General features: G+C 61.8%; 48 protein-coding genes (2 of these 48 cut by a window edge). 14 read left to right on the top strand and 34 right to left on the bottom strand.

Annotation, left to right across the window (positions count from 1 at the left end; all coding sequences use genetic code 11):
* Positions 1-1,136: the 3' portion of a choline BCCT transporter BetT gene (gene betT / locus KUV72_RS01605; RefSeq protein ID WP_206939767.1), read on the top strand. 910 nt of this gene lie to the left of the window's left edge; 1,136 of the gene's 2,046 nt are visible here — the last part of the coding sequence; its start codon lies beyond the left edge, outside the window; its stop codon occupies positions 1,134-1,136.
* Between the two features lie 234 nt (positions 1,137-1,370).
* Positions 1,371-1,718, top strand: a complete 348-nt coding sequence (locus KUV72_RS01600) for a DOPA 4,5-dioxygenase family protein (protein WP_261317283.1) — start codon at positions 1,371-1,373, stop codon at positions 1,716-1,718.
* An 87-nt stretch (positions 1,719-1,805) separates the two neighbouring features.
* Here the strand turns inward: KUV72_RS01600 and adhP are convergent, their stop codons facing one another.
* Both adhP and KUV72_RS01590 read right to left on the bottom strand, forming a co-directional pair.
* Positions 1,806-2,834 carry an alcohol dehydrogenase AdhP gene (adhP, locus tag KUV72_RS01595; RefSeq protein ID WP_222161743.1) on the bottom strand — a complete coding sequence of 343 codons (1,029 nt, stop codon included), beginning with the start codon at positions 2,832-2,834 and terminating at the stop codon, positions 1,806-1,808.
* A 211-nt stretch (positions 2,835-3,045) separates the two neighbouring features.
* On the bottom strand, positions 3,046-4,566 hold the full coding sequence (locus KUV72_RS01590) for an aldehyde dehydrogenase family protein (protein ID WP_222161742.1): 1,521 nt from the start codon (positions 4,564-4,566) through the stop codon (positions 3,046-3,048).
* A gap of 142 nt (positions 4,567-4,708) precedes the next feature.
* On the opposite strand from KUV72_RS01590, the gene KUV72_RS01585 reads away from it, so the two are divergent.
* The gene (locus KUV72_RS01585) at positions 4,709-5,398 is read left to right on the top strand and encodes a response regulator (RefSeq protein WP_222237212.1); all 690 of its coding nucleotides are present in this window, start codon (positions 4,709-4,711) and stop codon (positions 5,396-5,398) included.
* A gap of 186 nt (positions 5,399-5,584) precedes the next feature.
* Here KUV72_RS01585 and KUV72_RS01580 read toward each other — a convergent pair whose 3' ends face one another.
* The 6 genes from KUV72_RS01580 to ptsP form a co-directional block, all read right to left on the bottom strand.
* Positions 5,585-6,988: a hybrid sensor histidine kinase/response regulator gene (locus tag KUV72_RS01580; protein ID WP_315857833.1), complete on the bottom strand. Its 1,404-nt coding sequence runs from the start codon at positions 6,986-6,988 to the stop codon at positions 5,585-5,587.
* A complete protein-coding gene (gene nosP / locus KUV72_RS01575; protein ID WP_222237210.1) occupies positions 6,972-8,180 on the bottom strand; it encodes a nitric oxide-sensing protein NosP in 1,209 nt (402 codons plus the stop codon). The genes KUV72_RS01580 and nosP overlap by 17 nt, the downstream gene beginning before the upstream one ends.
* Before the next feature lie 112 nt (positions 8,181-8,292).
* Positions 8,293-8,859, bottom strand: coding sequence for an antibiotic biosynthesis monooxygenase (locus tag KUV72_RS01570; RefSeq protein ID WP_206939784.1), 567 nt, complete (start codon positions 8,857-8,859; stop codon positions 8,293-8,295).
* A gap of 356 nt (positions 8,860-9,215) precedes the next feature.
* Complete coding sequence (locus KUV72_RS01565; protein ID WP_222237209.1) at positions 9,216-10,973, bottom strand: PTS fructose-like transporter subunit IIB; 1,758 nt, start codon at positions 10,971-10,973, stop codon at positions 9,216-9,218.
* A complete protein-coding gene (locus tag KUV72_RS01560) occupies positions 10,970-11,971 on the bottom strand; it encodes a 1-phosphofructokinase family hexose kinase (RefSeq protein ID WP_222237208.1) in 1,002 nt (333 codons plus the stop codon). The genes KUV72_RS01565 and KUV72_RS01560 overlap by 4 nt, the downstream gene beginning before the upstream one ends.
* On the bottom strand, positions 11,968-14,859 hold the full coding sequence (ptsP, locus tag KUV72_RS01555) for a phosphoenolpyruvate--protein phosphotransferase (protein WP_222237207.1): 2,892 nt from the start codon (positions 14,857-14,859) through the stop codon (positions 11,968-11,970). Before ptsP ends, KUV72_RS01560 begins: the two co-directional genes overlap by 4 nt.
* A 381-nt stretch (positions 14,860-15,240) precedes the next feature.
* Between ptsP and cra the strand changes: the two genes are divergently transcribed.
* Entirely contained in the window at positions 15,241-16,245 is a 1,005-nt protein-coding gene (gene cra, locus KUV72_RS01550; protein ID WP_222237206.1) for a catabolite repressor/activator, read from the top strand.
* A 215-nt stretch (positions 16,246-16,460) separates the two neighbouring features.
* Here the strand turns inward: cra and KUV72_RS01545 are convergent, their stop codons facing one another.
* The 6 genes from KUV72_RS01545 to KUV72_RS01520 form a co-directional block, all read right to left on the bottom strand.
* Complete coding sequence (locus KUV72_RS01545) at positions 16,461-18,677, bottom strand: ATP-binding protein (RefSeq protein ID WP_222237205.1); 2,217 nt, start codon at positions 18,675-18,677, stop codon at positions 16,461-16,463.
* 215 nt (positions 18,678-18,892) lie between these two features.
* Positions 18,893-19,408, bottom strand: a complete 516-nt coding sequence (locus KUV72_RS01540) for a molybdopterin-dependent oxidoreductase (RefSeq protein WP_222237204.1) — start codon at positions 19,406-19,408, stop codon at positions 18,893-18,895.
* A gap of 217 nt (positions 19,409-19,625) precedes the next feature.
* Positions 19,626-20,444, bottom strand: coding sequence for a DUF2189 domain-containing protein (locus KUV72_RS01535; protein WP_206940798.1), 819 nt, complete (start codon positions 20,442-20,444; stop codon positions 19,626-19,628).
* 348 nt (positions 20,445-20,792) lie between these two features.
* Positions 20,793-21,221, bottom strand: coding sequence for a universal stress protein (locus KUV72_RS01530; protein ID WP_206939805.1), 429 nt, complete (start codon positions 21,219-21,221; stop codon positions 20,793-20,795).
* 11 nt (positions 21,222-21,232) lie between these two features.
* Positions 21,233-23,827 carry a TRAP transporter permease gene (locus tag KUV72_RS01525; RefSeq protein ID WP_206939806.1) on the bottom strand — a complete coding sequence of 865 codons (2,595 nt, stop codon included), beginning with the start codon at positions 23,825-23,827 and terminating at the stop codon, positions 21,233-21,235.
* 201 nt (positions 23,828-24,028) lie between these two features.
* The gene (locus tag KUV72_RS01520) at positions 24,029-25,012 is read right to left on the bottom strand and encodes a TAXI family TRAP transporter solute-binding subunit (RefSeq protein ID WP_206939807.1); all 984 of its coding nucleotides are present in this window, start codon (positions 25,010-25,012) and stop codon (positions 24,029-24,031) included.
* Positions 25,013-25,400: 388 nt separating this feature from the next.
* Here KUV72_RS01520 and KUV72_RS01515 point away from each other — a divergent pair, with 388 nt between their 5' ends.
* Positions 25,401-26,240 carry a carbon-nitrogen hydrolase family protein gene (locus KUV72_RS01515; protein ID WP_222237203.1) on the top strand — a complete coding sequence of 280 codons (840 nt, stop codon included), beginning with the start codon at positions 25,401-25,403 and terminating at the stop codon, positions 26,238-26,240.
* Between the two features lie 97 nt (positions 26,241-26,337).
* Positions 26,338-26,865, top strand: coding sequence for a macro domain-containing protein (locus KUV72_RS01510; protein WP_222237202.1), 528 nt, complete (start codon positions 26,338-26,340; stop codon positions 26,863-26,865).
* Positions 26,866-26,935: 70 nt separating this feature from the next.
* Here the strand turns inward: KUV72_RS01510 and KUV72_RS01505 are convergent, their stop codons facing one another.
* The 3 genes from KUV72_RS01505 to KUV72_RS01495 all read right to left on the bottom strand — a co-directional run bounded on the left by KUV72_RS01505 (position 26,936) and on the right by KUV72_RS01495 (position 29,842).
* Positions 26,936-28,231, bottom strand: coding sequence for a TRAP transporter large permease (locus tag KUV72_RS01505; RefSeq protein ID WP_222237201.1), 1,296 nt, complete (start codon positions 28,229-28,231; stop codon positions 26,936-26,938).
* Positions 28,221-28,697, bottom strand: a complete 477-nt coding sequence (locus tag KUV72_RS01500) for a TRAP transporter small permease (protein WP_222237200.1) — start codon at positions 28,695-28,697, stop codon at positions 28,221-28,223. The genes KUV72_RS01505 and KUV72_RS01500 overlap by 11 nt, the downstream gene beginning before the upstream one ends.
* Positions 28,698-28,810: 113 nt before the next feature.
* Entirely contained in the window at positions 28,811-29,842 is a 1,032-nt protein-coding gene (locus KUV72_RS01495; RefSeq protein WP_409995876.1) for a DctP family TRAP transporter solute-binding subunit, read from the bottom strand.
* A gap of 360 nt (positions 29,843-30,202) precedes the next feature.
* On the opposite strand from KUV72_RS01495, the gene KUV72_RS01490 reads away from it, so the two are divergent.
* Positions 30,203-30,961, top strand: a complete 759-nt coding sequence (locus tag KUV72_RS01490; protein ID WP_222237199.1) for an outer membrane protein OmpK — start codon at positions 30,203-30,205, stop codon at positions 30,959-30,961.
* A gap of 87 nt (positions 30,962-31,048) precedes the next feature.
* Complete coding sequence (locus KUV72_RS01485; RefSeq protein ID WP_222237198.1) at positions 31,049-31,927, top strand: DMT family transporter; 879 nt, start codon at positions 31,049-31,051, stop codon at positions 31,925-31,927.
* On the opposite strand, the gene KUV72_RS01480 is transcribed toward KUV72_RS01485, so the two are convergent.
* The 9 genes from KUV72_RS01480 to gcl form a co-directional block, all read right to left on the bottom strand.
* On the bottom strand, positions 31,924-32,436 hold the full coding sequence (locus tag KUV72_RS01480) for a DUF192 domain-containing protein (RefSeq protein WP_222237197.1): 513 nt from the start codon (positions 32,434-32,436) through the stop codon (positions 31,924-31,926). The genes KUV72_RS01485 and KUV72_RS01480 overlap by 4 nt on opposite strands.
* Positions 32,437-32,448: 12 nt before the next feature.
* Positions 32,449-33,606, bottom strand: a complete 1,158-nt coding sequence (locus KUV72_RS01475) for an ABC transporter ATP-binding protein (protein WP_222237196.1) — start codon at positions 33,604-33,606, stop codon at positions 32,449-32,451.
* Entirely contained in the window at positions 33,603-34,274 is a 672-nt protein-coding gene (modB, locus tag KUV72_RS01470) for a molybdate ABC transporter permease subunit (protein ID WP_222237195.1), read from the bottom strand. The genes KUV72_RS01475 and modB overlap by 4 nt, the downstream gene beginning before the upstream one ends.
* A gap of 6 nt (positions 34,275-34,280) precedes the next feature.
* Positions 34,281-35,087 (bottom strand): molybdate ABC transporter substrate-binding protein, encoded by an 807-nt coding sequence (gene modA / locus KUV72_RS01465; RefSeq protein ID WP_206939827.1) that lies wholly within the window; start codon positions 35,085-35,087, stop codon positions 34,281-34,283.
* 40 nt (positions 35,088-35,127) lie between these two features.
* On the bottom strand, positions 35,128-35,850 hold the full coding sequence (locus KUV72_RS01460) for a GntR family transcriptional regulator (RefSeq protein ID WP_206939828.1): 723 nt from the start codon (positions 35,848-35,850) through the stop codon (positions 35,128-35,130).
* Positions 35,851-36,029: 179 nt separating this feature from the next.
* Positions 36,030-37,505 (bottom strand): pyruvate kinase, encoded by a 1,476-nt coding sequence (pyk, locus tag KUV72_RS01455; protein ID WP_222237194.1) that lies wholly within the window; start codon positions 37,503-37,505, stop codon positions 36,030-36,032.
* Positions 37,506-38,401: 896 nt separating this feature from the next.
* The gene (locus KUV72_RS01450; protein WP_315857844.1) at positions 38,402-39,325 is read right to left on the bottom strand and encodes a 2-hydroxy-3-oxopropionate reductase; all 924 of its coding nucleotides are present in this window, start codon (positions 39,323-39,325) and stop codon (positions 38,402-38,404) included.
* Between the two features lie 60 nt (positions 39,326-39,385).
* Positions 39,386-40,177, bottom strand: a complete 792-nt coding sequence (gene hyi / locus KUV72_RS01445; RefSeq protein ID WP_222237192.1) for a hydroxypyruvate isomerase — start codon at positions 40,175-40,177, stop codon at positions 39,386-39,388.
* Positions 40,178-40,282: 105 nt separating this feature from the next.
* Positions 40,283-42,058 (bottom strand): glyoxylate carboligase, encoded by a 1,776-nt coding sequence (gene gcl / locus KUV72_RS01440; RefSeq protein WP_222237191.1) that lies wholly within the window; start codon positions 42,056-42,058, stop codon positions 40,283-40,285.
* A 530-nt stretch (positions 42,059-42,588) separates the two neighbouring features.
* On the opposite strand from gcl, the gene KUV72_RS01435 reads away from it, so the two are divergent.
* Positions 42,589-44,646, top strand: a complete 2,058-nt coding sequence (locus KUV72_RS01435) for an EAL domain-containing protein (protein WP_222237190.1) — start codon at positions 42,589-42,591, stop codon at positions 44,644-44,646.
* A gap of 49 nt (positions 44,647-44,695) precedes the next feature.
* On the opposite strand, the gene KUV72_RS01430 is transcribed toward KUV72_RS01435, so the two are convergent.
* The 3 genes from KUV72_RS01430 to puuE form a co-directional block, all read right to left on the bottom strand.
* Entirely contained in the window at positions 44,696-45,538 is an 843-nt protein-coding gene (locus tag KUV72_RS01430) for a bifunctional allantoicase/(S)-ureidoglycine aminohydrolase (RefSeq protein ID WP_206939840.1), read from the bottom strand.
* 13 nt (positions 45,539-45,551) lie between these two features.
* Entirely contained in the window at positions 45,552-46,040 is a 489-nt protein-coding gene (locus tag KUV72_RS01425) for an ureidoglycolate lyase (protein ID WP_222237189.1), read from the bottom strand.
* A 62-nt stretch (positions 46,041-46,102) separates the two neighbouring features.
* Complete coding sequence (gene puuE / locus KUV72_RS01420) at positions 46,103-47,044, bottom strand: allantoinase PuuE (protein WP_206939844.1); 942 nt, start codon at positions 47,042-47,044, stop codon at positions 46,103-46,105.
* Positions 47,045-47,778: 734 nt separating this feature from the next.
* Between puuE and KUV72_RS01415 the strand changes: the two genes are divergently transcribed.
* The 4 genes from KUV72_RS01415 (at position 47,779) to KUV72_RS01400 (ending at position 53,404) form a co-directional block, all read left to right on the top strand.
* Complete coding sequence (locus KUV72_RS01415) at positions 47,779-48,531, top strand: aspartate/glutamate racemase family protein (protein WP_222237188.1); 753 nt, start codon at positions 47,779-47,781, stop codon at positions 48,529-48,531.
* A 91-nt stretch (positions 48,532-48,622) separates the two neighbouring features.
* Positions 48,623-49,984, top strand: a complete 1,362-nt coding sequence (locus tag KUV72_RS01410; protein ID WP_222237187.1) for an NCS1 family transporter — start codon at positions 48,623-48,625, stop codon at positions 49,982-49,984.
* 104 nt (positions 49,985-50,088) lie between these two features.
* A complete protein-coding gene (locus tag KUV72_RS01405; protein ID WP_222237186.1) occupies positions 50,089-51,543 on the top strand; it encodes an NCS1 family nucleobase:cation symporter-1 in 1,455 nt (484 codons plus the stop codon).
* A gap of 253 nt (positions 51,544-51,796) precedes the next feature.
* Positions 51,797-53,404, top strand: coding sequence for an inorganic phosphate transporter (locus KUV72_RS01400; protein ID WP_222237185.1), 1,608 nt, complete (start codon positions 51,797-51,799; stop codon positions 53,402-53,404).
* Positions 53,405-53,580: 176 nt separating this feature from the next.
* Here KUV72_RS01400 and KUV72_RS01395 read toward each other — a convergent pair whose 3' ends face one another.
* The 3 genes from KUV72_RS01395 to uraH all read right to left on the bottom strand — a co-directional run bounded on the left by KUV72_RS01395 (position 53,581) and on the right by uraH (position 56,223).
* Positions 53,581-54,315 (bottom strand): GntR family transcriptional regulator, encoded by a 735-nt coding sequence (locus tag KUV72_RS01395; RefSeq protein WP_222237184.1) that lies wholly within the window; start codon positions 54,313-54,315, stop codon positions 53,581-53,583.
* A 103-nt stretch (positions 54,316-54,418) separates the two neighbouring features.
* Positions 54,419-55,657 (bottom strand): urate hydroxylase PuuD, encoded by a 1,239-nt coding sequence (locus tag KUV72_RS01390; RefSeq protein WP_222237183.1) that lies wholly within the window; start codon positions 55,655-55,657, stop codon positions 54,419-54,421.
* Between the two features lie 212 nt (positions 55,658-55,869).
* Positions 55,870-56,223 carry a hydroxyisourate hydrolase gene (gene uraH, locus KUV72_RS01385; protein ID WP_222237456.1) on the bottom strand — a complete coding sequence of 118 codons (354 nt, stop codon included), beginning with the start codon at positions 56,221-56,223 and terminating at the stop codon, positions 55,870-55,872.
* Between the two features lie 291 nt (positions 56,224-56,514).
* Here uraH and uraD point away from each other — a divergent pair, with 291 nt between their 5' ends.
* On the top strand, positions 56,515-57,033 hold the full coding sequence (gene uraD, locus KUV72_RS01380; RefSeq protein ID WP_222237182.1) for a 2-oxo-4-hydroxy-4-carboxy-5-ureidoimidazoline decarboxylase: 519 nt from the start codon (positions 56,515-56,517) through the stop codon (positions 57,031-57,033).
* A 273-nt stretch (positions 57,034-57,306) separates the two neighbouring features.
* On the opposite strand, the gene KUV72_RS19785 is transcribed toward uraD, so the two are convergent.
* Together KUV72_RS19785 and KUV72_RS01375 are read right to left on the bottom strand one after the other, a co-directional pair.
* The gene (locus KUV72_RS19785) at positions 57,307-57,435 is read right to left on the bottom strand and encodes a hypothetical protein (protein ID WP_261317280.1); all 129 of its coding nucleotides are present in this window, start codon (positions 57,433-57,435) and stop codon (positions 57,307-57,309) included.
* Positions 57,432-57,671 carry the 3' portion of a hypothetical protein gene (locus tag KUV72_RS01375; RefSeq protein ID WP_206939861.1) on the bottom strand. It continues 123 nt past the right edge of the window, so only the last 240 of its 363 coding nucleotides appear in the window; its start codon lies off the right edge, out of view — the gene reads right to left on this strand; the stop codon is at positions 57,432-57,434. The genes KUV72_RS19785 and KUV72_RS01375 overlap by 4 nt, the downstream gene beginning before the upstream one ends.

The following is a 57,671-nucleotide window of genomic DNA, read 5'->3' as shown; positions in this document are numbered from 1 at the left end:
ACACCTATGCATTCGCCGGCAGCGACGCACAGCAGTGGAAGGGCTGGTGGACCATCTTCTTCTGGGGCTGGTGGATTGCCTGGACGCCCTTTGTTGGCCTGTTCCTCGCTCGTATCTCGCGTGGGCGCACCATTCGCCAGTTCGCCATGGGTGCCCTGCTGATTCCACTGGGCTTCATGATGGCGTGGATGTCCATCTTCGGTAACTCCGGAATCGACATGGTCGCCAATGACGGGCTGACGGTGCTGGGCGAGCAGGCTCTGGCCACGCCGCAGACCACCATCTATACCTTCCTGGAGCAATATCCCTATATCAGCATTACCGCCTCGGTGGTGACGCTGCTCGGTGTGGTGTTCTTCGTGACCTCCGCTGACTCCGGGGCTCTGGTCCTGGCCAACTTCACCTCGATCCTGCGTGACGTGAACCATGATGCACCGATTCGCCTGCGCATCTTCTGGTCTGCCATCATTGGTCTGATTACCATTGCCCTGTTGATGGCCGGTGGTCTGGACGCTCTGCAAAGTGCGGTAGTGATCACAGCCCTGCCCTTCTCGCTGGTGATGTTTGCGATCATGGTCGGGCTGACCCGTGCGCTGCGCACGGAGAAGGAAAAGGCCGACGCGCGCAAGCTGGTCGCGGCCAGCGGTGAAGGAGGCAACTGGAAGGAGCGCCTGGATCGCGCGCTGGACACCTCCAACCGCGCCGGCGCGGAGTCCACCATCAAGCACGCCTTGCGTCCCGGCCTCGCCCAGTTTGTGGAAGAGCTCGAGCGCCGTGGCCAGACCGCCACCCTTAGTGAGGAGCAGATCGACGGCGAGCCGTTGCCGCGCCTGACCCTGCAGGTGGACTTCGATGAGATGCAGAGCTTCGTCTATCAGGTCAGACCACACCGCATGCGTACGCCGAGCTTCCTGCCCGCCGATGACGACTACTACCTGCGTCTGGACGTCCATCTGGCGGAAGGCGGCCTGGGGCAGAACCTCAACGGCTACACCCGCGGCCAGGTCATCGACGACGTACTCGGCGAATACGAGCGTCATCTGCAGTTCCTGGCCATTGCCCGCCAGGGCACGCCGACACCGGCCATGCCTGGTTTCATCGGCGAGCCACCGGAAGGGGCGACGCAAGACCCCTGAACACCTTGGCGTTCAGATAACCCTGCAACATCAGCATCAACTGCGGCGGCCCCAGGGGCCGCCGCTTTCTTATGCGTTGATAAAAGTGGTGCAGTGAGAGTGCTGTGGAGCTGACCAGGACTGAGACTGGCGAGAAGTGGTGCTGGTGCGGTCGTGAAGCTGCAAGCCAGCCCACCACCGTTGCTCCATCCCTCCATTGGCGCGATGCTACAAGGACTACCAAGGAGCTTACCGATGCCCGATGTCGATCAGATTCGCTACTACCATGCCCACCTCTACTACGACGATGCTTGCGGGCTTGCCCAGGCGCAGACGTTGGCAGACGCCTGCCAGGCACGCTTTGCCGTGCAGGTCGGGCGCTTTCATCAACAACCGGTGGGCCCACACCCACGCTGGAGCTGCCAGCTCTCCTTCGCCGCTGAAGACTTCGGTGCCATTGTGCCCTGGCTCGCCATCCACCGGGGCGACATGGACATTTTTGTGCACCTGGGTACCGACGATGACCTGTTTGACCACACTCAGGGGGTCATCTGGCTGGGTCAGAGCCAAACGTTGAACCTCGACGTGTTTCACCGCGACTGAGCGGCAGAACGCAAGCACCTGGGCCTTGGAAACCTGGGCTCCACCGCCCCCTCCTACTCAACACGTCTTCAGTGCAGGGCGGTCACATCAGCCCTGCATATCGAGCACCACCCTCCCCTCGATCTTGCCATCCAGCATGCGCCCGAAGATGTCGTTGATATTGGCCAGGCGATCGGTGGAAACGGTGGCCTTGACCTTGCCTTCACCGGCGAAATCCAGTGCTTCCTGCAGGTCCTGACGGGTGCCGACGATGGAACCACGCACGGTAATGCCATTCAGCACGGTATCGAAGATCGGCAGCGGGAAGTCCCCTGGCGGCAGGCCGTTCAAGGCAATGGTACCGCCCCGCCGAACCATGCCCTGGGCCTGTTCGAAGGCCTTCGGCGACACCGCCGTGACCAAGGCCCCGTGGGCACCGCCGATATCGCGCTTGAGCGCTGCCACAGGGTCTTCCTTGAGGGCGTTGACGGTCACCGTGGCACCCAGCTTTTTGGCCAGCTCCAACTTGTCATCCGCGACATCAACGGCTGCCACATTCAGCCCCATGGCCTTGGCATACTGCACCGCCATATGGCCCAGTCCGCCAATCCCTGACACCACCACCCATTGCCCCGGGCGGGTATCGGTCATCTTCAGCCCCTTGTACACCGTCACCCCTGCACACAGCACGGGAGCAATCTCGACAAAGCCCACACTGTCCGGCAGATGACCGACGAAGCCAGCATCGGCGATCGCGTACTCGGCGAACCCGCCGTTTACCGAATACCCGGTGTTCTGCTGCGACTCGCACAGCGTTTCCCATCCCCCCAGGCAGTGTTCGCAGTGCCCACAGGCGGTGTACAGCCAGGGAATACCGACGCGATCACCCTCCTTGATATGGGTGACCCCTTCGCCGACCGCCGCCACCTGGCCGACACCTTCATGGCCAGGAATGAAGGGAGGATTGGGCTTGACCGGCCAGTCGCCGTGAGCCGCGTGCAAGTCAGTGTGACACACACCCGATGCCGCAATCTTGACCAGCACCTCGCCTCTGGCAGGACGCGGTACCTCGACTTCCTCGATGCTCAGGGGTTGACCAAACTGACGAACGACGGCGGCTTCCATAGTGCGTTGCATGGCATGACTCCTTGCCTTGTTTCAGGCATGAGAAGACCTTGGTACGCCCATGTCGAGGACCCGCGATACACCACACTCATCACCACGCACACGACATTGACGACCAGGCAATGGGCGCCCAACAGGCGCCGGTAACATGCGCCAGGTTCGGCGCGATCACTCGGACTCTCCACTTGGCCAGCGGCGCTGCCACTGGCCAAGTGTCATTGGATCAGAAAAAACCCAGCGGATTCGTGTCGTAGCTCACCAGCAGGTTCTTGGTCTGCTGGTAATGCTCGAGCACCATCTTGTGGGTCTCGCGACCGACACCGGATTTCTTGTAGCCGCCGAAGGCGGCGTGGGCGGGATATTGGTGATAGCAGTTGGTCCACACACGGCCGGCCTGAATCCCGCGACCCATGCGGAAAGCCACGTTGATGTCGCGGCTCCACACGCCAGCACCAAGGCCAAACTCGGTATCGTTGGCGATGGCCAGGGCTTCTTCCTCGTCCTTGAAGGTGGTCACAGCCACCACCGGGCCGAAAATCTCTTCCTGGAACACCCTCATCTGGTTGTTGCCCTTGAGCAGCGTCGGCTCGATGTAGTACCCGGTATCCAGGGCCGGATCGACCTTGGCCTGGTTGCCCCCGGTCAGAAACTCGGCTCCCTCCTCACGGGCGATGTCCATATACGACATGATCTTGTCGAACTGCTCCTTGGAGGCCTGGGCACCCACCTGAACATCGGTGTCCAGCGGGTTGCCACGTTTGATCGTGGCGACCCGCTCCATCACCTTGGCCATGAAGGGTTCATACATGCTTTCCTGAATCAGCGCCCGCGACGGACAGGTACACACCTCACCCTGGTTGAAGAACGCCAGCACCAGGCCCTCGGCCGCCTTGTCGATGAATTCCGGCTCGGCATTCATGATGTCGGCAAAATAGATGTTGGGCGACTTGCCACCCAGTTCCACCGTCGAGGGGATGATGTTGTCGGCGGCGCACTTGAGAATATGCGACCCCACCGGCGTCGATCCGGTAAAGGCAATCTTGGCGATCCGCTTGCTGGTCGCCAGGGCCTCACCGGCTTCGGCACCAAAGCCATTGACCACATTGACCACCCCGGCAGGCAACAGATCGCCAATGATTTCCATCAGCTTCAGAATGGAAGCGGGGGTCTGCTCTGCCGGCTTGAGCACTACGCAGTTGCCTGCCGCCAGCGCCGGGGCCAGTTTCCAGGTGGCCATCAGTAGTGGAAAGTTCCAGGGGATGATCTGGCCGACCACCCCTAGCGGCTCATGGAAGTGGTAGGCCACGGTGTGTGCGTCGATATCGGCAGCAGTGCCTTCCTGAGCGCGAATACAGCCGGCGAAGTAACGAAAATGGTCGACCGCCAGAGGGATGTCGGCGTTCAGGGTTTCGCGAACCGCCTTGCCGTTGTCCCAGCACTCTGCCACCGCCAAGGCTTCCAGGTTGGCCTCGATGCGATCCGCCATCTTGAGCAGGATGTTCGAGCGCTCCGTGGCAGAGGTGCGCCCCCAGGCCGGCGCTGCGGCATGGGCGGCATCCAGCGCCTTGTCGATGTCCTCCGCCGTTGAGCGTGGGATCTGGCAGAACACCTGGCCGTTGACCGGGCTGACATTGTCGAAGTACTGCCCCTTCACCGGAGCGACGAATTCACCGCCGATGTAGTTGCCGTATTGCTCGTCGAAGCTGACGACGGCGCCGGGCTGTCCGGGGTTTTGATAGATCATGGCGTGTCTCCTTTGTCAGGATGTTGTCGTTGTACGCCATTCCAGTCTTGGTCACGGACCCGGCATGCGACATACTGCCCTGGCAGGAGAGCGCCTCCTCCTTCGGTAGGAGGCTCATCGTGAAGAACGCGGAGAGCCCGACATGTACAGCCTGATGGTGGCTGACGATCACCCTCTGTTTCGCGACGCCATCACCGCGGTGATCCAGGCAGGACTGCCCGGTGCCTCGCTGCGCGAGGCGGACTGCTTCGCCGCTCTGGCCCAGGGGTTGGATGCCGATGACAATGTCGACCTGGTGCTGTTGGACCTGAACCTGCCCGATGCCTCGGGGCTCGATGGCCTCGATACCCTCAGGCGTGCGTTCCCCGGCGTGGCAGTGGCCGTGCTATCGGCCGAGAGTGACAGAGCCACGGTGCTGGGGGCGCTGGATCTAGGCGCGGTTGGATACCTGCCCAAATCCACACCTCGCCCGGACCTGCTGGCGGCGATCAAGCAGATTCTTGACGGTCAGATCTATCTGCCTGCGGATATCATGCGTCGGCCAGCTGAGCTGTCTGCCGTCAGGCCCTCTCCCGCCCCCGCGCAGAGCACGGCCACTCCCGTGGACGTGTTGAACCAGCTGACGATAAAGCAGCTAGAGGTGCTCTCACTGGTCATCCGCGGAGCCTCCAACAAGGTCATCGCACGGGAGCTCGAGATCGCCGAGACCACCGTCAAGACCCACGTTTCAGCCATTCTCAAGAAGCTCGGGGTCAGTAGTCGAGTGCAGGCCATCCTGGCCGCCGACGAGTCCACCCTCTTGACCTGCCTAGCAAACCGACGGACCCGCTAAGGCGCCGACTACGACGCAGCCAGGCTTTCAGACAGCCGTGACCAGGGTCCGGAAGAAGACGTAGGGAAGGGCAGCACACCAGGCGCCAAGTCAGCTGCATCACTTCACCCACCCAAACAAAGTGCTACCGACGCAACCCCTCCCTACCGCCGCGACACGAACCTTCCAGTGGCTCCCACGCTCGCCTCAACTCAATAGATGCACCAATGCCTGACGTAGCCGTAGCGGTTTCACCGGCTTCAACAGGCAGGTGATGCCCTGCTCGCGACTGCGGCGCTTGATGGCGGCGTCGTGGTTGGCCGTGATCAGAATCGGGACGATAGCGCGCCCGCTGGCGGCAAGACGCTGGGCCAGGGAGAGCCCATCTTCCTCGTCATCGGCCAGGTGATAATCGATCATCACCACCCTGGGTACCGCAGGGGTATCAGGCGCAGCCTCTGCACTGTCCAGGCTTTGCTCAAGTTCGCTGACTTCAAGCGCCAGCCGCGACTCGCAGCCCCATCCGCCCAGCAGCGCCCGCATCCCGTCGAGAATGGCGGGGTCGTTGTCCAGTACCCAGACCAGGCTGCCCGCCAGCACCTCTTCCCCGGGCAGGCGCTGTCTGTCGGGCGTCTCCAGCGGCGTCGGCACCGACTCGACAAGGGGAACCGTGACCGAGAACAAGGCGCCATGCCCGGGCCGGCTGACCAGCCGAATGGGATGATCCAGCAAGCGCGCGATGCGCTCGACAATCGCAAGCCCAAGACCGAGACCGCGCTCCTGCGCCTTGGCGTCGGCATCACCACGCCGAAACTCGAGGAAGATGTCCTGCTGGCGTGCTGCATCGATGCCTGGTCCGGTATCGCCGACCACAATCTCGAGACAGGCCGCTCCACCGATCTGCCGACGCCGACAGCCCAGCAACACGCGTCCGGACTCGGTATAGCGCACCGCATTGGACATCAGATTACGGATGACGCGGGCCAGCAGGGCCAGGTCCGAGGCGACCCAGGCGCTGCTGGCGACGTAGCGCAACGCCAGCCCCCGCGCCCCCGCCATCTGGCGGCATTCTTCCGCCAGCACGTCCAGCAGCTGCGCCACTGAAAAGGGGGCGATATCCGGCGTCAGCACGCCCGCATCGAGCCGCGAGATATCCACCAGCGTCCCCAGCAGCAACTCCACATCCGCCAGGGAGCGATCGATGCGGTGGACCAGGCGACCGGGCTCATGGCCTAGCTGCTGCTCTTCCAGAGCGCTGGCAAACAGTCTGGCTGCGTTCAAGGGTTGCAGCAGATCGTGGCTGACCGCCGCGAGAAAACGTGTCTTGGAGGCATTGGCCGCTTCTGCCTCGCGCCGCGCCTCCTCCAGCCGCGCATTGGCCTCTGCCAGCTCATCGAGGGTGCGGTGCAGCGTCTCGGTACGTTCGCGCACCTGCTCCGCCAGCAATACGGCATGTTCGAAGGCGCCATAGGGCGCCGACCCCATGCCCGCCGACTCGACGCGTTCCATCAACGCCTGACAGATCTTGCGCAGTCGCCGGTTCTCTTCCTCCAGCTCGTGTTCCAGCGCCGTCGTCAAGGTACTCGGCTGTCGCTCACCGGCCAGATCCAATCGCCACCCCCGTGAAGGTCTGATTGACGTGCATGCCATGGTGCTGTTCGCCATAGGTGTTGAAGCCGAGCACCGATGCCCCGGACAGCTGGCGGGAGGCCTCTGCCACCTGATCGAGGGCTTCTATCTCGAGACGACGTAGAAAGCAGTCGCAGCCGATGATCAACTGTGGGCTGCCTAGCCGCTGCCGCAGTCCGCTCAGGGTGTGCTCCAGCGCGGTGAGAATGGGCTCGGCAGCCATCGCGGTCAGCACGATGCCGGTTTCCACCGCACAGTAGAAGCTGAGACTGCCGTCGGCATTGGCACGCTGGATGGAGCGCACGTAGTAGGCATCCCCCAGCTTGACCGCCAGCGGGAAGCGGGCGAACACCCCTTCATCGAGCTGGCTGGCTGGCACTCCCACCCACCGCGCGTACTCATCGACGGCGGGCAGCGCATTGAGCTCCAGCACGCGCCGCCCCTCGGCGTCGGCACGCGTCACCACCAGCTTCTCCCTGCGGGCCTTGAGATGGTGGGACGAAAACACCTCGAAGGGGTGGTGGGTGGTGATCAGCACGACAACCGCAGCACCACTGTGGAAGCGCCCTGCCGTAAACACATGGGTATGGGCCAGGTGATTGTCGTCGCCCGCTGAGCCGCCAAAGCTCGGGATACCGCCAAGTGCGGCGTCGAGTGTCGCCAGCACCTGCTCTTCGCTGGCCGACAGGCCATCGAGCAGCGTCAGCGCAAACGCCTTCCCCGGCAGTCGTCGCCGTGCGCTGCTTAACAGCGCCTCGACCCGACGCTGCGCGTCCGGCAATGTGACGTCATCCAGTTCCTCGATCAGGGTCGTGGCGACGCCATAGTGCCGACGATCAAAGCCGATGGCCACGATGGAGCCGCGGGCATAGCCAGTTGGCGTAATCTCCCCCGCGCTGGTACACCCGGCCACCGGCAGTTCACCAAACCTGGCGTCGATCGCCTCGGCCAGCTCGTCCAGCGGGTATTCGGCACTGACGAAGAACAGCACGAACCCAAGATCGGGGTGATCGAGTCCTTGCTTCAACTCCTGCGCCGCTGCCCCAGGCCGGGGATCGCGACTACACGCCACGCTCAGGCCAAGCGCCTCGTGGTCGCGCGCGACCGGGGCGGATATCCCGCTATCCGTCCCACGATCCGTCTCACTGTCCAGAACCCTATTCCTATCCGCCATTGAAGGTCCTCGGCTCCTGCACACAGGGGCGCACGGCGTGTCGCACCGCGCTCCCTTGAGTGTAGGTGCCGCCAGGGTCACGACTCAATGCTCTGGTGTGAACTCGGCTGGCTCAGCTTCGGCGTAGCTTGAACCGCGGCAGGCGCCGCGTGGGGGCCTGCAGCCAAGGCGCCAACAGGCGCGTGGACAGGGGGATGAAGAGGAACACCATGACCGGCGTCAGCATCAATGTGCTGGCCAGCACACGAGGCACCATCGGCAGTGTCGCCAGCGCATCCCCCAACCCCCACTGGAACATCAGCGACACGGGAAAAAACGCCAGCCAGATGGCGATGGCCTGCTTCCAGCGCGGGGGGACTCTCGGTCCAGGCGACGAAAACCAGCTGTCCAGTCCCACCGCGCGGCGTTCTAGCGGAGCATCAAACAGCCCGGCACCACGCTCAAGCCAAGCGCGGCGAGAGGCCGAATGCTCCCAGCGGGCCAGGGTGTCGGAGTCCTGAAAGCGAAAGATGATCTGGTACTCGTCGTCCCCGGGAGGCGGTGCCAGGATGCCGGAACCAAGGTAACCGGGAAAATCCGCGGCAAGTTCACGGCCTTCGTCGAGCCAGACGGTAAAGTCATGGTAGCGGCCTCGTGCGACGCGGCGTGCCACCATCAATGTGACAGGTTTGCTTGACATGGGATCTCCTCATCAACCGGAGTCGCCGCGCGATCAGCGCCGAACGCCTCCAGATACCCAGGGTAGGGGTTACTACGGGCCCGGTAAGGCCCACGCCGCGGCGGCTAGGGTAGTCAGCGGCAGCGGCAACGTCGGTACATGCTTTATCAAGCAAAATCCAAGCCATTATGACACAGCGCCAGTGGGCGTCATCTTTCTCTTGGCACCTTCGCCAAATGACAGTTTATCTTCTCGAAAAAAATCACTTTTACAGAAAAAAGGCCCGACCCACCAAGGGGCCGAGCCTGACCATCGCACCGACAGGACCCTTCGGGTCACATCAATGCACCACACCTGTGCAGCGTGTCACCTTTCCATCAGCTGCTTTCGCCGACGGGCATGGCAGACACCTCACTGCGTTTGATCGCCGCATAACCAAGGCCTGTCACCAGCGATCCGGCGACGATGGCCAGCAGGTACCACAACACCGGCGTGATGGCGTTAGGGATCAGCAGCACGAAGACGCCGCCATGAGGTGCCATCAACTTGGCCCCCACCAGCATGGAGATGGCCCCGGTGATGGCTCCACCCAGCATGCTGACCGGAATCACTCGCAGCGGATCCTTGGCCGCAAAGGGAATGGCGCCTTCACTGATAAAGCACATGCCCAGCACAAAGGATGCCTTGCCCGCTTCACGCTCCGCATCTGCGAACTTTCGCCCGGCCACAAAAGTGGCAATCCCCATGCCAATCGCAGGCACCATGCCAGCCGCCATGATGGCCGCCATGGGGGCATAGGTTTCCGAGGCCAGTAGACCCACGCCGAAGGTATACGCCGCCTTGTTGACCGGTCCGCCAAGGTCAAAGCACATCATCGCGCCGAGCAGGATGCCCAGCAGCACCGCGTTGGTGGATCCCATGCTTTCCAAAAACGAGGTCAGGGCTGTCAGCAGCTGTGCCACCGGCTCGCCGACCACGTAGATCATCACCAGCCCCGTTACCAGGCTCGCGACCAGCGGGATAATCAGGATCGGCTTGAGCGACTCGACGCTGGAGGGCAGCCTGACGTAGCGCGTCACCGCCTTGGCCACGTAGCCGGCCAGAAAGCCGGCAAGGATGCCGCCAATAAACCCCGCGCCAATGTTCGAGGCCAACATGCCGCCAATCATGCCGGGTGCAATGCCGGGTCGATCGGCGATGGAATAGGCGATGTAGCCGGCCAGCACCGGCACCATCAGGGCAAAGGCGGTGCCACCACCTATCTCCATCAGCGCAGCCGGTAGTGTGCCCTCTTCCTTGAACGCTTCGATCCCGAAGACAAAGGACAATGCAATCAGCAGACCGCCAGCCACCACCATGGGCAGCATGAAGGACACACCGGTCAACAGGTGCTTGTAGACCCCCTTTTCCTTGAAACTCTTGGCGGACTCGGCCTTGGCCTGCTCGCCACCACTTTCAAGGCTCGCCTCCTGCAAGGCAGCCTCGATCGTCTGACGAGACTTCTTCAGGGCGTTGCCGGTGGACGTACGATAGATCCGCTTGCCAGCAAAACGGCTGGGGTCCACTTCGATATCACAGGCCAGAATGACCACATCGGCGCTAGCGATTTCCTCGGACGTCAGCTGGTCCTGAGCACCCACCGACCCTTGAGTCTCGACGCGAATCTGGTGACCCGAGGCACGCCCGGCCTCCGCCAGTGCCTCGGCCGCCATGAAGGTGTGCGCCACCCCGGTGGGACAAGCGGTCACCGCCACAATACACGCACTGCTTCCCGGCTCCGCGACAGCGCCCGCTGACTGCCCCTCGGCGCCGTCATTGAGCGGTGTAAAAACCTGCGCATCACGCGCCGCCTTGTCGAGAAAGGCATCAGGATCGCCCAGCGCGTCGGCCAGCTGGCCGCGATACAGCCGCTTGCCGCTGAAACGATGCGCCCCTGCCAGCGGCTCGCCAACGGCGATGACCAGTTCAGCCGCGGCCAGGGTGTCGTTGGACAGCGCCTCGACCTTGGCCAGGTTCGAATGCATCTCGACGGATACCTGCCAGCCCTTGGCCTTGGCTGCAGGCTCCAGGCGCTGAGCCGCCAGATAGCTCGTGACGCTGCCACTCGGGCAGTTCGTCAGCACAATCACATTCATGCCATTACTCCCCGGGCTTCGACGTCATTGCGGCGTCGCACCCTGGTGTCGGAAAGAAGATCGGAAAAGTCGCCGGCGTCGCTACATCCGACACCGGTATGGCGCACCGCTTCGGCGGATAGCGCCGTGGCGAATCTCAACGCCTGCTCGGCAGACCACTCACACAGCACCCCATGGAGCAGTCCGGCGAACAGGGTGTCTCCGGCACATACGGTGTTGCTGACCTTGACGGCAGGGGGAAGCGACTGCCACAGCCCCTGCTGACCCAACCAGGTCACTCCAGAAGCCCCGGCCGAGACCACCACATCACCGACGCCGGCAGCGAACAACTCCAAGGTCGCCTGGTGGATGGCGTCATCACCGGGCAGCGCACGCCCGGCCCAGTCAGCCAGCTCTTCCACATTCGGCTTGACCGCATCGGCGCCGGCCTTGACCGCGACTCGCAGAGCTTCACCGCTGGTATCTGCCCACACCGGGACCCCGGCGGCCTTGACCCGAGAGATCAACTCACCCAGGGCCTGGGGGGCAATTCCCGGAGGCAGACTCCCCCCAATCATGACCGCCGCAGGCCGCAGCTGAGGCTGGCTCAGGCGCTGATCCAGGGTGTCGAGCAAGCGTTGCCAGTGCTCTTCCTCGAGCGCCAGCCCCGGCGCATTGATGTCACTGACGCGACCATCCTGCTCGGTCAGCTTGGTATTGATACGGGTAGCCCCTGGCAGCCGCACGAAGGCGTCTTCGACCCCCATGTCGGCAAAGGCGTCGACAAAGGCGGCGTCGTTGTCCTTGCCAAGGAAGCCGGTCACACACACCGGATGACCCAGTGCGGCCAGCACACGCGCCATGTTGACGCCCTTGCCCGCCGCGGTCAGTTCCACCGATTCAGCGCGATGCAGCGCACCCGGCACCAGCTGCGCAAGCCCTACCGATAGATCCAGCGCGGGATTGGCCGAGATCGTCAGCACCGGGGCCTTGTAGGCCTCGTCCTGGTTCCGGCTCATTGCTGGGCCTCCAGCGCGCGGCGCACGTCACTGGCGGTGGGCTGTGCCAGAGACAGGGCGGCGAGCTCGCGCGCCTTGTCCATCGTCACGCTCGCCAGTCTGGCCTTGACCATGGGTACCTGGCGCGCGCTGACCGACAGCTCGTCAATGCCCAGGCCTGCGAGCACCGGGATCGCCTGGCGGTCACTGGCCAGCTCGCCGCATACACCGACCCACTTGCCATGGTCATGAGCGGCTTGCACGGTCATTCGAATCAGCCTCAATACCGACGGGTGCAGGCCATCGGAGTCAGCAGACAGCTCCGGGTGGCCCCGGTCGATCGCCAGGGTGTACTGGGTCAGGTCATTGGTCCCGATCGAAAAGAAATCGACCTCTGGGGCCAGGCTCGGCGCCAGCAAGGCGCAGGAGGGAACCTCGATCATGACGCCCAGCTGGAGCGATTCCCCGTCATGACTCACCCCCAGCGTCTCCAGCACCTCATCAAAGATGGCGCGGGCAGCGCGAAACTCCGCCACATCCTTGACCATCGGCAGCATGATGCGCAGCGGACGGCCTGCGGCGGCCTTGATCAACGCGGTAAATTGATCGCGCAAGACCTGGGGACGCTTGAGCGCCAGACGAATGCCGCGAAGTCCCAGGAAGGGATTATCTTCCTGGGGCAGCGGCCAATAGGACAGGGGTTTGTCACCGCCCACGTCCAGCGTGCGCGCGACCAGCGGACGACCGTCCAGGGCGTCCATCGCTTCACGATACTCGCGCTCCTGGGTGGCCACATCGGGCAGCGAGGCGTGGGCCATGAACAGAAACTCGGTACGCAGCAGCCCGACGCCTTCCGCGCCGCGGGAGACGGCGTCATGTGCGTGGGCGGTATTACCCAGATTGGCCATCACCTCGATACGCTGGCCATCGCCTGTGCGCGCCTCACTGAAACGGGCCTCCCACGCCTTTTCCTTGAGCGCCTCGAGCTCTTCCATGCGCGACGCGAAGCGCTCGCGGCGCTCGGCCGTCGGGGCCGCCACGACCCAGCCCTCGTCGCCATCCAACAGCATGTCGGTGCCGCTGGTCAGCTGCAGCACGCCAGCGCCAGCCCCCACCACGGCGGGTATCCCCAGCGCTCTTGCCAGGATGGCGCTATGCGCCGTCGCACCACCACGTGCCGTGACGATGCCCCTCACCCGCTGGGTGTCCAGGCGAGCCACATCTGACGGGCCGATATCATCGGTGACCAGCAGGTAAGGCTCATCCGGCGGTTGCGGTAGTTCGATCTGACACAGAATGCCCAGCACGCGCCGCCCAACATCGCGCAGATCCGCGGCACGTTCGGCCAGCAACCGATCTGCCAGCTGCTCCTGGGCCCGCGCGGCCACGTCGATCGCTTGCCACCAGGCCGCCTCAGCGGATAACCCTTCATCGATTCCCTCACGCGAGGCCTCGGCCAGTTCGGGATCATCCAGCATTTCCTGGTGCATCGAGAGGATTGCCGCGACCTCGCCGCCTGCGGTACTGCGAATCAATGCCTCGAGCTGATCGGCACCCTGCTGAATGGCATCGGCCAGACGGGCCTTTTCCGCGGCAGGGTCGGCGGCATGCTCGGGATAGTCGAAGCGCGGTGTCTTCAGCACGTACAGCGGCGCCACTGCCAGTCCAGGAGAGGCGGCAACCGCGGTGACAGGTTCATCCTCCTGGGGCACTGTCGGGACTTCACTGTCCAGCGTGTCTGCCGCCATCGCCGCGGGTGTCGCTGTCGCGGTGGCAGACAGCGGCGTAACGTGCTCGCCAAGACCGTCCGTGATGGCCTCGGCCAGCTGCTCCAGGGCCATTTCAGCGCCATCGCCTCGCGCTGACAGCACGAGTTCCTGGCCGCGACGCGCACCCAGGCCAATCACCTTGGTCAAGGACGCCGCCGAGACCGGCTGGCCACCTCCGTCAGCCAGGCGTATTTGCACTGCCACCCCCGCTTCACGGGCCTTCTGCACCAGCACCTTGGCGGGGCGCGCATGCAGCCCATGAGCGTTGAGCAGCTGCACCCGCCGGCTAGCCACGCCACCGCCTTCGCCAGCCAGCAGGCTCAGCCAGGCATCGGCATCACCCTCGTCCAGCTCAGGTGCCGGGGTCGACGCCAGGGCGTCGACCAAGGACAGGACCGCGTCTGCCAGTGGCCGGCCCGCCTCCCCCTGGGCCGCAAGGCACAGCACGGCCTTGATCCGGCCACCCTGATGCTCGATGGCAGCGGCAGGGGTAACCACAGCCATGCCTGGCTCCGCCACCCCGGTGTCGCTGGCATACAGCCACAGACCATGGCCGAGGGCAGCAGGCGCTTGCTCAAGCACGTCCCCGACAAAGCGGCCATCGACCAGGCCGAGATGCCTGAGTCGCTGCGCGCCCGCCAGCAGCAGGTCAAACATGTCCTGCCCGGCCTGGTTGAGCACCAACGTCTTTGCGTCGAGCCGGGCGCTCACCACCTTGCGTCCAAGCAGTGCCACCACCTCAGCGGCGGTGGTCGCCGCCGCCAGCTGCTGCGACACTCCCTCCTGGTCCAGCACATGGGTCAGGCTACGCAGAATATCGAGGTGCTCGTCGCTCTGGGCAGCGATCGTCACCAGCACGTGTACCCGCTGGCCATCGTGCCACTCGACCCCCTCGGGAAACTGCAATACCTGTACCCCTGTCTGCCGCACAGCCTCGCGACTGGCGGGAGTTCCATGAGGAATCGCAATCCCGTTGCCTAACCAGGTAGACGACTGGGCTTCCCTGTCGTGCAGTCCCTGGCGATAGCCATCTTCTACCAGATCGGCCGCTTTCAGCGCGTCGAAGGCCGTATCCAGGGCGTGGCGCCAGCTCTCGGCACGACAGTCCAGCAAGACGTCGTCGGCATTCAGCGTCAGCATCTGAAGTTCTCCTGGGCGAGGCACCTGCGGGCCCCACCGGTAATGAACAGTCACTAGGGTGATACGAGACAGGCGGGATCGCCGGGACCATGGCGTTGCTGGGCCAGCGAGCCTTGTCCCTGCTCGGCCAGGTCTGGCGTTTGATCTGTCACAAAGCTGAATCGTGTCACCTCACCATGGCACAATGCTGGTACGATTCAGCGCATAAGGCAAGTCGCGTTTGTTAAGACTTTGGCAGGGGGCACCGCGACCGCCAACAGGTAGACTATCCCTGCGCGCATCTCGCGCAGGTACGTGACAGCGCAGGCATGAACCGGCGCCGCCGTCTTCCCGGCAACACCTACGCCGATACCGTGGCATCCACAAGAGGGAGTAAACCGCATGACCCTGGCCGAAATCGCTCGCTTGGCAGGCGTCTCTCGCACCACCGCCAGCTACATCGTGAATGGCAAGGCCAAGGAGCGTCGCATTCGTCAGGACACGGTGGATCGCGTCATGGCCGTGGTCCGCGAGCATGGCTATCGTGTTGACGCCCAGGCCGCCGCCTTGCGCAGAGGGACCAGCCGTATTCTTGGCTTGATCATTCCTGACCTGGAGAACTCCAGCTATGCCAGGCTCGCCAAGCACCTGGAACGAGGTGCCAGGGCCGCGGGCTACCAGCTGCTGATTGTGGGCTCCGACGACCAGCCGGAAAGTGAGAAGGACCTGGCCCTGGCACTTCGGGCTCAGCGCTGCGAGGCACTTATCGTCGCAAGCTGTCTGGAGCAGCCGGAAATCTTCTACGCCGACATGATGGCAGAGGGCCTGCCCGTCATCGCCATTGACCGAGGACTGTCGGCTGACCAGTTCGCCAGCGTCGTCAGTGATGACGCCAATGCAGCGGAACAGCTGACACGGTCGTTGATGACGTCCTCGGTAAAACGCATTCTGTGGTTGGACGCGGTACCCCACCTGTCGATCACCGCCGAGCGTCGCGCCGGCTTCCACCGCGGCATCGAAGGGCGCGAGCTGGAGTGCACGCTGGCCAGCGGCCATCAGTATGCTCGGGAGGAAGGCGCCAGAATGCTTGGCGAGTACATGGATGCCAACGGACTGCCGGATGCGCTGGTTACCGCCTCATACATTCTGCTGGAGGGTGCGCTGGACGAGTTGATCGCCCGCGGAGGGCTTCCCTCTCGCCTGGCCATGGCCAGCTTCGGTGACAACCGGCTGCTGGACTTTTTGCCGCTGGCGGTCAACTCCGCCGTCCAGGATCACCAGACCATCGCCCACAAGGCCCTGGATCTGGCGTTGGAGGCGGTCAATGGACGCTATAAGCCCCAGCGCACCGTCGTACCGCGCCATCCGCGCTGGCGGCGGCCGTTGCCCACCAGTTACCGCTCTTGACAGCGTCCAGGTCATTGCGCGATACGCGGATCACTCCTCAAGGATCACTCCTCAAGGATCACTCCTCAAGGATCACTCCTCAAGGATCACTCCTCAAGGATCACTCCTCAAGGATGACTTGCCCTTGGGGCGTAACGCTACTGTCGCCCGCGCTCTAGCCAAGGCCATGCCAGAGCCAGGGCCATGTCAGAGCCAATGCCATGCCGGAGCCAATGTCATGCCAGCGGGAAACGGTATTGGCTCTGAGCGTAGGCCTCCAGGGTTCGCTCCAGCAGATCGGGCAAGCTGTCGATCACGCCCCGCGCTTCCGTGGAACGCCCTTCCCTGACCCAGAACTCCAGGGCTTGGGCGGCTTCCGCCACGGCCTGGGCCCCGACTCCCGCGGCTTCACCGCGAAGCTGGTGGGCAAGGCGCGCCAAGGGTTCATCTTCGCCCTCGCGATAGGCCCGCTCGATATCCGGCAGCCGGGCTCGCGCCTGACGCCCGAACAGCTTGACCAAGGCGTTTCTGCGCTCGCCGCCCAGGCCCTCGTCCAACGCATCCAGTGTCTTGACGTTGATCAGCGAGGTCGCCGCGCTCGCTCCCTCGACAGCATGCCCCTCTCCTTGCAGATAGCGCTTGAGAACGCTGAGCAAGGTGCCCATCAGCAGCGGCTTGTTAAGGTAGTCATTCATCCCGACAGCCAGGCAGTCTGCCTCATCATGGCTGGCGCCACCTGCGGTCATGGCCACGATCGGTACGTCCCGCCGCCAGTCGGCAAAGCTACGCAAGCGCCGCGTCACTTCTCGCCCATCAAGGTCCGGCATCTGAATATCCATCAGAATCAGATCGAAGCGACGCTCGCCGCACAGTGCCAGCGCTTCCTTGCCACTGGCCGCCAGAGTCGCGGCGCAACCCAGGCGTTCGAGCATCGCCATGGCCACCTCCTGGTTGACCAGGTTATCTTCGACCACCAGCAGATCCGCTTCGGCCAGCTGCTTCGGGGCCACCCGCGGGCGCCCGGAGGGGGCCGCCGGCATGGCACGCTCGTCCTGCTCACAGGCCACCAGAGGTAAGCTGAACCAGAATCGGCTGCCCTTGCCCCAGCGACTATCGACGCCGATCTCTCCGCCCATCGACTCCACCAGCCGTTTGGAGATGGCAAGCCCCAGCCCTGTCCCCCCGTAACGCCGTGCCACCGACGCGTCACCTTGCCTGAACGGCTCGAACAGCTGGGGCAGCAGCGAGGCATCCACACCCTGACCGGTATCGACCACATCAAACTGGATCCGCTCATCGGCCAGCCGCGTCACGGAAAGACGCACCATGCCGCGATCGGTAAACTTGATCGCATTGGCCAGCAGATTCAGCACCACTTGGCGCAGCCGCCCGGGGTCGCCTTCAATCCATGGCGGCAAGGTGTCATCCATGTGGCTCAGCAATTTCAGCCGTTTGGTCAGGGCCTTGGGACGGAAAAGATCGAGGGTTTCTTCCACCAGCCGGTCCAGCTGCACCGGCTGCACGTCCACCTCCATGCGGCCAGCTTCGATCTTGGAAAAGTCCAGAATGTCATCGATCATGCCCATCAACTGACGGGCACTGGAATGGATCGTGCGAGAGTAGTGATCGGCGCGTTCAGGTAGATCAAGGTCACTCAACAGCTCACTCATGCCGATGACGCCATTGAGCGGGGTGCGTATTTCATGACTGACGGTGGCCAGAAAATCCGACTTGGCCTGGCTGGCAGACTGGGCCCGCCGTGCACTGATCTCCAACTCACCGCTCAAAGTCTCCAAGGCCTTGCGAGACGCCTCGTTGTCCCGCGCTTCCTTGAGCAGCACAGTAAGCATGACGCCCCCAGCCAGGGTCATGCCCAGAATCATCACCAGCAACAGCACATACAACCACTGGAGCCGCTGACGCTCCTCGGTATTGACCTCGGCCAGGTAGCCGTTGACGGCCATGATCAAGCGCTCGGTCTCCGTACTCAGGCGGACCAGTCGCTGATCGAGGAGGGCCACAGTATCGCTGTCCAGTGCTGACAGCACACTCACTTCCGCGTCCAGGTCTTTCATCAGGTCCGTGATCAAGGACAACTGACGGCGTGCCGCTGGCGCTTGCTCCAACAACTCACTGATATCGCTATGCTGAAACAGGTTTAAACGGCTGTAGAGCAGATCAAACTCCAGCCTGAAATCGGCGACACCATGCGCTCCATGTTCGCCAAACAGCAGAAGGTTGCGAAGCTGCACGGTGTCCCGGTCCAGCCTGTAGCTGTGCCAGGTCACGTCTTCCATCACCCGGTGGGCCAGGTTGTCCTGGCGCCACGCGACCAGCCCGATCACCACCATGGCGGCGGCAAAAAAGGCCAGCGCGGCCACGGCGCTGAAGACAAGCCGAAGCGGATAGCGCCTCATGCGACGCGGACGCCCAAGGCGCCCTCCTCCCGCCATGGGTGCACACATCTACGCCGCAGCGGATGACGACACGAGCCGATGAGGCTTCTGCCGGCTGCTGCTCTGACTGCTGTTACTTCTACGACGTGCACGCGCGGCACTGCCTCCTTGCAGGTCTGCAAACCACCTCCCACCACACTTTGCACCACCGATTCCTCATTGCCTGGCGTTCGACGTACCCGCCTGAGGCTTGTCACCGCAGCTCATGGGCCTTAAGGCACCTCGATCGCATCCACTTGCCACACCGAGCGAAATTGGATGGTTTCGTTGTGCAGCTCAGGGTGGTCATCGAAGGGATAGAGCACAAACAACGGGCCAAAGTTTCGCACCGACATGACGTTATCGTCCTGGGACATCGCCAGTATCACGTCGTAGCGCTGGGCATCGGACACCGGAATATCCGCCACAAACCCGTTCAAGGCATGCACCCGGATGTGCCCAGCCCTGACGCCCGCCAATTCGAGGACACTGCGAAGAAGCGGGCCCTTGAAACGACTCGCCTGACGGTGCCAGGGGGTATCGGTCGTAAGCTCCCGCCCTTCAAGTTGCTCGAGCATCTGACGATCCAGCCACAGCTGATTTCCCACATTGGCGTTGTCGATGTCGCCCGACATCTTCAGCAGTACTGGCCCCTCTGGAGCAGGCAAGGAGTGGGCGTGCCCCACTTCCGCTACCAGCAACATTCCCAACAGCACGACCACTTGGCGAAAAAACCCTGGCACCCGCATGACCACTCCTGACACGTTACGCAGGTGTAGAGTACGTCATCGCGCACAAAAGGTCAGTCCAGCAAGCGGCCCGCCTTTGCTGATTCAAGAAAACTGGGCCTTGAACAGGAGGTAAGTCCCTTCGCCGCTGCGAATCACTCTCAGATGCCAGACCCAGGCACCAGACCCAGGCGCCAGATCCGGGTGCTGAGCCCTACGCCGACGCCTGTCGTCAGGCTCAGGCGTCGGACTCGTCCACCATTTCGCACACCACGAGATCCTCGTAGGCGTGCCAGCTGGCGTGCCCCAGCACCGGCAAGATCAAGGCCAGCCCGATATAGAAGGTCGCCATCCCGATCAACACACAGCCGGTCAGGATAGCCGCCCACAGCAGCATCGGGCGGAAATTTCTGGCCACCGAGCGGATGCTGGCCTCGATCCCTTCCATAAACGTCAGGTCCTGATCCATCAGCGTCGGAATCGCAACCACACTGATCGAGAAGGCGCCAAAAGCCAGTACACAACCCACCGCCAACCCCACGGCCAGCATGCCGAACCCTTCAGGAGTGGTCAGCAAGGAGGCATAGACGGTTGCCGGATCAGGAGACTGCAGACCGAAAAACAGCGCGAACAGCAAGGTGGCCAGGCGAATCCAGGCGAGGAAGAAGATCATCATCATCACGCCCATCATCGCCAGCTGGCCGCCATGACCGCGCCAGGCGCCAAATGCATCCCCCAGCGTCGGTGATCGGCCCTCTTCCAGGGCGCGACTGATCCCGTAGGACCCCACCGCCACCAGCGGGCCGATAAACATGAACCCGGCCACCAGTGGCAACAGCCAGTGCCACAGGCCCATGGTCAACGCGCCCGCCGTGACGGCGATACTGAGCCCTACCCAGAACATGCCGTAAGACAGGCTGACGGCCGTTGCCGCCCTGAAGTCCTCGAAGCCAGAAGCCAGCCATGCTCTTGGCCGTCCCATACCGACATTCTTGATGGAGATCTTGACCCTGGCGCCGCTTGCCAGCTTGTCCCGCCGTGAAGCTGCTGCACTCATCATCTTCACCCCCTCTACCAACGGCTAAGGGCTTGTACTATCGGCCCGTTATGCCACCAGTGATTCCATCGGTTGTTGCACAACCGTCATGGGAGTCTTAGCGCCTGACAAAGGGGTGTTTCGCGCTCCTAGGCGCCGGTCGACTCTCACTTGACTGTAGTTGATGGGCCGGGGCTTCGCCTTGAACCTACGCAAGCTTACGAAAAAGCCACGTGCCTGCGACGGCACTCACTCGCTCGTCTTCGAGGCCGTACCGCGGAGGCCACATCAAGGCAGATGTGCAATAAAAAGCCCCCTCACAAGGAGGGGGCTGCGGATAGCGGTCTATCACCTGAACCTGCCAGCGTCTCAGCGAACGATCATCACCGAACACTTGCTGTGGTGCACCACATGCTCCGCATTGGGACCTATCACGTAGTCAGAGAACTTGCGCTTGGTATGCGACGCCATCACGATCAGGTCGGCATCGATCTTCTTGCCGACCTTGATGATGGCCTCCCATGGAGACCCATCGACGATGATGGCCTGAGACTGGACGTCATCAGGCACGTGCTGGTCGATGAACTCCTTCTGAGCCTTCTGCAACGCTTCCCGCGCCTTCTTGGCAAAATCCTTGGGGAAATAGGAGCCCACCAGCGGCATGCGATAGTCCGGCAGGACCGTCACCAGGTGCAGGCTGGCCTCAAAGTTCCGACACAAGGACAGCGCCACCGGCAAGGCACGCTCCCAGGAGGAGGGCTCGTTGAGATCGACCGGCAACAACAGTTTCTGATACATGTCAGGCCTCCTCAGACCGTAGCCTCGGTGGAATCATGCGAGCGACGACGGCGCTGCGCCAATACCACAAAGGCGAACAGCAGCAGCGCCGGGAACCAGATCAACTCCTTCGGCCAGCGATCCACTGGCGCCTGAATATCGACGATCTCCTGATCGAAGTCGAAGCCGAGATCCGATGCCTGACTGCCGTAGGTCACCATGTCAACCATGGCACGCCCATCGTCGATGTACAGCTCAAGGCCGAGGTTGAGCAGCCGCTCTTCTCCGCTCTCACCTTCGACAACGGGCAGAGTCATGTAGGTGGTCAGAGGATCACCGAAGGCATCTTCGCCCTTGACCTGGATACGCAAGGTACTGTCTTCGTCCACCTTGCCGTAAGTCTCGACAAATTCAGACGGAGCAATACTGCGGTACGGGTCATGGATCATGTCCATCCAGAAGCCCGGGCGGAACAGGCTGAATGCCACCAGCAGCAGCAGGATGCTCTCGTACCAGCGGTTTCTTGTCAGCATGTAGCCTTGGGTGGCCGCGGCAAAGATCAACATGGCGATCGTCGCCACCACGAACACCAATACCCCCTGCAAGGGCGCTACATCAATCAACAGCAGGTCCGTGTTGAAGATGAACAAGAACGGCAGTGCGGCCGTTCTCAGGCTGTAGTAGAACGCCTGGAACCCGGTACGAATGGGGTCGCCTCCCGAGACCGCCGCGGCAGCGAAGGAAGCCAGCCCCACCGGCGGAGTGACGTCCGCCATGATGCCGAAATAGAACACAAACAGGTGCACGGCGATCAACGGCACCAGCAACCCGTTCTGTTCACCTAGCTGTACGATCACCGGTGCCAGCAGCGCCGACACCACGATGTAGTTGGCCGTAGTCGGTAGCCCCATTCCCAGGATCAAGCTGAGCACGGCAGTGAAGAACAGGATCAGCATCAGGTTGCCCATGGACAGGATTTCCACCACGTCCGCGAGCACCAGCCCCACCCCGGTCTGAGACACGGCACCGACAATGATGCCGGCCGTCGCCGTGGCGATACCGATACCGATCATGTTGCGGGCGCCGGTGACCAGGCCGTTCCACAGGTCCATGCCGCCTTCACGCAGGTCCTTGGCAAAATCGCCGCGGCCACGGAAGGCGTGCATGATCGGACGCTGGGTCAGCATGATGAAGACCATGAAGACCGTGGCCCAGAAAGCCGACAGCCCAGGCGAAAGACGCTCCACCATCAAGCACCAGATCAGAACGATGACCGGCAGCAGATACTGCAGACCCACCATGACCGTCGGGCGCGTCTGCGGCAAGGTGTAGATAGGCTCGTTGGGGTCATCCAGCTCCAGCTCAGGATATCCCGCTGCAAGCTTGAGCAGGGCCACATAGACCACGGCCAGCGCCACCGCAACGACCCAGGGAGTGGCATCGCCCAGTACCGGTTTCAGCCAGCCAAGGCCGTAGTAGACGCCCAGCGCCACCACCATCATCAGCAGCAGACCACCGAGGAACCCGATCACCTTGCGCACCAGGGGCTTCGGCGGGTTGGAGCTTTCCAGGCCCTGCATATTGGCCTTGAGCGCCTCGAGGTGAACGATGTAGATCAAGGCAATATAGGAAATCAGCGCCGGCAGGAAGGCGTGCTTGATCACCTCCACGTAGGAAATACCGACGTATTCCACCATCAGAAAGGCTGCCGCCCCCATGACCGGCGGCATGATCTGGCCGTTGACCGAGGAGGAGACCTCCACCGCGCCCGCCTTCTCGGAGGAAAAGCCCACACGCTTCATCATCGGAATGGTGAACGTGCCGGTAGTCACCGTGTTGGCAATGGAAGAGCCAGAAATCAGCCCCGTCATGCCCGATGCCACCACGGCAGCCTTGGCCGGCCCGCCCTTGTAGTGGCCCAGCAGAGAAAAGGCGACCTTGATGAAATAGTTACCCGCGCCAGCCTTGTCCAACAAGGCGCCGAAGAGCACGAACAGGAAGACGAAGCTGGTCGACACTCCCAGGGCGATACCAAACACGCCTTGGGTGGTCAGCCACTGATGATTGACCAAGCCATACAGACTGACACCGCGATGCGCCAGGATGCCGGGCATCCACGGGCCTGCCAGTGAATAAATGATAAAGATCGAGGCAATGATCATGAGCGGCGGCCCGAGCGCGCGCCGAGTCGCCTCCAGCAACAGCACCAGACCGGCCACACCGACGATGACGTCCTGCAGAATCGGTGCACCAGGACGCTGGGCAAGCTGCTCGTAGAACACAAACATGTACGCGCCGGCACAGGCGGCAAGAATGCCCAGCACCCAATCCTGCAAAGGAATACGATCGCGCGGCGAGCGCTTGGTGGCGGGATACGCCATGAATGCCAGGAACAGCGCAAAGGCCAGGTGTATGGAGCGCGCTTCGGTGGCATTGAAGACGCCAATGCCCGCCATGAACGGCAGCGGCGAGGCTATCCATAGCTGAAACAGCGACCACGCTGCGGCAACCCCCACCAGCAGTTTGCCTGGTCCACCCGCCGGATTGCGCGAGCCTGAGTCGCTGGAGGCGACCATGTCCTCAAGATCCACTTCTGCCGCCGTGGATCTTTTGTTGTCCTCAGTCATAAGCGTGCCCTGCCTTGGGAGAGGAATCGTGATGATGGTTGGCCGCGGCCACCATCCCCTGAGGCCCGAATGAACGGGCGCGTTGCAGATGCTGACGAGACAATGACTGGCTCATCTCGTCGCCGGTCCACAACGCACTGCGCGGCCGCCCACTGGCTGACCGCGCAGAAATGCATCGGATATCCGTGTAACGGTAATCCGTTACTCGATCCAGCCCTGCTCACGATAGTAGCGAGCGGCACCTTCGTGCAGCGGGGCAGACAGGCCATTGGAGACCATGTCCTTCGGATCCAGCGTTTCGAAGGCCGGGTGCAGGCGCTTGAAGCGGTCGAAGTTGTCGAACACTGCCTTGACGGTCTGGTAGACCAGTTCGTCGTCGGCTTCAGCGCTGGTCACGAAGGTGGCCGCGACACCGAAGGTTTCGACGTCCTCATCGTTGCCCTTGTACAGGCCGCCCGGGATGGTGGACATGGAATAGTAGGGATATTCCTCGACCAGTCCCTTGATGGCGTCATCGTTAAGGGGCACCAGGCGCGCGTCGACCGTGGTGGTGGCTTCCTGGATGGAGCCATTGGGGTGGCCGACCACATAGGCCATGGCATCGATGTTGTTGTCCGCCAGGGCAGAGGCCATTTCGGCCGCGTCCAGCTGGGAAGCCAGGGAGAAGGTGTCTTCGGTCCAGCCCTTGGCGTCCATCACCACTTCCATGGTGTTGCGCTGACCGGAACCCGGATTACCGATGTTGACGCGCTTGCCAGCCAGATCATCCAGGCTCTCGATGCCGGAATCAGCACGGGCCAGGATCGTCAGCGGCTCACCATGCACCTTGAAGACGGCGCGCAGATCTTCGTAGGCGTCACCTTCGAAGTTGCCAGTGCCGTTGTAGGCCTGATACTGCACATCAGACTGCGCCACACCCATGGTCAACTCGCCGCTGCGAATGCCATTGACGTTGGCCACAGAACCCCCAGTAGAGGGCGCGTTACAGCGAATGTTCGTCTCGTCGCTATTGCGATTAACGAAGCGGCAGACGGACTGCCCAACGACGTAATACACGCCGGTCTGACCACCGGTGCCGATGGTGATGAACTGTTCCTGATCCTGGGCCATGGCCGGGGACGCGAACATGGCAGTTCCCAGAATGGCGCTGGACAGAGCAGCGGCGGAGAAAGCATGGCGCTTCATGGTCACACCTCTTTTGGTATTGTCGACGTTGACAGCATGGAACTCTACCCTGCCCCTCCTGGGCCGGCAAAGCGTCCAATCGTCACTACTTTAGCGGGAAATTCACCTGAAGGGTCCAGGCATATCCATTGTAAAACGAGAGTTTAGCTACCGCTAACGTTTAGTGGGCGTTAATTTTACGACGACCTTTCCTCCTTACCCGACCATCAGCCTGTGACAGGCCCATCCAGCAAAGCCGCCGCGGCTGCCCTGCCACCTTGCATCAGCGTCCATGCAGACACCAGCACTCATCGTGAGCATAGTCGCTGCGGACAAAGGTGCCACACCCATGACTGTCGTCACGCCTGCACGGCAGGTAATCTTGGACATTTCCTGACACGAGAATCCGATGCGACTACTGGCCTGTCAGACCGCAATCCCCACCACCCGGACCCGCAACGAACAGCTCGGCTACCTGACACGGCTCGCGCAAGACCTGCGCCAGGCGGCCCGTCACCATCAACCGGATCTCATCGTGCTGCCGGAACTGTCGTCTCAGGAATACAGCGATGCCGCCTTTGATCACCTCGACCAACTGGACGACGATCTCAAGGGGCCGGTGGTGCAGCTGCATCGAGACCTGGCCTCCGAGCTCGGCTGCTTCATCGCCTTTGGTCTCGCCCGCCGCGCTGCTGATACTCCCGCAGGCTTGAGACGACACATCAGCCAGGTTGTGGTCGGACCAGACGGCGAGATCAGCGCTGTCTATGACAAGTTACATTGCGCGCAATTCGGCGCGAGTGCCGAGGCGGGCCATTTTGTCCCAGGAGACCGCCTGGTCACGTTCGATGTAGCGGGATGGAGGGTCGGCGTCATGATCTGCTATGACCTGCGCTTCGGCGAGCTGGCGGCCCGCTACCGCCAGCAGGGGGTGGACCTGATGCTCCATCCAGTGGCCTTTACTCGCGACTTTTCCTTCGCCAGCTGGCATAGCTTCATCACGACCCGTGCCATGGAGCATCAATGCTACTGGCTGAGCCTCAATCGTGCGGGGGACGACTGGGGGCACTCCACCCTGTGTCCGCCCCTGTTGACGGCCGATATCCCAGCCCAACCATTGAGCCACCAGGAAGGCATCGTCTGCTGGGAGCTGGATCGCCAACAGCTGATGGAGGCACGTGCGCGCCTACCGCTGGCCCGCGACCGCCGCGACGATATCGACCGCCTGCCCGTCCACCCCTTGCCCTAGAAGGCCCTAGCCGCCACTCTTGCGTGAGGCCTTTCGCAATCCCTTCGCCACCCTTTCTCACCCCCCTCTCACCCCCTAGCCACGCCAAGGAGGCCCCATGTCTCACCCGTTGATGGAATGCGTGACCGGCGATATTTCACAGCAGTCAGACGTCGACGCAGTCGTGAACGCCGCCAATGCCCAACTGGAGAGCGGCGGCGGCGTCGCAGGAGCGCTGCACCGAGCGGCGGGACCGGAACTGGCCAAGGCAGGCAGGCCCTTGGCCCCCATCGCCCCGGGCCAGGCTGTGATAACTCCCGGCTTCAACCTGCCTGCGCCCTGGGTCATCCATTGCCTGGGCCCCGTCTACGGCCACGACGAGCCGAGTGCCGAACTGCTGGCCAGCTGCTATCAACAGGCGCTTGCGCTGGCCAGTGAGCAGGGTATCCGCCGCCTGGCGTTTCCCGCCCTGTCCACCGGCATCTTTGGCTATCCGCTCGAGGAAGCCGCAGAGATTGCCATCACTACCGTGCTCAGCGAACTGGCCCGCTACGACAGCATCGACCTGGTGCGCTTCGTGCTGTTCGACGACACCACCCGCGACCTCCACCAGCGTTGGCTCGAGACTCTGACCGATCACCCTTGAGCGGCAACGACAGCCGGTAACGCCCTCGGGCGCTGCTGGCTGCCGCCCCCCCCCTGCGCTAGACGTTATGCTAGACGTTGTACCCCAGGATCCTGGGCAACCAAAGGGCGATCTCAGGGAAAATTGCTACCAACGCCAATGCCGATGCCATGGCCGCGACAAAGATCAGCGCCCAGCCGACGGTCTGTTCGAGTCGTACCTTGGCGACCTCAGTGGTCACCATCAAATTGACCGCCACGGGTGGCGTGAACTGGCCGATGGCAATATTCATGGCCAGCAGAATGCCGAACCAGACAGGGTTCCAGCCAAAGTGCTGCATCACCGGAATCAGGATCGGCATCATGATCAGATAGATCGAAATAGCATCCAGCAACATGCCCGCCGCCAGCACAGCAAGCATGATCAGTACCAGCAGCAAGGCACCGTTGTCAGACAGACCGATGACCCATTCGGCAAGGTGGCGGAAGGTTCCCAGCATGGTGCCTGACCAGGCGAAGATACCCGCCAGCGCGATGATCAGCATGACCACGCCGGACACGATGGCAGCCTCACCCATCAGCCCCCAGAGGTCCTTCAGGGACAGTTCGCGGGTCACCACCAGGCCGACGATGACACCATAGGCGACGGCGACCACCGCAGCCTCGGTGGGGGTAAACAGCCCACTGCGCAGCCCACCTAGAATGATGACCGGCGCGAACAGCGCGGGCAGCGCCTCCCGAAAGCTCTTGCCGATCGGCGGGCGCTCGACGTCGCGGGGGTCTTCCCAGCCATAGTGGCGCGACAGCCACAGCGCCGGTATCAGCAACGAGGCGCCAGCCAGCACGCCAGGAAACAGCCCCGCCGCAAACAGCGCTCGAAGATCCACCCCAGGCACCACAATGGAGTAGAGAATCAAGGCCACCGAAGGCGGAATCAGAATGGCGGTGGAGGCGGATGACGCAATCAAGGTCGCCGAAAACGGTCGTGGATAGCCTGCTCGGGTCATGCTGGGCAGCATCACCATGGCCACAGCGGCAGCATCCGCCGGACCGGAGCCGCTCATGCCTCCCATGATCATGCACACCACCACCGCAACCACCGCCAGCCCACCGTGTCGTGGACCCACCAGGGCCTGCGCGAAGCGCACCAGCCGAGCCGCGACACCGGCGCGCTCGAAGATGAGGCCGGTCAGGATAAACAGCGGAATCGCAATCAGCGGATACTTTGCCACGCTGTTGTAGGTATTGGTGCCCAGGGTCGCCAGCATCGCCGGTGATAGCCCCGTGATAATGCCTACGGCGCCGGACAGGCCGAGCGAGAACGCCACCGGCACCCCGGCCACCAGCAGCAGCAGAAAGGCCGCCAGCATCCAAAGATCAGGTGTCATCGCGACTCTCCCTTCGCAGGCGCTCGACGCAGGCTTGAACCTGGCGCAGCAGCATCAGGGCAGACAATAGCGGCAGCCATATCAGGTACCACCACTGCGGCAAACCAAGCCCAGGAGACAGGGACTGCCACTGGTACTCCTGCCAGGTCATCACTCCGCTGAACCAGGTGATCATGCCTAGCACGACCACCCCGCAGCATCCCTGGAACAGGATCAGCACGCGTTGACCTGCTGCTGGCAGCTTGCGCTCCAGCAGCCCGATACGAATATGGCGATGGCGTCGCAACGCCACGGATGCACCGGCAAAGGTCAGGATCACCAGCAAGAAGACAGAAAACTCCTCGGTAAACGCAAAGGAGCCTCCCGTGATGTAGCGCACTACCACGTTGACCAGGCTGATCACGCCAATGATCAGGATCGCCAGGGTAGCGAGGATACGCTCGAGTCGAGCATCAGGACGTTTCATTGGAACGGTACGTCGGTCGGGGGTGAGGACAACGCCGGCCCTCCCGCAGGATAGGCCGGCATGGCAGTCCACCTGTCACACCAGCGGCGCGACAAGGGACAGCGGAGGAGGCTTCAGCGAGACTCGATGGCGCTGCGGGCAGCGTCCACCAGGTCCTCCCCAATCCTCGGCACCCACTTGTCGTAGACGCTTTCCGTCGCGGTGACGAAGGCCTGATGCTGGTCGTCGGTCAGGTCGGTGACGGTGACACCACGCTCCTGAATGGCCGCCAGACGCTCGCTCTCCTGCTCCCGGGTCATCGCCAGTTCCCAGGCTCCAGCCTCCACCGCGGTGTCCCGCAGCAGCGCTTTTTCGTCATCCGACAGGGTGCCCCAGACTTGCTGGTTGGCAGCAAAGATCAGCGGATCATTCATGTAATTCCACAGCGTCACATGCTCTTGCCCCACCTGGTCGATACGCGCCACATCAAACACCGACAGCGGGTTCTCCTGACCGTCTACCGCCCCCGTGGTCAGGGCAGGCTTGGCGTCCGCCCAGCTCATCTGCGTCGGGTTGGCGCCCAGGGCAGTAAAGGTGTCCTGGAACAGCGGCGATCCGACCACGCGAATCTTCAAGCCTTCGAGATCACCCGGTTCGTCAATGACACCGCGAGAGTTGGACAGCTGACGAAAGCCATTCTCCCCCCATGCCAGGGGCACCACACCACGGGACTCGATCGCCTGGAACACCAGCTCGCCAGCCTCTCCGGTGGTCACGGCATCGACCGCTTGCTCATCCGGCATCAGAAACGGCAACGAGAACAGGTTGAGTTCAGGCACCTGGGGCGACCAGTTGATGGTCGAGCCAACGGCCAGATCGATCAGGCCGGAGCGCATGGCGGAAAACTCACGGGTCTGGTCACCGCTAACCAGCTGGGAGTTGGGGAAGACCCGCAGCGTCAGCTCGCCATCGGATCGTTCCTCCACCAGGTCGGCCCATTTCTGCGCCGCCTGGCCCCAGGGGAAGGCATCGGATAGCACCGTGGAGACCTTGAGCTCACGCGCCTCGGCATCCGCCGAGACACCCAGACTACCAAGCACCAGAGCGGCGCCAACCAAGGTGAGGGAACAACGAGCGGGCGCTCGAAGGCCAAACAGAGAAGACATGACGTGTCCTTGCGTTGATGCTCCCTTGGCGGCACGCGGCAAGCGCGGAGACGCGACAGCTCGGCCGACTGGGAGTCGATTATGGAGATAGGCGAACAACATGGGTCCTGACCGCTGTTCAATATGCCTGCAAACCATAATCCACCACAAGAGGAAAGCCTCCGGTCTCGCACCGGCACGAGCGGAGACGTCGACGCAGCCACCTCTTTCGCCCACCTCGAACATGCACACATCTTCCTACCAAAAATGTATACAAACTCATTGACCTGTCGCTGGCCATCGGAAAAGCTGATCTAGGTGTTTGCGGAAATATTTTCCATTAGATGCATGACGACAACCACAATGACAACGAGGACTCTCATGCGACAGCTGCCCTATTGCCTTGCCGCCTTGACGGCAACCGCGCTGAGCCTTCCGGCCCAGGCCGCTCTCTATAGCACGACCAAGGTCGAAGCCCTCTATGGCTGGGACTATGAGGACCAGGCCGATGCCGGCTTCGGTATCGACAACCGCCGCCACGGTATCCTGACGATCGCCAATGCGAGCGGTTGGACCTATGCGGACAGTTTCTTCTTCGCCGACTTCACCAACTACGACCGGGGCACCGAGGAAGAACAGGACTACGGCAGCACCCATGCGGAATTCAACGTGAGGGGAAACATCGGCAAGGTGCTCGGACAGGATCTGTCCTTCGGCCCCGTGAGCAACGTTTACCTGAACGGCCAGATCGACCTGGATCGCAACTCCGCCACCCGCAAGGCCACTCATATGGTGGGGCTTGGCGTGGATCTCGACGTGCCGGGCTTTCGCTTTTTCAAGGTACAGGCCATGTATCGCGACGATGACAGCGACAAGGCCGACGGCAGCTCGGAGCAGCTGACGCTGGCCTGGAACCGACCATTTCAGCTGTGGCACGAGAACTTCAGCTTCGAAGGGTTCATGGACATCACCTCCGAGGAAGGTGACCTGGAGTCCCAGGTGCTGGCACAGCCTCAGCTGGTCTGGCACGCCACCGAACATGTCGGCCTGGGTCTCGAATACCAATACTGGCACAACAAGTTCGGCCTGAAGGACACCGACGAATCCCTGCCGCAGGCACTGGTACGCTGGACCTTCTAGCCACCTGCTGGTCTTCTTCGGCGTAGCCCCCCTTCGGCCGGACGGGGGGCTCTGCTATCCTGCTGGCTTTGCCAACAAGGATTTCCAGTGCCTCTACGTGACCTTCTTCTCGGGCTCTGCGTCATCGTCATCTGGGCGTTGAACATCATCGTCATCAAGCTTGGAGTCACCGACATGCCTCCTCTGCTGCTGACCACCCTGAGACTGGCACTGGTCGCCGCCCTGCTGGTGCCCTTTCATCCGGTGTCACGACACCAATTGCCCTTCCTGCTGCTACTGTCCGTCACCTTCGGGGTCATGAACTTTGCCCTGCTGATCATTGGCCTGTCCCAAGCGGAGGCCGGTACCGGCGCCCTGCTGGTACAGATGGGCACGCCCTTCGCCACGCTTCTGGCCGTGATCTTCCTGAAAGAACGCCTGGGCATCAAACGTCTGGTGGGTCTGCTGCTGTCCTTTGGCGGGATTGCGGTATTGGCGGGCGGCCCCAGCCTGCCCGCGCCGCTGCCAACAGCGTTGCTGTTGCTCAGCGCACTGGGCTGGGCCGTCTCGCAGCTGCTGATCAAGCTGGGACCTTCGGTGTCGCCCATGGCGATGGCTGGCTGGATTGCCCTGTTTGCCACTCCCCAACTGGCCTTGGCCTCCTGGTGGTTCGAGGACCATCACCTGCAGGCGATGCTGGACGCCGGGGTCAAGGGATGGGGGGCGGTGCTCTACACCGCGTTGATGTCATCCATCCTGGCATACGGCATCTGGTTTGGGCTGGTCAGACGACACGCCGTCAATCGCGTGGTGCCACTGACCTTGCTGGTACCGGTGCTGGCGGTGGTGCTGGGCATCCTGCTGCTGGACGACAGCGTCGACCCCTTCAAGCTAGGCGGCGGCGGTATGGTCGTGGCCGGCGTCGCTCTGATCGTCATCCGCTTCACACCGCGCCGCCGGGCGCACAGCCGCACGTCAACCACCTAGCCCTGGCAGGTTCCCTCACTCCCCGGCCAGCTGACGCAGTCGCCGGGGCCAACGCCCAGGGCGTCAAAGGTGCCGGCCCGGACTTCCAGCGCCGCATGATATCGCTCGGCGGGACGCGTGGTCGGGCAACCCGAGGCGCTTCCCTCGCAGGGGTCCATGCGACGCACTTCCTGAATTCGGCCATCGGCACCAATAAAGGCAATATCCAACGGCAGCAGGGTTTGATACATCCAGAAGCCATTGTGCACGCCCTGGGGGCTCTGGTAGAGAAACAGCATGCCGGCGTCGTCTGCCAGCTGCTCCCGGCCCATCAAGCCCTGATTGCGCTCCTTTGCATCGTCAGCCACTTCTACCGTGAATCGGGTCGGGCCCTGGGCCCCATGGATCACCAGGATCACCGTCTCCAGGCCCGGCGCATTGGCAAGAGCCTGTGACAGCAACCCGGTGGAGGACAGGGCCACCGGCGTCAACGCCAGAGACGCCAGGAAACGACGGCGGGAAAGAGTCATGCAGGCCTCCAATCAAGGGCTATCGTCATCACGTGAGGATGGCAGCATATCTGCTTGCATGACATGGATACCAGCGGCAAGCAGCGACACCCTGACCCAGCCGCCCTTCACCAGACCATTGCGGCGCGCCGCATGGGTCGCGATGTCGAAGCGCAATGGCTGCGGTTCATGAGGGACCCTGAGGGTGACCGAGCTCTGACCTCCCAACACCAGCAGCTCGTCGACCCGGGCTGTCACCAGGTTTTCGCGAATGCCGCGGGAGGGACGATCACTTCGTTGCAGCACAATATCAGATGCCGGCAGATACCAGGTCAGGTGACTGCCCACCGGATAGGCGTCCAGCCCCTGAGCCACTTCAAGACACCACTCACCCCAGCTGAGCCTGAGCCCTTGGGAGGTCGCCACCACGCGTCCCGAAAACACATTGGGGCGATCGAGCAGCCTGGCTACGGCTGGGCTGGCTGGCCGCCGAAACAGTGCTTCAGGCGCCCCCTGCTGCAAGGAGCGTCCCGCGTGGAGGACACACAGGCGATCCGCCAGCGCGCTGGCTTCATTGAGATCATGGGTGACCAGCACGATAGGAATGCTGAGCCGCTCGCGCAGTTGCACCAGCTCGCGCTGCAAGCGCCGACGAGTGACCTGATCGACCGCCGAAAACGGCTCATCGAGCAGCAGCACCTTGGGCTCCCGAGCCAAGGCCCTGGCCAGCGCCACACGCTGGCGTTGGCCGCCGGACAGCTGCCGCGGCAAACGCCGCTCCAACCCCTCGAGATTGACCCTTTCCAGCCAGTCAGCGGCTCGACGTCGGCGCTCGCTGCGTGGCAGGTGCCCCATGGCGGTCGCAATGTTGTCCGCTGCATCAAGGTGAGGAAACAGGGCATAGTCCTGAAACACCATCCCCACTCGCCGTTGCTGGGGCGACCAGTCATGACCTTGATCCGCGGCGTACCATGTCTCCTGCCCGCAGCTGACCCAGCCACGGGCGGGAGCGTAGAGTCCGGCGATGGCTCTGAGCAGGGTCGATTTGCCGCTGCCCGAGGGACCTACCAGGGCCAGTAGCTCGCCCGGCCGGCAGTGGAATTCGGCATCCAGCGGAATCGGTCCGGGCTGGGATAGCTTGACCACCAGCCCTTCCCCTTGCTGGCCCGCCGGACGCTCAGCCAACGTCATCGCTCAGCCTGCCAGCGATGACGCGCAGACAGCCCATAGACCACTGCGATGGTAATGAACGAGATCGCCAACAGCAGCGCGGACATCCAGCCTGCGGCGGACTCATCGAAGGCCTGCACATGGTCGTAGATAGAAATAGCCAAGGTACGCGTTTCCCCGTCGATCGCACCTCCCACCATCAGGATGACCCCGAATTCACCAAGAGTATGTGCAAAGGTCAGCGCCAGGGCCGACACCACCCCCGGCATCACCAGCGGCAGCTCGATGGACAGGAAGGTACGCCATGGCGATAGACCGCTGCACCAGGCGGCCTCTCTCAGATGATCCGGTAACGCTTCGAAGGCGCGCTGGATGGGCTGCACGGCAAACGGAATATTGACGATCAGCGAGGCTAGCAGAATACCGCTGAAGGAGAAGTTCAAGCTGGTCCCGGTCAATCTCTGCCAAACGCCGCCCAGGGGGGCGTCAGCACTGAAGGCCAGCATAAGATAGAACCCCATCACGGTGGGAGGCATGACCAGCGGCAACGCGACCAGTGACTCTGGCAGTACTTTCCAGCGAGTGCGGCTCTGCGCCAGGCGCCGCCCCAGCCAGAGCGCTGGAAGCAACAGCCCCGCACTGGTCAGCACGGCCAACTTGAGGGAAACGATCAGCGCCGGTGCATCCATGGGCCATCACCTGCCATCAGCCGGAGAGCCAAACCCCTCGGCTTCAAGCACGGAGATGGCCTCAGCACTTTGCAGGAACTGATAGAACGCGGTAGCACCCGGCCCCGCCTCCTTGAGCAGCACCATGCGCTGCACGATGGGAGCGTGCCAGGAGGCGGGTATCAAGCGCCAACTGGCACGCTTGGCCAGTGCCGGCGCCTTGACCAGAGAGTAGGCGGCGAAGCCTCCTTGAGCCTCCGCCGAGAGCGCGAACTGGGCGGCCTGGGCGACGTTTTCACCCATCAGTCGCAGCGGCTCGCTGGCGTCCCACAACCCCTCGCGAGTGAGCACCTGCTGTGCAGCCATGCCGTAGGGAGCATGGCGCGGATTGGCCATCGCAATACGCCGTACAGCGTCACCGCGTTCGCGCGCCTCGATGGCCTGGCGCACCCCCGCCAACGGCGCCTGTTCAGACGGCAGCGGGTGATCGGCGCGCTGCAGCCAGACCAGACGCCCATGGGCATACACCTGGCCTGGCTGCTCGGCGAACCCAGACTGCTCCAGCTCCAGCGCCCGGCGTTCGTCAGCCGACAGAAATAGTGAGAAGGGAGCCCCCTGCTCGATCTGGCGCTTGAGATTCCCGGAGGCGCCGTAGGTCACCACGACCTGCACAGGCTCTGCGGGATCGGCATCCGCCCTCTCGGCAAACCTCTCCACCAGTCGCGGCATGACGAATTGCAGAGATGACGCCGCAGCGACATTGACCCGCTCCGCCAGCGCAGGAGGGGCGAAGGCGCAGAGCAGCAAGGACAAGGCGGTCAGGATAGCGCGCATGGTGCAGAAGACTCACGTGGCAGTAGGGTCAAGCGATGACTCAGGCATCCCCGGCAAGTATCGACCTGAGATCGATTCGGCTGTCTCTCGGGCCGAGATCCAGCAACGACTGAAGGCTATCCAGGTGGAGCTCGACATCGCGGCGGCAGGCCTCGCCATCGCCCTCACGCAGATGGCTCAGCAGCCGCGTGTGATCGCCCTCCAGGTAGCAGCTGCCGACGCCCTGCCGCTTGTACAGGGCAATGACGATCGATGTCCGTAGGATCAGATCTGTCAGCATCGCCCCCAGCACCCGATTGGGAGAATGCTCCGCCAGCAGGTGATGAATCGCCAAGGAATGTTCGATCCGCGTCGGTTCGTCACTGGCAAGAAACGCCTCCCGCTCCCGGTCGATACGGTCCTCAAGCTGGACCAGCGCCGGAGCCTCCAGTGTGCCGGCGGTCAGCGCAGCCACCTCACCCTCGACCAATCGGCGCGCCGCAAAGGTCTGACGCGTTTCATCCACATCCGGCGCTCTGACTCGGGCCACTTGGTTGGGGCGCTGATCTACCACGTGTTCTGAGGCCAACCGCGTCAACGCCTTGCGCACCACCGAACGACTGACACCAAATACGTCGCCCAATGTCACCTCAGGCAGGCGGGTCCCCGGAGGCAGCCGTTGGGTCAACACCGCTCGGCGCACCTGGCGCACGATATCGCCATCACTGATCCGTCCACCGGACTTGATCTCGGCCATCACCTCTTGCTGCCAGGCGTTGCTCATTGCTGCCTACCCATTATCGCGGAAAGCTTGACCTTCTCATGTTTTCCCCTATTGCACCACAGAAGAGGCATGTCATGTATACACCGGAAGAGGCAGATCAGACGACAGCGCCCGGTCCATACGGACCGGGCGCCATCCTGACTCGACAATGATCTCGAGTATTACCTATTAAGCGGCCATCAGCTGCTGACATGCCCCTGGTTGACGTCGAGAATCTTGAGGGTGTTGGTGCCACCATGAGCATTCATGTGGTCGCCGCGGGTCAGGATGACGTGGTCGCCAGGAGCCGCCACGCCATGCTTGACCAGCCGCTCGAGGGCTCGATCATTGAGCTCCGCTGCGGTCATGTCACTGGTATCGAAGGGCAGTGAAATGACGCCGCGATACAGCGCCATACGACGCTGGGCGATCGGGTTGTGCGCCAGACCGACGATGGGCAGACCTGAACGAATGCGCGAGGCGATCAACGGCGTGTAGCCGGTGGACGTCATGCAGGCAATCGCCGCCACTCCGGACAAGTGGTTGGCCGCATACATGGCAGACAGGGCGATGGTTTCATCGATCCGCTCGAAACCTTCATGGATGCGGTGGCCGGATTCCTGAGCGATGCGCTCACGTTCAGCACCAAGACAGACACGGTGCATGGCCTCGATCGTCTCGACGGGATAGTCCCCTGCCGCCGTCTCGGCGGAGAGCATGACCGCATCGGTGGCATCCAGTACCGCGTTGGCCACGTCGAAGACCTCTGCGCGCGTCGGCAACGGCGACTCGATCATCGACTCCATCATCTGTGTCGCAGTGATCACGGCGCGGTTATGGCTACGCGCATGCTTGATGATGCGCTTCTGGGTGCCGATCAGCTTTTCGTCACCGATTTCCACCCCAAGGTCACCACGGGCCACCATGACCGCCTCGCTGGCCTCGATAATGCCGTCCAGGGTCTCGTCGTTCGCCACCGCCTCGGCACGCTCAAGCTTGGCGACCAGCCCGATCTCGGCGCCGGCGTCACCCAACAGGCGACGCGCCTCGAGCATGTCCTCTGCGGTCCGTGGGAACGACACGGCCAGGTAATCCACGCCGATATCGATGGCGGTCTTGAGGTCCTGCTTGTCCTTGTCGGTAAGCGCTGGCGCCGACAGCCCGCCGCCCTGCTTGTTGATGCCTTTGTTGTTGGACAATTTGCCGCCCACGACAACCTGGGTGTGGATCTGGCTACCCTCGACACGCTGAACATCCAGCACGACGCGGCCATCGTCCAGTAGCAGGCGATCACCCGAAGCAACGTCCTCAGCCAGCTCCTTGTAATCGCAGCCAACCCGGGCAGCGTCGCCGGACTGAGCATCCAGCGCCACATCGATCACGAAGCTCGCCCCCTCTTCCAGGGTGACGGCACCATCGGCGAAACGGGCGATGCGAATCTTGGGCCCCTGCAGATCGCCCAGTGCCGCGACACTGCGCCCAAGCTTGTCGGCAATCGCTCTGACTTCCGTCAGTCGACGGCGGTGATCGTCGGCGCTGCCATGGGAAAAGTTGAGGCGAACCACGTCGACACCCGCTCGCAGCATCTCTTCCAGGACCCCCTCACGATCACTGGCGGGCCCGAGGGTGGCAACGATCTTGGTACGACGTACGGGGGTATGCGGGAATTGGCTCATGCTGTCCTCGACGGGTTCGAAAATGACGCAAGCAGGTCGGGCGGATCATCACAGAACGTGACGCGCGACCGAGTTCTGTAATTTTACTACAAGGAATATGTCAAAGCGACTACCGCCGCTGACAGGCCACCCCATCTCGCCAACCCTTTGTTGAAAATCAACAAATACTGACGACGGCTAGATCGAAAGGGTAGTGCAACGACTCAGCGTCTGGGCTACCCCCTCTGGCAAAGGCACCATCCTGTAATTTAACTACAGATAAACCACCGACCACCGGCAGACAATCTGTGTGCATGCCCTGTCAGAAGGCATGTTCACGACAGTCTAACTAGCTCTGCGCGAGAGTCTCAAATCACGAAGGGGGCCCAGCCATTCACCTGGGGCTCTTCTGTAGGGCGATTCTATACAGCCAGGCATCGGTGGCTCCTCTATACAGCCAGGCCTCGGTGGCTCCTCTATACAGCCAAGCATCGGTGGCTCCTCTATACAGCCAGGCCTCGGTGGCTCCTCTATATCGCCAGGCCTCACACGTTCAGCTCTGGCATCCCCAGGCTGCCTGGAGTGAAGCGAGCCGGCAAGCCCCTCTGAATAGGCACTCTGCAGTACCAAAAAGGCCCACCGACAGGCACGCAATGGAGGGGGACCCCGTCGGCGAGCAAGGGTCGCAGGCGCGACCCAGCAGGCAATAGCGGTGCACGACTTGCCAGGAATGCGGTAGAACTCTCCAGGAGGTCCATGGATGCTGTAGAGATGTCCAGGTGCTTCCCCGGCAACGTCTTGAGTCAGCGTGGCGCTGCCCCAGGACGTATCGACAACGCCATCACCTGCTTGGCAGGGAGCAGTCACGCCCCTGTCATTTCCAAGCGTCAGCCGTGGTACCACGGCCTCGGCTGACGCTATTGGCCAATGTCGTGACTCGCCAGCGCCTCCAGGGCACGCACGATGCCAGCATGGTCCCACTCCGATCCGCCCAGCGCAGCACAGGATTGAAACAGCTGGGCGGCATTGGCGGTTCCTGGCAGGGCCAGGTTGAGGCCTCTGGCTCCTTCCAAGGCCAGGTTCAGATCTTTCTGATGCAAGCGGATGCGGAAACCGGGGTCAAATGTCCGGTCGATCATCCGCTGCCCATGTACGTCGAGAATCTTCGATTGCGCCAATCCGCCCAGCAGTGCTTCCCGCACCTTGCTGACGTCGGCACCTGCCTTGGAAGCGAACAACAGCCCTTCGGACACCGCCTCGATCGTCAGTGCCACCACGATCTGGTTGGCGACCTTGCAGGTCTGCCCAGCCCCGTGGCCGCCAATCCGCGTAATGGTCTTGCCCATAATCTCAAGTAGCGGCAGGGCTCTCTCGAAGCCTTCCTGGGTCGCCCCCACCATGATGGTCAGGGCGGCATTGATGGCACCTCCCTCGCCCCCGGACACCGGGGCATCGACGTACTCGCCGCCGGCCTCATGAATCCTGCGGGCAAATTCCTGGGTAGCCAGAGGGGCAATCGAACTCATGTCGATGACCAGCGTGCCTGGCTTGAGCCCGTGTACCACGCCCTGCTCCCCGAACAGCACCTCCTCGACGTCTGGGGTATCGGGCACCATGGTGATGATGACGTCACTGACCTGGGCCACGGCGTCAGGACTGTCGAGCTCCTGCATGCCCTTCTCGGCCAAGGCGGCATCGAGCGTGCCCCGCTTGACCGTGGTCAGTTCGTGTCCCGCGTCCAGCAGGTGCCCTGCCATGGGGCGTCCCATGATCCCCAACCCGATAAAACCGATCTTGCTCATTGTTATGCTCCTCGTGGTGCCTTGTAACTCTGTGGCGATCGCGACATCCGGCAACGTCGATGCTGCATGTCGCAATGCTGTGCTGACTGACGCGACGCCCTACTTGGTGGCAATCGCTCTGACGCTATCGAGCCAGCCAAGCCCCTCCTGGGTCGTAGTGGCTGGCTTGTACTCGCATCCGATCCAGCCGCGATAGCCGATGCGATCAAGGTGCTGGAACAGGAAGGGATAGTGGATTTCTCCTGTGCCCGGCTCGTGGCGCCCCGGATTGTCCGCCAGCTGCACGTGAGCAATACGCGACAGGTGACGCTCCATGGTCGGTGCCAGGTCCCCTTCCATGATCTGCATGTGGTAGATGTCGTACTGCAGCTTCAGGTTGTCGCTGGCGACTTCGTCGAACAGCGCCAGCGCCTGCTCCGTGTGATGCAGGAAGAAGCCTGGAATATCGCGAGTATTGATAGGCTCGGCCAGCAGCAGAATGCCGGCTGTCTCGAGCTTGCCCGCGGCATAACGCAGATTGTCGACCAGGGTCCGCTGTGCCTGCGCCTGACTGACGCCCTCTGGCACGATGCCCGCCAGGCAGTTGACCTGGCGGCAGCCCAGGGCCGTCGCGTACTCAATCGCGGTGTCGACGCCCGCGCGAAACTCCTCGATGCGCTCCGGATGACAGGCAATCCCGCGCTCCCCCGCTTCCCAGTCGCCGGCTGGTAGGTTATGCAGCACCTGCACCAGGCCATGGGCCTGCAGTCGCTGCTTGATCTCCGCGGCGGAGTAGTCATAGGGGAAGAGGTACTCGACCCCTTGAAAACCCGCCTTCGCGGCTGCCTCAAATCGATCGAGGAAAGGCAACTCGGTAAACAGCATGCTCAGGTTGGCGGCAAACTTGGCCATGTGGTGCTCCTCTTGGACGTCAAGATGTTCTTTTATGACCCGCGCCCAGCCAACAACTGGCGTGACGCGGCGTCGACACGTGGTTTCCGGTCAAGTGAAGGCGTGTCACGTCAAGGCAGCGATCGAGCTTGGCGCATCCTCGAGGTTCTCGGCCAAGGCTTCGAACTCATTGATGCCGGCAATATCTGTGCCCATCGCGATATTCGTGACGCGCTCAAGGATGATCTCGACAACGACCGGCACGCGGTGCTCCCGGGCCAGTTGGCGGGCGCGCTCCAGGGCTGGCCCGATCTCGTCAGGCGTGGTGACCCGCAGCGCCTTGCAGCCCAGCCCTTCCACCACGGTCACGTGGTCGACGCCGTAGCCGTTGATCTCTTCGCAGTTGATGTTCTCGAACGACAGCTGGACGCAGTAGTCCATGTCAAAGCCGCGCTGAGCCTGGCGAATCAATCCCAGATAGGCGTTGTTCACCAGAACATGTACGTAGGGCAGGTGGAACTGGGCACCTACTGCCAGCTCCTCGATCATGAACTGGAAGTCATAGTCACCGGACAGCGCGACCACTTCGGCGTCAGGATCTGCCCGGCATACGCCCAAGGCTGCTGGAATCGTCCAGCCCAACGGACCTGCCTGACCGCAGTTGATCCAGTGACGAGGCTTGTAGACGTGCAAGAATTGAGCGCCAGCAATCTGCGACAGTCCGATGGTAGTGACGTACCGCGTGTCACGGCCAAACACCTTGTTCATTTCCTCGTAGACCCGCTGGGGCTTGACCGGCACATCATCGAAATGGGTCTTTCGCAGCATGGTCTGCTTGCGCTGCTGACAAGCCGCCACCCAGCTGCTGCGCTCCTTCAGGCGGCCTTCCTTGGCCCAGTCCCGGGCAATCTCGATCATGGTCACGAGGGCCGCCTTGGCGTCGGACACGATGCCGTAGTCAGGGCCAAAGATACGACCAATCTGAGTGGGCTCGATGTCGATATGGACGAAGGTTCGTCCCTCGGTGTAGGTCTCGAGGTTACCGGTATGCCGGTTGGCCCAGCGATTGCCGACCCCCATGACAAAGTCCGACGCGAGCAGGGTCGCATTGCCATAACGGTGGGAGGTTTGCAGCCCCACCATGCCCGCCATCAAGGGATGATCGTCTGGCAGCACTCCCCACCCCATCAGGGTCGGAATGACCGGAATACCCAGCAATTCGGCCAAGGTCTGCAGCTCGCTCGCGGCATCAGCATTGATGACACCTCCCCCGGCCACCAACAGGGGGCGCTCGGCAGCATTGAGCATCTCCAGCGCCTTTTCACACTGAGCACGACTGGCCGTCGGCTTGTAGGCCGGCAGGGGTTCATAGGTGTCAGGATCAAATTCGATCTCGGTGAGCTGCACATCGATCGGCAGATCGATCAGGACCGGCCCTGGGCGTGACGAACGCATCAACTGGAATGCCTGCTGGAACGCCCGCGGTACCTGGGCCGCCTCCCGAACCGTGACAGCCCACTTGGTGACGGGGCCGGCAATGGCCTGGATATCTACCGCCTGAAAATCCTCTTTATGCAGCTTGGCGACAGGTGCCTGACCCGTGATGCAAAGAATGGGGATCGAGTCGGCAGACGCCGAATACAGCCCGGTGATCATGTCCGTGCCCGCAGGGCCCGACGTGCCGATGCAGACGCCGATATTGCCTGGCTGGGCCCGCGTGTAGCCCTCTGCCATATGCGAGGCACCTTCCACATGCCGTGCCAGCACATGATCGATGCCGCCCACCCGCCGCATTGCGGCGTAAAACGGGTTGATGGCCGCACCAGGAAGACCAAAAGCGACGTCAATTCCTTCCTTGAGCAATACGTGAACTGCAGCATCCGCAGCGGTCATGCGAGTCATGGAACACCTCCAGGCATCAAATTGTATACATTGTTGCGACGCAATAAAGGACAATTCTATTTTTTTGGAATCTCTTTCCATTATGTTTAGCAGGCCGACACCATCGCTGCAAATGTATTTGGAATTATTTTCCAAAAACCTTTCAGGAACGCACAAAACCGTAGAGGGAGTGGCGAGCCGGGACAGAAACATCACGTCATCACGGCCTACATGACCCTCGCGGAGGGAGGGAGAGAGAGGGAGAAAGAGGGCAAAGAGGGAGAAAACGGAACACATACAGCAGTGTGCAATTGCAACCAGAGCCTGCTCGTAACAGCACATATGTGTAGAGCTGACGTCGCTATACTGACAGAAACTATGCAGGCTACTCCGGCCGCTGACGGAACATCAGGGACCCTCTGGGCCTGGGACAGACGCTGGCCTGCCCGAGTCATCACGCCGCTGCGGTCCAGACCAGACACGCTGCTCACCGTCGCTGGCGGTCTGGGCCAATGCATCGCGGCATGACCCACGGAGGCAGTTCCCGGACGATGCCCGACCTCCGCGACCTTGATGAGCGTTTTTCCAGCCTGGCAGCCCACCGGACGCTGCTGGCGATTCGCAATGCCTACCTGTCGATACTGCCTTATGTGATTGTCATGGCCGCGCTGACCGTCGCGGCCAACCTCTTCCATTTTGCCGGTATCGATTCCGGCATGGCCTATTACATCAGCCATCTGGCGCGCTATCTGGGAGAGCTGTTTCCCGAGGTCATCCTGCTATCCCTGAGCTGGTCGCTCAACAGTCATCATCGGGTACGCGCCCCAGCCGTCATGCTGGTCTCCCTGCCGGTGTTCTGGATCCTCTGTGGTTGGGACCAACTGGGTACCGAGGCCGGTCCACAAAGCCGCAGTCTGGGCGCGACCATCGCCATCTATCCGACCCTGCTGTTGACGCACGTCATGTTCAAACTATTTGGCCGGGACGGCAGTGACTCGAGCGCAGGCAAGGTCGTCATGAGTCAACTGATCACCTTCAACCTGCGCTATGTGTTGCCAGGTGTGCTGTGCGTACTGCTGGCGATCCTTCTGCGCCTTGCCTTCGTCACCCTCTCCGACCGCTTCGCCCCTGGCATTCATGCTGCACTCGTCGACCGCATTCCATATGGGGTCGAGGTCATCCTGTTCGTGATGTTCCTGCAGGTGCTATCGCTGTTTGCGATCCATGGCTATGCCACCATGCTCGGCGTCTATGAGTACCTGCATCACAAGAGCGCGCTGCTCGGGCTGCCGTCTCCAGAGTTCTTCACCTTGTACGCCACCCCGGGCGGGGCAGGCTCGGTGTTCTGCCTCATGCTGGTCATGCTGGTAGTCAGTTCACGCCGGGAGTACAAGGCGCTGGCGCGAATATCGGCGCCGCTGACCCTGTTCAACATCAGCGAGACGCTGGTGTTCGGCATCCCCCTGGTGTTCAACCTGCGCATGGCGTGGGCGTTCATCGCCGTGCCCACCGTCAATGCCGTCATCGCTTACACCGCCATGGCAGCAGGCTGGGTGGAGCCACACCCCAATAGCGTCCACTGGGCGGTGCCTTACCTGATCTCCAGCTACCTGGCCTTCGATGGCTTGTACCTGCCGTCCATTCTGTTGCAACTGACCTGCATCGGCTGTGGCGTCGCCATCTATACGGTGGCATGGCGACGCTACGTGTATCGAGAGCACTCAAGTCAGGATGACTATCCCGTCTTTCCCTCGCGCAAGGCCAGTGACTCTGCCTTCGGCGACGACGCGCTGGATATCGTGCTGATGGAAGAAAATGTCAGCCGTTGGAGCCGCGTCAAGCAGGCCGACCGCACCTTGAAGTGGCTGAGCGAGGGAGAACTGGAGCTGGTCTTTCAACCTGTCGTTGACGCCTCAACGTCCCGCATCCGTCATGTCGAGGCGCTATTGCGTTACCGTGATGCCCAGGGAAGACTCCACGCCCCGCTGTTTCTCGACGTGCTACGCCATCATCCCGGCGTGATGGAGGGCATAGAGTGCTGGGTGATTCGCGAAGCCTGCCAGCATGCGCTGCGATGGCACGAACAAGGGGTCAACAAGCGGCTGTTCATCAATGTGACGCCGCTGTTCTTTACCAGCGACAACGTCCGGCGCTGCTTCTATACGGCGCTCAACGAGGTCCCCGTCAATGCTCTGGGTATCGAAATCACGGAGCAGTCGCTACTGACGGACCTGCCCCAGACACTGTCCGATATCCACCTGTTTCAATCCATGGACGTGCAGTTCGCCCTGGACGACTTCGGCAGCGGTTACTCATCGTTCAACTATCTGAGTCAACTGACGGTCGATTTCGTCAAACTGGACAAGACCCTGATCGAGCACATCCATCATCCGCGCCAGGCCAGCATCGTGGCGTCCATTTACCAGCTGTGCCAGACCCTCCGCCTCCAGGTCATCTGCGAAGGCGTGGACGATCAGCGCAAGCAGGCCTTTCTGGCGACATTAGGTGTCCCGCTGGTGCAGGGGTTTCTGCTGTACCGACCGATGGAAGCCGCCGCCATGGAGGCATTACTGCGGGAGGAGCGTCACCGCGAAGATCCGACAAGCTAGCCTTCGCGGCAACACCAGGATCCGCCAACGAAGATCCGTGGACCAGACCTCAGGACAGCACAGGCAGCTTCATGTGGCGATTGACGTCCTTGTACAGCAGGTAGCGGAAGGGACCAGGCCCGCCGGCATAACAGGCCTGTGGGCAGAACGCCCTCAGCCACATGTAGTCACCGGCTTCCACTTCGACCCACTGCTGATTGAGATGGTAGACCGCCTTGCCCTCCAGCACGTAGAGACCGTGTTCCATGACGTGGGTCTCATCGAAGGGGATCACGCCACCGGGCTGGAAGGTCACCACCGTCACGTGCATATCGTGGCGCATGTCCTCGGGATCGACGAAGCGCGTGGTCGCCCAGACCTCGTTGCAGTCAGGCATGACCGTCGGCGCGATGTCGTTCTCGTTGGTCACGATCGGCTCCGGCAGATCGATACCGTCAACCGCCTCATAGGCCTTGCGAATCCAGTGAAACCGCACGGCTTCCGTGCTGGAGTTGTGCAGCTGCCAATCACTGCCGGGGGGGATAAACGCATAGCCTCCAGGCGTCATCACGTGCCGCTGGCCAGCGAGGGTCAATTCAAGCTGGCCTTCCACCACGAACAGCACGCCTTCGGCCTGGGGATTGGACTCGGGGCGCTCACTGCCCCCGCCTGGCCCGACCTCCATGATGTACTGGGAAAACGTCTCAGCAAAGCCTGACAAGGGGCGTGAGAGCACCCACAGGCGAGTATTGTTCCAGTGCGGCAGCTTGCTAGTCACGATATCGCGATACACCCCCTTGGGGATGACCGCAAAGGCCTCGGTAAACATCGCTCGGTCAGTGGTCATGACCTTCTGCCCGGGATGGCCGCCATGAGGCGCGTAGTAGTGTCGTGTGGGACGAGAGTCACTCATCTTGGTTTCCTTGTCAGTCCAGTGTCACGCGCAGGTCGAGGGGGAACTCGTCGCAGTTGTCGCCGTCCCCGCCGCGATCCACGACCAGAAACTCCCCTTCCCGGTCCAGCACCGACTGGATGGCATGCCAGGTACCTGCACGATAGTTCACACCCTGGCGACCGTCGGTCAAGAACGCGCGCACCTGGTCAGCTTCAATGGCATCCCCTGGGGGAGCAACGACAATGATGAAACGCTCTTCGTGCAGCGGCATGAAGGCCTGGCTGCCCAGCGGATGACGCTCGAGAAAGCTCAGCGTCAGCGGCAGCTCGATCGGCTGGCTGACGAACAGGCTGATCATGGGCCGGGCGTTATCACCCAGCGTCTCGATCGCGACCAGGTCATGATGACGCTGGGTGCGCCCGGCATTGATCGGAAAAGACGATGACGTGCGTGCGTCGATGACATCGCCAAAGGGGGCAAAGGCCTCGGCCGTCAGCGGCCGCGCAATCAGTTCTAGCATGGGAATTCCTGGGTCTCGTGGCGGGCTTCAACGCCCGTGCAGCATGACGCTATCCGACGTCTTCAGCCAATCGGCGCGGGGGAAGGCGCCGGAAAATGCTCAGCCCAGTGGCGTGCGATGTCCACTCGGCGCGTTACCCACACCCGATCATGCGCCTCGATATGGTCAAGGAAGCGCTGCAACGCGCGGAACCGCCCGGGGCGCCCGATCAAGCGGCAGTGCAGACCGACCGACAGCATCTTGGGTGACTCATCACCCTCGGCATAGAGGACATCAAAGGCGTCACGCAGGTAGGTGAAAAAGTGGTCAGCGGTGTTGAAGCCTTGCGGCGCCGCAAAGCGCATATCATTGCTGTCCAGAGTATAGGGCACCACGAGATGGGGGTGCTGCTGGCCCTGGCTGTCCGCTTCACAGGTCCAGAAAGGCAGATCATCACCGTAATAGTCGCTGTCGTACAGAAAGCCACCTTCGTCCAGCACCAAGCGACGAGTGTTGGGGCTATCACGCCCGGTGTACCAGCCTAGCGGGCGTTCGCCGTAAAGCCGCTCGAAGATCTCGATGGCCTTGCGCATATGCTCCCGCTCCACCTTCTCGGACACCTGCTGATAATGAATCCAGCGGTAGCCGTGACAGGCAATCTCATGGCCCAGTTCCTTGAAGGCCAACGCCAGCTCAGGATGACGCTCAAGCGCCATGGCGACCCCGAACACCGTCAGCGGCATGCCGCGGCGCTCGAACTCTCTCAGAACCCGCCACACACCTGCCCGGGAGCCATATTCGTAGATCGACTCCATGCTCAAGTGACGGTCTGGGTAGCTGTCGGCACCAATGATCTCAGACAGGAACTGCTCGGATCCCGCATCACCGTGCAATACGCAGTTCTCCCCTCCCTCTTCGTAATTGAGCACAAACTGAACGGCAATCTTCGCCCTGCCTGGCCAGTTGGCGTGGGGCGGCGTGCGGCCATAGCCGACAAGATCCCTGGGATAGGCGGTTGTTGTCATGATGTCTTCTCCTGAAAGCCAGTGGGCGCATCCAGCGCTTGCTCGGGCTGATCGGTCCAGCGGACATAGGGCCAGGGGCAAGGGGCAAGGCGCAAGGCGCACAGCGCTTCGACACAGTGTTTCGACCTGGCGCGCAGACCTGACGCTTAGACCTGACTCTTAGACCTGACGCTTAACACACAGGGGCGTCATGTCACCGATATGGCGCACTGCCGCCCGGCACTCTCGGCCGCGCCTCATTATGTATACAAAAGAAAGATAGACTGTACTCAAGCCACGAGCAACCACTCTATCGTCGAAGACCGGACCCGCTCTTCCTCAACAACGCGGCTCCAGTCGGGTCTTCCATCCCGGTCTTCAGACCCATACTTCAAGCCGCCCTCCAGCACCGCTCTCAGGCATTGTCCTAAGTGCTTGAACCGACGGGCCAGCCGACGCGACCTGAGATTGCCGCCCCGTGTGAACGCTGCGTCCAGCGGCCCTCGACCAGGCGGCGCCATCAATTGTATACACTTCCCTAACAGTATCGTCCTCACATACTAACAAAGATCGTCATCAATATGCCGAAACGAGGGGGCGAGATTGGTGAACGCGCCATAAAAAATCTTTTAATCATTGTTTTCTAACGAAATTTAAAACCAGGCATTGCCTGGCATCTTTCGACTTGATACGTATTCGATGTAGCACTATTTTGTGTACAAAGAGATATCGATTCGTTCAAGAAGGTAGCGAGCATGCACGTACACCTGATCAACCCCAATACGACTGATGCGATGACAGAGACCATCCGTCTCGCCGCAACGGACATCGCCGGCCCCGCGACTCGCGTGACCGCCTCGCAGCCCGCCAGTGGGCCTGTCTCCATTGAAGGTCACTTTGACGAGGCCATCAGCGCTGTCGGGGTTGTCGAAGAGGTCCTGAGAATGGATCGTGAGACCCAGGTCGATGCCTACGTGGTGGCGTGCTTCGGTGATCCTGGGCTGCTGGCCGCTCGCGAAGCGACTCGGGCGCCAGTCATCGGCATCGCAGAAGCGGCCTTTCATATGGCAAGCCTGATCAGCACTCGCTTCTCGGTGGTCACCACCCTGCCACGCACGGTGATCATCGCCGAACACCTGCTGGACCAGTACGGCTTCCGCCACCAGTGTCGGCGTGTCCGTGCGGCCGATATCCCGGTGCTGGATCTTGAACAGGACGGCGATCGCGCCCTGGCCAAGATTATCGAAGAAGGGCGCCGCGCCAAGCAGGAGGATGGCATCGGCGCCATCGTTCTCGGCTGCGGCGGCATGGCAGATCTGACCGACACCATCAGCCGAGAGGTCGGCCTGCCGGTGGTTGAAGGGGTGACGTCAGCGGTCAAGCTGGCCGAGGCGTTGGTCGGGCTGGGACTTGCTACCAGCAAGACCGGTGACCTGGCGTTCCCCCGGCCCAAGCCCTTCGTCGGCCACTATCAGCACCTGTCACATCTCACATTTGCTCAGGAATAGCATAGGCACCAGCCACCTGCTTCCCGCCAGGCCCTTACCGCTCCGGGCCCTGCCTGCGGTCAATAATAATCCACAATAAGCGAGGTCCTCGATGACCACTTCCACCTCTCGGCCGGACGCCTCCCAGGGCATCGCCCCGGCCGCCACCAAAAGCCTCGGCGATGAATCTCTTGCGCCTCAGAAAACCCGCATCATGGGGCGCACCTCCTACCTGCTGGCCTGGTTCGGAGGCTGTGTCTCCATTGGTACCTTTACCATGGGGTCCAGTGTCGTCGGCACGCTCAACCTGATCCAGGCCACGGTAGCGATTGCCATCGGCTGCTTTATCATCGGTATCGCCCTTGCCCTGAACGGTGCCGCTGGATACAAGTACGGCATTCCCTTCATGGTCCAGGCGCGTAGCGCCTTCGGCTTTCAGGGCACCCGCTTACCCGGCTTGGTGCGAGCCGTTCCGGCGATTGTGTGGTACGGCTTCCAGAGCTGGATTGGAGCCGGCGCGCTGAATCTGGTGTCTGCCACCCTGTTCGGCTATGACAACCTGATCGTGTTCTTCATCGCTTTCCAGTTTCTGCAGATCGGCCTTTCGGTGCTGGGCTTTCAGGGCATCAAGTGGCTTGAGAACGTGGGCAGCGCCTTCATCCTGGCGTCGCTGGTGTACATGTTCTATAGCACCGTGGCCCGTTACGGTGACACGCTGTCGGCCAATCTGGTCACCATGGAGGGCTCATGGGGCCTGCCCTTCTGGGGGGCTACCATGCTGTTTCTGGGCATCTACTCGACCATGATGCTCAACGTCAGCGATTACTCACGAGAGCACGTCGAAGGCTCGGGTCCCGGCCTGCTGACCACCCTCTACGCCATGTCGATACTGCCCTGCACGCTGTTCATGGGCCTGATTGGCTTCATGGTGTCCGAGGCGACCGGCGTGGCCGATCCGATACGCGTGTTTGCCAACGCCGTCGACAACACCCCTCTGCTGATGACCACCCTGCTGTTCATCGCCTTCGCTCAGGTGACCACCAATGTTCTCAACAATGTGGTACCGCCAACCTATGTGCTGATGGACACCTTCAAGCTGAGCTACCGCAAGGCCTCGGTCGTCGTTGGTCTATTGGCGTTCGCCACCTTCCCCTGGGAGTTGGTCAAGGATGAGTCAGCTGCTGGCCTGCAGGTGTTCGTACAGACCTATTCCGCCTTTCTCGGCCCCATCTTTGCCGTACTGGTGGTGGACTACTACCTGATTCGCCGGCGTACCCTGGACCTGGACAAGCTCTACGATCCGAATGGCCCCTACCGTGGCGTCAATCTGGCGGCCTTCATTGCCACCGCCGTAGGCGTCGTGGCGGCCTTCAGCTTCTCCACCATTTCCTGGTACGCCAGTCTGATTCCCGCGGGCCTCACCTATCTGCTGTTGATGCGCTACTGGCAAGGTTGCCAGCGCTTCAACCAGTAAGCGTGCTGCAACGGCGAGGTGACTGACCTCGCCTTGCCTTTTCCGGCTGACAGCGACGCATCATGACATCTGCCTGACGCTATCCAACAACAAGAGTGATCCCCATGGCCGATTCCGACCTGACCCTCGATACCACGAGGGTCGACCCGAGCCTCTACAACCACGACCTGGCCCCGCTCCCCCACTCACGGCGCAGCTGGGGAGCCTTCGAAATCTTCAATGTCTGGTCCAACGATATTCAAAGCCTGTTTGGCTACACCCTGGCAGCCTCGCTGTTTCTGTCTTACAACCTCAGCGGCTGGGCGGTGATGGCAGCGATCATGCTGGCCGGCTTGATCGTGATGTTTCTGGTCAACCTGACCGGTGCGCCAAGCGTTCGCTACGGCATCCCCTTCCCGGTCATGGTCCGCGCCAGCCTCGGGGTTAGAGGCTCCAACCTGCCGGCTCTGCTGCGCGCCATCGTCGGTATTTTCTGGTATGGCGTGCAGACCTACTTTGCCTCCACCGCCGTCACGCTGATGATTACCGCCCTTATCGGCACCGATGGAGGGGAAGGCGTGCTTGGCCTGTCACCCGTCGCCTGGCTGTCATTTGTGCTGGTGTGGCTGTTCCAGATCGCCATCTTCTGGTCCGGCATCGAGCGCATCAAGCACTTCCTGAACTGGGCAGGCCCGCTGGTCTACGTGGTCATGGTCGTGCTGATGCTGATTGTCTGGTGGCAGGCCGGCAGCGAGCTGCTGCCAGCCGTCGGGAGCATCTTCTCGGCCAGCGGCGAAGATAGCGGAGGCCTATCTGCCTTTGCTGCCGTGGTCGGGACCATGGTCGCCTACTTTGCCGCCGTCGTGATCAACTTCGGGGATTTCACCCGCTTCGTACAAAGCGAGCGCCAGATGAAGCTGGGCAACCTGCTGGGCCTGCCCTTGAACGTGGCCTTCTTTTCCTTCATCGCGCTGATCATCACCGCCGGCACCCTGGTACTGTTCGGCGAAGCGCTGACCAATCCCACCGATATCGTCGATCGTGTCGATGCCTTGCCCCTGACACTGCTGGCCGCCGTCACGTTTTTCGCCGCTACCGTCGGCATCAACCTGGTGGCCAATTTCATCCCCCCTGCCTATGACCTGGCGAACCTTTTCCCGCGGCATATCAGCTTCAAGGTCGGCGGCCTGATCACTGCCTGCGTCGCCTTTTTTGTCGGCGCACTGTGGGTCTCGGTCATCAGCCAAATTGGCGTGCCGGGCTTCGTCAACGCGCTAGGCGCCATCGTCGCGCCCTTCTACGGCATCATCGTTGTCGACTTCTATCTGATCAAAGGCGGCAAGCTCGATGTGCAGGCACTGTTCTCTGCCAAGCAGGGCGATGCCTATACCTACACCAACGGTTGGAACCTGCGGGCCGTGGCCGCCTTCGCCTTGGCCGCGGTGTTTTCTCTGGCGACGGTGATCGTTCCTGCCCTGCAAGGACTTGCAGGTTTTGGCTGGATGATGGGCGCCGCCCTCGGGGGCGTGCTGTATTTTGCCCTGATGCACCAGTACCGGGTCCCGCAACCGGCTCACTAGGCGACCACGATGATGACACCATGCCCTTCCCGGCCTGGCCCGGGGAGGGCGTGCTGTGCACGTACTTCATCCTCCCAAAAGACGTAAGCTCCTGACTACTATCTCTACCCGCACGACCAAGCCCTTCCCCAACCTGCACGACAAAGCACACAACTCAGTCAAGATGACATCTCGCTGTCATCGCCTCTGCCCATTGTCATCTCTGCGCCCTGCCGTCCCACGTGCAAGGCATGCCCACCTCAGAGGATGCACAATGACCACCCCTTCCCCCTCGCTATCGGTTCCTACGGGGCTTCGCCCATCAGGGCTGAGCCTGGCCTTTGCGGTACTTCTCTTCGCTACCGTCGGCTACTTTCTGTTCTGGGGCTTCGGCTACACCCAGGGCCACTTTCCGCTGGTATTCACCCTGGCCACCCTGTTCGGGGTGTTCATGGCCTTCAATATCGGCGGCAATGATGTGGCCAATTCCTTCGGCACCAGCGTCGGCGCAGGAACCTTGTCGATCAAGCAGGCCTTGCTGGTGGCGGCGGTGTTCGAGGTCAGCGGTGCGGTCATCGCAGGCGGAGAGGTCACCGATACGATCCGCAAGGGCATCGTCGATCTGTCGGGCATGACGGTCGCGCCGATGGACTTCGTCTTCATCATGATGTCAGCACTGGTAGCCGCCGCCCTGTGGCTACTGTTTGCCAGCAAGAAAGGCTATCCGGTCTCCACCACCCATTCGATCATCGGTGCCATTGTGGGCTCATCCATCGTGCTCGGAACCATGACCCCAGGGGTTGACAGCCTTGGCCTGGTGCAGTGGGGCAAGATCTGGCAGATCGCTATCTCCTGGGTGCTGTCACCGGTGCTGGGGGGACTGATGTCATATGCGCTGTTCAGCATGATCAAGAAACACATCCTCAACTACAACGATGAGGCGGAGCAGCGTCTGAAGGCGATCAAGCGCGAGAAGTACGAGAATGATCGTCGCCATAAGGAGGCCTTCGAGCGCCTGTCAGAGATCCAGAAGATTTCCTATACCCATGCCATGACCCGGGACGTTCAGGTCTACCATGACCAGGACTACCAGGATGATGAGCGTGCCGAATTCGAGTCAGACTACTTCAAGGAACTCAAGCGGATCGAGCGCCAGCGCGAGGATATCGATGCCCATCGTGCCCTGCAGAACTGGGTGCCCCTGGTCGCCGCCGGCGGAGCCATGATCATCTCGGCCATGCTGCTGTTCAAGGGCTTCAAGCATCTCGACCTGGGACTGACGACGCTTAACAACTACCTGATCATGGGCATGATCGGTGCCGTGGTATGGATGGCCACGTTTATCTTTGCCAAGACGCTCAAGGGCACCTCGCTGTCCCGCTCGACCTTCCTGATGTTCAGCTGGATGCAGGTCTTTACCGCGGCGGGGTTTGCCTTCAGCCATGGCTCCAACGATATCGCCAACGCCATCGGCCCCTTCGCCGCCATCCTTGACGTACTGCGTACTGGCGTCATTGGCGCCGAAGCGACCATCCCTCCGATCGCCATGATCACCTTCGGGGTCGCCCTTATTGTCGGTCTCTGGTTTATCGGCAAGGAGGTGATCCAGACCGTCGGACACAATCTGACCGCCATGCATCCGGCATCCGGGTTTGCGGCAGAGCTGGCGGCGGCAGGCGTCGTGATGCTGGCTTCCATCATGGGCCTGCCGGTGTCCAGTACACACATCCTGATCGGCGCGGTGCTGGGCATTGGCCTGGTCAACCATCAGACCAACTGGCAGCTGATGAAACCCATCGGCCTGGCCTGGGTCATTACGCTACCGGCAGCAGGCCTGATCAGCGCCATCGCCTTCGTGACGCTGCGCACCCTGTTCGGCTAGCCCTGCCGGCCTTTCCCAGCAGGCAACGATACGTTGTCGGCCCAGCGCAAGGTGCTGCGTTGGCGCTCTGCAAAGTTCGATGCCGTACTGCCAGCGAAAAGCCCCGAACCATCTGCTGATGATTCGGGACTTTTTTGGGGCATTGTGGCGCTATGTTGGGGCGTCGCTTGGCGGTGTCAGCGGGAGAAGATCTCGAACAGGTTGGGCGCCTCGTTCTCTTCCTCGACGATGGATAGGGACGCTTCGATGGCTTTCAGGTGCCGGCCCATAAATGCTGCGGCGCGCTCAGCCTTGCCCTCGGCCAGGAAATTGATGAGGTCCTGGTGGTCATGGGACTCACAGCCCAGGTGACCGGTGTTACCGTACACCGCCAGAATCAGGGAGCTGCGAGAACACAGACGCTCAACGAAGTCGGCCAGTGTCCGATTGCCGGACAGCCTGGCCAGATAGGTATGAAAATCCGCCGACAGCCTGATGGCCACGCTTTGCTGCCCAGTGCGCAGTGCATCGCGTTCACGTCGCGCCATCTCACGCAGCGTGTCGATATCAGCGCTGGTGATCCTTCTGGCAATGTCGGGCATCAGCCCGCACTCCACCATCTGGCGCGCATCGAACACGTCCTTGGCCTCGTCAGCGGTAGGACGCGTCACGCTGGCGCCGCGACGTGGCGTCAGGGTCACCAGCTCCTCCAGCGCAAGACGTTGGAGGATCTTGCGGATGCCGGTTCGGCTGACACCGAACACGTCCGACAGGGCATCCTCGCGCAGGCGGGCTCCCGGCTTCAGCCGGTGCTCGATGATGGCATCACTGATGGACCGATGAATCGCTTCATGTCGCTCGGCGCCATCACCGTTCTTGCCCTGGCGCGGCGCCGACGTGGCAGATGGCGACGCTTTTACGCGCTGATTCATCAGCATAGCCCTCAGAGTCAGTATGTCGTTATTGTATACGACATACGCCATCAACAAGAACCATCACCACCCGCTTGCTCTCCACGCTTGCCCCCGCACGGTGTCACTCTCCCCAGTGGGCGATCAAGGTACGTTCGTCGTCGGTCATTTGCGTCAGATTTCCGAGTGGCATGTAGCCACTGGCGACCACTTGTTGAATCTGTGCCTTGTGTTGTTGGGTCTGAGTTTCAGTGTCCAGTGCGATACCCAAGGGAGGAGCAGAGAACCCGGGATGAGAAGGTTGGGCCGCGTGACAACTGACGCAGCGCTCCTCCATGACCGCATGCACTCGCGCCAGAGGCGTCGCCCCTCCGTCGCTTGACGCCACCACTGAGCTGTCGGAGGAGGAAGAGGAGGCCACCGAACCACTTGCCAGCCACGGACTTCCCACTGCGAAGGCCAGCAGGATCAGCGCCACGCCAAGGATCGGATAGCCAGGCTTGTGCTGACCACTATGCATCAACACAAAGTACTGACGAATCAATGCCCCGCCAAAGATCAGCAGAGCCATGATCACCCAGGCCCAGTCGTTGCTGTAGGCAAAGGAATAGTGGTTGCTGATCATCAACAGCACCACCGGCAACGTAAAGTAAGTGTTGTGGACCGAGCGCTGCTTGCCGCGCTTGCCGTCCAGCGGGTTCGGTGCCTCACCGGCCTTCATCGCTTTGACCATGCGGCGCTGGCCAGGGATGATCCAGAAGAAGACGTTGGCAGACATGGCCGTCGCCATGACGGCGCCGGTCAGCAGAAATGCCGCGCGCCCCGCAAAGATATGCACGCTAAGGTAGGCCACGACCACCATCATGACGGCCACCCCCACACTCAAGAGACCATCCCGCTCCATATTGGGGCTGACACGCTTGCACATCTCGTTGTAAACCACCCAGCCACCCAGCAGGAACAGCAGTGCCACGATATTGGCCTGCCACCCCGTCATGTTGGCCGCCCACTGCCATGGGCTGTTGGGGTTGACCAGATAGAAGCCGGGATTCGCCATATACAAAATGACAAACAGGGCAAAGCCTGACAGCCACGTCGTGTACGCCTTCCAGAACGACCAGTGGAGATCATCCGGCAATTTCGCCGGAGCCGTCGCATACTTCTGGTTGTGGTAGAAACCGCCACCGTGGACGGCCCACATCTCGCCAAACACGCCCTTGCTGCGATCTTCCTCCGCCTTGGGTGTCTTCAACGAATTGTCGAGCATGACGAAATAGATGGACTCACCGATCCAGGCAACGGCGGCAATGACATGGAGCCAGCGCAGCATGAAGTTGCTCACGTCCAACAGATAAGATGACATAGTCCTAATCCCGGCTGTTTATTATTGGAAAGCAGAGGGCTGCCCGAGTGCAGACACGTCGCGGCCCCTGAGCGAAGCGCTGCATACATCAACCGAGCGGGACAAGGCGCTCGGCGCCAGCAGCTCGGCCCCCGAAGCCTCTATTCCAATGAGGTGTTCAAGCGGCGCGCAACGCTGCCATTCGCCCCGGCGAGCATGTATGCAGTACGTTCTCAGCTGCCCCGATAGGTGGAGTAGCTATAGGGCGAGAGCAGCAACGGTACATGGTAGTGCTCAGCGGCATCGGCAACCCCGAAACGCAACGGAATCCGATCGAGGAAACGTGGCTCGCGAGCCTCGATGCCTTGAGCGCGCAGATAGTCACCTGCGTGGAATACCAGCTCGTATTCCCCTTCGATGAGGTCACTGCCCTCTAGAATCGGATGATCACAACGTCCGTCGTCGTTGGTGATCACATCGCCCAAATGTACGCGACGGTCTCCTTCAAGGCGGAAGAGCTCGATACGAATTCCTTGGCCAGGGCGGCCAAGCGCTGTGTCCAGTACATGCGTCGTCAGGCGTCCCATCATGATCCTCACTTATGGTGGTCAGTCTTTAGGTGAACCGTCATCAGGTGGTCAGTCGCGTTGGCCGCACCGATCAAGCAAGCGCAGGCCAGGACGTCAACCGGCAAGACGAAGAGACCGATATCATGGTAAACATCATTGATCGAATGTAGAGTACATTTCAAACAATTTTTTGTATACAGTTTGAAAAAGCGAAGTCGCAGCGAGATCGCCGCCTCGTCTTCAACCGCCCATCACCGGTAGCCGAGCCGACGAACCACCCCGCTATCCTCAGATCACAGGAGCCAGCGAATGCCCACCCTCAGCGAACGTCCCAGCCAGATGGACCAACAGCGTTTTGTCGATACTTACGGAGACGTCTTCGAGCACTCACCTTGGGTGGCGGAACGCGCCTTTGCTCGGGGGCTCGCCACCGAGCACGATGACCCGGCGCAGCTAGCCCACCTCATGGGCGAGGTGCTGCTGGAGGCATCACCCGAGGAACAGCTGCAAGTCATTCGCGCCCACCCCGACCTGGCGGGCAAGGCTGCCGCCGTGGGCGAGCTGACAGACGATTCCACCCGCGAACAAGCGGGAGCAGGCCTGGACCAGTGCACCCCGGAAGAACTCGCCCGATTCACCCGACTCAATGATGCCTACAAGGCACGCTTTGGCTTTCCCTTCATCATGGCGGTCAAGGGCGGCAATCGTCATACCATCCTGGCAGCCTTTGAGCAGCGATTGGACAACAGCGCCGAGCAGGAGCGCCACGAGGCCGTCATTCAAATCAACCGTATCGCTCGCTTTCGGCTGGAGGCACGAGCTCAATAGGCGTAAAAGCGGCCGTACCGGCACCGCCTGGCGATACGGCCCTCTATTGATTCAGACCTGCGATTCAGGACTGCGTACAGCACATGGCTCGGACCGGAAAAATAGCCCGCAACATAGCCCGCAACATAGCCCGCAACATAGCTGGGCAGATTCGCTCTGTCTGAAGCCAGGGGAGCAAGACAGAAAAACGGCCCGTCGTCCTTACGACGGGCCGTCTGTCGTCCTGTGGCCCTGTCAAACGGCAGCACGCTGTCTCGGGAGGCGACTGCGTCGTCAGCGCATTGACGACCAGGCCATCTTCACGCCGCTCATTCTGATCAGCGCTCCGGGCTTGATCGGATCCGATGGGGCGATCAGCGCTGCGCAGCTGGCGGTATCCGATGCCTTGTCACGGCTATTCAAGACTCGTCCTTGGGTACATCCAGAGCCTGGCGGGCGACCGTCTGGCACTTTTCCTGATATTCCTTGCTCAGCGTAAACAGCTCTTCGCCTTCCACTCTCAAGGTCTCACCAATGGCTGACAGCGTTTCCTGCTGTGCCTGACTGGCGTTGCGAAGACTCTCAGCATCGCTGACCTCGCACCAGGTACGCGCCTGAGCGATGCCGGCCTTGACCGCCGAGTCGATGGCCTTGAAGCG

This window comes from Halomonas sp. DP4Y7-1, assembly GCF_019800705.1.
GTDB classification, from domain to species: Bacteria; Pseudomonadota; Gammaproteobacteria; order Pseudomonadales; family Halomonadaceae; genus Halomonas; species Halomonas litopenaei_A.
The sequence above is the reverse complement of the archived record's forward strand: the minus strand, read 5'-3'. Positions and strand labels throughout refer to the sequence as shown.

Bases quoted from the DNA above. Each gene is read 5' to 3' on its own strand.
- KUV72_RS01600 (WP_261317283.1), top strand. From the start codon at position 1,371: ATGCCCGATGTCGATCAGATTCGCTACTACCATGCCCACCTCTACTAC.
- adhP (WP_222161743.1), bottom strand. From the start codon at position 2,834: ATGCAACGCACTATGGAAGCCGCCGTCGTTCGTCAGTTTGGTCAACCC.
- KUV72_RS01590 (WP_222161742.1), bottom strand. From the start codon at position 4,566: ATGATCTATCAAAACCCCGGACAGCCCGGCGCCGTCGTCAGCTTCGAC.
- KUV72_RS01585 (WP_222237212.1), top strand. From the start codon at position 4,709: ATGTACAGCCTGATGGTGGCTGACGATCACCCTCTGTTTCGCGACGCC.
- nosP (WP_222237210.1), bottom strand. From the start codon at position 8,180: ATGGCGGATAGGAATAGGGTTCTGGACAGTGAGACGGATCGTGGGACG.
- KUV72_RS01570 (WP_206939784.1), bottom strand. From the start codon at position 8,859: ATGTCAAGCAAACCTGTCACATTGATGGTGGCACGCCGCGTCGCACGA.
- KUV72_RS01565 (WP_222237209.1), bottom strand. From the start codon at position 10,973: ATGAATGTGATTGTGCTGACGAACTGCCCGAGTGGCAGCGTCACGAGC.
- KUV72_RS01560 (WP_222237208.1), bottom strand. From the start codon at position 11,971: ATGAGCCGGAACCAGGACGAGGCCTACAAGGCCCCGGTGCTGACGATC.
- ptsP (WP_222237207.1), bottom strand. From the start codon at position 14,859: ATGCTGACGCTGAATGCCGACGACGTCTTGCTGGACTGTCGTGCCGAG.
- cra (WP_222237206.1), top strand. From the start codon at position 15,241: ATGACCCTGGCCGAAATCGCTCGCTTGGCAGGCGTCTCTCGCACCACC.
- KUV72_RS01545 (WP_222237205.1), bottom strand. From the start codon at position 18,677: ATGGCGGGAGGAGGGCGCCTTGGGCGTCCGCGTCGCATGAGGCGCTAT.
- KUV72_RS01540 (WP_222237204.1), bottom strand. From the start codon at position 19,408: ATGCGGGTGCCAGGGTTTTTTCGCCAAGTGGTCGTGCTGTTGGGAATG.
- KUV72_RS01535 (WP_206940798.1), bottom strand. From the start codon at position 20,444: ATGAGTGCAGCAGCTTCACGGCGGGACAAGCTGGCAAGCGGCGCCAGG.
- KUV72_RS01530 (WP_206939805.1), bottom strand. From the start codon at position 21,221: ATGTATCAGAAACTGTTGTTGCCGGTCGATCTCAACGAGCCCTCCTCC.
- KUV72_RS01525 (WP_206939806.1), bottom strand. From the start codon at position 23,827: ATGACTGAGGACAACAAAAGATCCACGGCGGCAGAAGTGGATCTTGAG.
- KUV72_RS01520 (WP_206939807.1), bottom strand. From the start codon at position 25,012: ATGAAGCGCCATGCTTTCTCCGCCGCTGCTCTGTCCAGCGCCATTCTG.
- KUV72_RS01515 (WP_222237203.1), top strand. From the start codon at position 25,401: ATGCGACTACTGGCCTGTCAGACCGCAATCCCCACCACCCGGACCCGC.
- KUV72_RS01510 (WP_222237202.1), top strand. From the start codon at position 26,338: ATGTCTCACCCGTTGATGGAATGCGTGACCGGCGATATTTCACAGCAG.
- KUV72_RS01505 (WP_222237201.1), bottom strand. From the start codon at position 28,231: ATGACACCTGATCTTTGGATGCTGGCGGCCTTTCTGCTGCTGCTGGTG.
- KUV72_RS01500 (WP_222237200.1), bottom strand. From the start codon at position 28,697: ATGAAACGTCCTGATGCTCGACTCGAGCGTATCCTCGCTACCCTGGCG.
- KUV72_RS01495 (WP_409995876.1), bottom strand. From the start codon at position 29,842: ATGTCTTCTCTGTTTGGCCTTCGAGCGCCCGCTCGTTGTTCCCTCACC.
- KUV72_RS01490 (WP_222237199.1), top strand. From the start codon at position 30,203: ATGCGACAGCTGCCCTATTGCCTTGCCGCCTTGACGGCAACCGCGCTG.
- KUV72_RS01480 (WP_222237197.1), bottom strand. From the start codon at position 32,436: ATGACTCTTTCCCGCCGTCGTTTCCTGGCGTCTCTGGCGTTGACGCCG.
- KUV72_RS01475 (WP_222237196.1), bottom strand. From the start codon at position 33,606: ATGACGTTGGCTGAGCGTCCGGCGGGCCAGCAAGGGGAAGGGCTGGTG.
- modB (WP_222237195.1), bottom strand. From the start codon at position 34,274: ATGGATGCACCGGCGCTGATCGTTTCCCTCAAGTTGGCCGTGCTGACC.
- modA (WP_206939827.1), bottom strand. From the start codon at position 35,087: ATGCGCGCTATCCTGACCGCCTTGTCCTTGCTGCTCTGCGCCTTCGCC.
- KUV72_RS01460 (WP_206939828.1), bottom strand. From the start codon at position 35,850: ATGAGCAACGCCTGGCAGCAAGAGGTGATGGCCGAGATCAAGTCCGGT.
- pyk (WP_222237194.1), bottom strand. From the start codon at position 37,505: ATGAGCCAATTCCCGCATACCCCCGTACGTCGTACCAAGATCGTTGCC.
- hyi (WP_222237192.1), bottom strand. From the start codon at position 40,177: ATGGCCAAGTTTGCCGCCAACCTGAGCATGCTGTTTACCGAGTTGCCT.
- gcl (WP_222237191.1), bottom strand. From the start codon at position 42,058: ATGACTCGCATGACCGCTGCGGATGCTGCAGTTCACGTATTGCTCAAG.
- KUV72_RS01435 (WP_222237190.1), top strand. From the start codon at position 42,589: ATGCCCGACCTCCGCGACCTTGATGAGCGTTTTTCCAGCCTGGCAGCC.
- KUV72_RS01430 (WP_206939840.1), bottom strand. From the start codon at position 45,538: ATGAGTGACTCTCGTCCCACACGACACTACTACGCGCCTCATGGCGGC.
- KUV72_RS01425 (WP_222237189.1), bottom strand. From the start codon at position 46,040: ATGCTAGAACTGATTGCGCGGCCGCTGACGGCCGAGGCCTTTGCCCCC.
- puuE (WP_206939844.1), bottom strand. From the start codon at position 47,044: ATGACAACAACCGCCTATCCCAGGGATCTTGTCGGCTATGGCCGCACG.
- KUV72_RS01415 (WP_222237188.1), top strand. From the start codon at position 47,779: ATGCACGTACACCTGATCAACCCCAATACGACTGATGCGATGACAGAG.
- KUV72_RS01410 (WP_222237187.1), top strand. From the start codon at position 48,623: ATGACCACTTCCACCTCTCGGCCGGACGCCTCCCAGGGCATCGCCCCG.
- KUV72_RS01405 (WP_222237186.1), top strand. From the start codon at position 50,089: ATGGCCGATTCCGACCTGACCCTCGATACCACGAGGGTCGACCCGAGC.
- KUV72_RS01400 (WP_222237185.1), top strand. From the start codon at position 51,797: ATGACCACCCCTTCCCCCTCGCTATCGGTTCCTACGGGGCTTCGCCCA.
- KUV72_RS01395 (WP_222237184.1), bottom strand. From the start codon at position 54,315: ATGAATCAGCGCGTAAAAGCGTCGCCATCTGCCACGTCGGCGCCGCGC.
- KUV72_RS01390 (WP_222237183.1), bottom strand. From the start codon at position 55,657: ATGTCATCTTATCTGTTGGACGTGAGCAACTTCATGCTGCGCTGGCTC.
- uraH (WP_222237456.1), bottom strand. From the start codon at position 56,223: ATGGGACGCCTGACGACGCATGTACTGGACACAGCGCTTGGCCGCCCT.
- uraD (WP_222237182.1), top strand. From the start codon at position 56,515: ATGCCCACCCTCAGCGAACGTCCCAGCCAGATGGACCAACAGCGTTTT.